General features: G+C 32.6%; 49 protein-coding genes and 2 tRNA genes (2 of these 51 cut by a window edge). 24 read left to right on the top strand and 27 right to left on the bottom strand.

Going from position 1 to position 57671, the window contains the following annotated elements; all coding sequences use genetic code 11:
- The 7 genes from KLA_RS07985 to folE form a co-directional block, all read right to left on the bottom strand.
- Positions 1-645, bottom strand: the 5' portion of a protein-coding gene (locus KLA_RS07985) for an ATP-binding cassette domain-containing protein (RefSeq protein ID WP_034644931.1). 594 nt of this gene lie to the left of the window's left edge; the window shows 645 of its 1239 coding nt (coding positions 1-645); the start codon lies at positions 643-645; its stop codon lies off the left edge, out of view.
- Between the two features lie 10 nt (positions 646-655).
- Positions 656-1174: a GNAT family N-acetyltransferase gene (locus tag KLA_RS07990; protein WP_034644932.1), complete on the bottom strand. Its 519-nt coding sequence runs from the start codon at positions 1172-1174 to the stop codon at positions 656-658.
- 5 nt (positions 1175-1179) lie between these two features.
- On the bottom strand, positions 1180-1671 hold the full coding sequence (locus tag KLA_RS07995) for a DUF192 domain-containing protein (protein WP_013621861.1): 492 nt from the start codon (positions 1669-1671) through the stop codon (positions 1180-1182).
- 1 nt (position 1672) lies between these two features.
- On the bottom strand, positions 1673-2629 hold the full coding sequence (gene lgt / locus KLA_RS08000) for a prolipoprotein diacylglyceryl transferase (protein WP_013621862.1): 957 nt from the start codon (positions 2627-2629) through the stop codon (positions 1673-1675).
- Positions 2630-2730: 101 nt separating this feature from the next.
- The gene (yidD, locus tag KLA_RS08005) at positions 2731-2955 is read right to left on the bottom strand and encodes a membrane protein insertion efficiency factor YidD (protein WP_034644933.1); all 225 of its coding nucleotides are present in this window, start codon (positions 2953-2955) and stop codon (positions 2731-2733) included.
- A gap of 11 nt (positions 2956-2966) precedes the next feature.
- Positions 2967-4451 (bottom strand): cysteine--tRNA ligase, encoded by a 1485-nt coding sequence (gene cysS, locus KLA_RS08010; protein ID WP_013621864.1) that lies wholly within the window; start codon positions 4449-4451, stop codon positions 2967-2969.
- A gap of 15 nt (positions 4452-4466) precedes the next feature.
- On the bottom strand, positions 4467-5147 hold the full coding sequence (gene folE / locus KLA_RS08015) for a GTP cyclohydrolase I FolE (RefSeq protein WP_013621865.1): 681 nt from the start codon (positions 5145-5147) through the stop codon (positions 4467-4469).
- Between the two features lie 137 nt (positions 5148-5284).
- Between folE and KLA_RS08020 the strand changes: the two genes are divergently transcribed.
- On the top strand, positions 5285-7084 hold the full coding sequence (locus tag KLA_RS08020) for a T9SS type B sorting domain-containing protein (protein WP_034644934.1): 1800 nt from the start codon (positions 5285-5287) through the stop codon (positions 7082-7084).
- Positions 7085-7212: 128 nt separating this feature from the next.
- A complete protein-coding gene (locus KLA_RS08025) occupies positions 7213-8595 on the top strand; it encodes a T9SS type B sorting domain-containing protein (protein WP_013621867.1) in 1383 nt (460 codons plus the stop codon).
- 76 nt (positions 8596-8671) lie between these two features.
- Here KLA_RS08025 and KLA_RS08030 read toward each other — a convergent pair whose 3' ends face one another.
- Positions 8672-10174, bottom strand: coding sequence for an OmpP1/FadL family transporter (locus tag KLA_RS08030; RefSeq protein WP_034644937.1), 1503 nt, complete (start codon positions 10172-10174; stop codon positions 8672-8674).
- Positions 10175-10217: 43 nt separating this feature from the next.
- On the bottom strand, positions 10218-11411 hold the full coding sequence (locus tag KLA_RS08035) for a hypothetical protein (protein WP_235183525.1): 1194 nt from the start codon (positions 11409-11411) through the stop codon (positions 10218-10220).
- Positions 11412-11509: 98 nt separating this feature from the next.
- On the opposite strand from KLA_RS08035, the gene proS reads away from it, so the two are divergent.
- The 4 genes from proS to rpsT all read left to right on the top strand — a co-directional run bounded on the left by proS (position 11510) and on the right by rpsT (position 13590).
- On the top strand, positions 11510-12988 hold the full coding sequence (gene proS / locus KLA_RS08040; RefSeq protein WP_013621870.1) for a proline--tRNA ligase: 1479 nt from the start codon (positions 11510-11512) through the stop codon (positions 12986-12988).
- 80 nt (positions 12989-13068) lie between these two features.
- Positions 13069-13140: transfer RNA gene (locus KLA_RS08045), tRNA-Glu, on the top strand.
- An 80-nt stretch (positions 13141-13220) separates the two neighbouring features.
- Positions 13221-13292 (top strand) — tRNA-Glu (locus KLA_RS08050).
- Positions 13293-13338: 46 nt separating this feature from the next.
- Entirely contained in the window at positions 13339-13590 is a 252-nt protein-coding gene (gene rpsT, locus KLA_RS08055) for a 30S ribosomal protein S20 (protein ID WP_013621871.1), read from the top strand.
- Between the two features lie 842 nt (positions 13591-14432).
- Here the strand turns inward: rpsT and KLA_RS17550 are convergent.
- Positions 14433-15074, bottom strand: a complete 642-nt coding sequence (locus KLA_RS17550; RefSeq protein ID WP_152536835.1) for a hypothetical protein — start codon at positions 15072-15074, stop codon at positions 14433-14435.
- Between the two features lie 124 nt (positions 15075-15198).
- Complete coding sequence (rho, locus tag KLA_RS08070; RefSeq protein ID WP_034644941.1) at positions 15199-16854, bottom strand: transcription termination factor Rho; 1656 nt, start codon at positions 16852-16854, stop codon at positions 15199-15201.
- Between the two features lie 195 nt (positions 16855-17049).
- On the opposite strand from rho, the gene KLA_RS08075 reads away from it, so the two are divergent.
- On the top strand, positions 17050-17460 hold the full coding sequence (locus KLA_RS08075) for a DUF4293 domain-containing protein (RefSeq protein WP_013621875.1): 411 nt from the start codon (positions 17050-17052) through the stop codon (positions 17458-17460).
- Positions 17461-17536: 76 nt separating this feature from the next.
- Here KLA_RS08075 and KLA_RS08080 read toward each other — a convergent pair whose 3' ends face one another.
- From KLA_RS08080 to KLA_RS08090, 3 genes are all read right to left on the bottom strand, one after another.
- Positions 17537-17731: a hypothetical protein gene (locus KLA_RS08080; RefSeq protein WP_034644943.1), complete on the bottom strand. Its 195-nt coding sequence runs from the start codon at positions 17729-17731 to the stop codon at positions 17537-17539.
- Between the two features lie 86 nt (positions 17732-17817).
- Positions 17818-18651 (bottom strand): helix-turn-helix domain-containing protein, encoded by an 834-nt coding sequence (locus KLA_RS08085; protein ID WP_013621877.1) that lies wholly within the window; start codon positions 18649-18651, stop codon positions 17818-17820.
- A 145-nt stretch (positions 18652-18796) separates the two neighbouring features.
- On the bottom strand, positions 18797-19291 hold the full coding sequence (locus KLA_RS08090; RefSeq protein ID WP_013621878.1) for a metallophosphoesterase family protein: 495 nt from the start codon (positions 19289-19291) through the stop codon (positions 18797-18799).
- A 138-nt stretch (positions 19292-19429) separates the two neighbouring features.
- Between KLA_RS08090 and truA the strand changes: the two genes are divergently transcribed.
- Both truA and KLA_RS08100 read left to right on the top strand, forming a co-directional pair.
- Positions 19430-20185, top strand: a complete 756-nt coding sequence (gene truA / locus KLA_RS08095; RefSeq protein ID WP_013621879.1) for a tRNA pseudouridine(38-40) synthase TruA — start codon at positions 19430-19432, stop codon at positions 20183-20185.
- Entirely contained in the window at positions 20178-21953 is a 1776-nt protein-coding gene (locus KLA_RS08100; protein ID WP_034644945.1) for an ABC transporter ATP-binding protein, read from the top strand. The genes truA and KLA_RS08100 overlap by 8 nt, the downstream gene beginning before the upstream one ends.
- 1 nt (position 21954) lies before the next feature.
- Here the strand turns inward: KLA_RS08100 and KLA_RS08105 are convergent, their stop codons facing one another.
- Genes KLA_RS08105 through folP form a run of 3 tightly spaced genes read right to left on the bottom strand, consistent with a single transcriptional unit; the run spans position 21955 to position 24405 of the window.
- On the bottom strand, positions 21955-22734 hold the full coding sequence (locus KLA_RS08105) for a DUF3667 domain-containing protein (protein WP_034644947.1): 780 nt from the start codon (positions 22732-22734) through the stop codon (positions 21955-21957).
- Position 22735: 1 nt separating this feature from the next.
- Positions 22736-23524 (bottom strand): diadenylate cyclase CdaA, encoded by a 789-nt coding sequence (gene cdaA / locus KLA_RS08110; protein WP_013621882.1) that lies wholly within the window; start codon positions 23522-23524, stop codon positions 22736-22738.
- A gap of 44 nt (positions 23525-23568) precedes the next feature.
- Positions 23569-24405 carry a dihydropteroate synthase gene (folP, locus tag KLA_RS08115; RefSeq protein ID WP_034644949.1) on the bottom strand — a complete coding sequence of 279 codons (837 nt, stop codon included), beginning with the start codon at positions 24403-24405 and terminating at the stop codon, positions 23569-23571.
- Positions 24406-24521: 116 nt separating this feature from the next.
- Here folP and KLA_RS08120 point away from each other — a divergent pair, with 116 nt between their 5' ends.
- The 7 genes from KLA_RS08120 (at position 24522) to KLA_RS08150 (ending at position 29234) form a co-directional block, all read left to right on the top strand.
- Positions 24522-25058, top strand: a complete 537-nt coding sequence (locus KLA_RS08120) for a DUF1599 domain-containing protein (protein ID WP_013621884.1) — start codon at positions 24522-24524, stop codon at positions 25056-25058.
- Positions 25059-25129: 71 nt separating this feature from the next.
- Complete coding sequence (locus KLA_RS08125) at positions 25130-26224, top strand: BT_3928 family protein (RefSeq protein ID WP_034644951.1); 1095 nt, start codon at positions 25130-25132, stop codon at positions 26222-26224.
- Between the two features lies 1 nt (position 26225).
- Positions 26226-26657: a PH domain-containing protein gene (locus KLA_RS08130; RefSeq protein WP_034644954.1), complete on the top strand. Its 432-nt coding sequence runs from the start codon at positions 26226-26228 to the stop codon at positions 26655-26657.
- A 2-nt stretch (positions 26658-26659) separates the two neighbouring features.
- The gene (locus KLA_RS08135; RefSeq protein WP_034644956.1) at positions 26660-27169 is read left to right on the top strand and encodes a GyrI-like domain-containing protein; all 510 of its coding nucleotides are present in this window, start codon (positions 26660-26662) and stop codon (positions 27167-27169) included.
- Between the two features lie 137 nt (positions 27170-27306).
- Positions 27307-28056 carry a triose-phosphate isomerase gene (gene tpiA, locus KLA_RS08140; RefSeq protein WP_034644958.1) on the top strand — a complete coding sequence of 250 codons (750 nt, stop codon included), beginning with the start codon at positions 27307-27309 and terminating at the stop codon, positions 28054-28056.
- A gap of 43 nt (positions 28057-28099) precedes the next feature.
- Positions 28100-28936 (top strand): 50S ribosomal protein L11 methyltransferase, encoded by an 837-nt coding sequence (prmA, locus tag KLA_RS08145; protein ID WP_034644961.1) that lies wholly within the window; start codon positions 28100-28102, stop codon positions 28934-28936.
- Between the two features lie 22 nt (positions 28937-28958).
- Complete coding sequence (locus KLA_RS08150; RefSeq protein ID WP_013621890.1) at positions 28959-29234, top strand: ATP-dependent Clp protease adaptor ClpS; 276 nt, start codon at positions 28959-28961, stop codon at positions 29232-29234.
- Here KLA_RS08150 and KLA_RS08155 read toward each other — a convergent pair.
- The 7 genes from KLA_RS08155 to KLA_RS08185 form a co-directional block, all read right to left on the bottom strand.
- Positions 29231-31294 carry a chitobiase/beta-hexosaminidase C-terminal domain-containing protein gene (locus tag KLA_RS08155; protein WP_034644963.1) on the bottom strand — a complete coding sequence of 688 codons (2064 nt, stop codon included), beginning with the start codon at positions 31292-31294 and terminating at the stop codon, positions 29231-29233. The genes KLA_RS08150 and KLA_RS08155 overlap by 4 nt on opposite strands.
- Positions 31294-32100, bottom strand: a complete 807-nt coding sequence (locus KLA_RS08160; RefSeq protein WP_034644966.1) for a hypothetical protein — start codon at positions 32098-32100, stop codon at positions 31294-31296. The genes KLA_RS08155 and KLA_RS08160 overlap by 1 nt, the downstream gene beginning before the upstream one ends.
- An 8-nt stretch (positions 32101-32108) precedes the next feature.
- Positions 32109-33146, bottom strand: a complete 1038-nt coding sequence (locus KLA_RS08165) for a peptidylglycine monooxygenase (RefSeq protein ID WP_034644968.1) — start codon at positions 33144-33146, stop codon at positions 32109-32111.
- A gap of 33 nt (positions 33147-33179) precedes the next feature.
- Positions 33180-34673, bottom strand: a complete 1494-nt coding sequence (locus tag KLA_RS08170) for a DUF1501 domain-containing protein (RefSeq protein WP_013621893.1) — start codon at positions 34671-34673, stop codon at positions 33180-33182.
- A 2-nt stretch (positions 34674-34675) separates the two neighbouring features.
- Complete coding sequence (locus KLA_RS08175) at positions 34676-37039, bottom strand: PSD1 and planctomycete cytochrome C domain-containing protein (RefSeq protein ID WP_013621894.1); 2364 nt, start codon at positions 37037-37039, stop codon at positions 34676-34678.
- 143 nt (positions 37040-37182) lie between these two features.
- Entirely contained in the window at positions 37183-37899 is a 717-nt protein-coding gene (locus KLA_RS08180) for a LytR/AlgR family response regulator transcription factor (protein WP_034645020.1), read from the bottom strand.
- Entirely contained in the window at positions 37899-38984 is a 1086-nt protein-coding gene (locus KLA_RS08185) for a sensor histidine kinase (protein ID WP_013621896.1), read from the bottom strand. The genes KLA_RS08180 and KLA_RS08185 overlap by 1 nt, the downstream gene beginning before the upstream one ends.
- Positions 38985-39233: 249 nt before the next feature.
- Between KLA_RS08185 and KLA_RS08190 the strand changes: the two genes are divergently transcribed.
- From KLA_RS08190 to KLA_RS08220, 7 genes are all read left to right on the top strand, one after another.
- A complete protein-coding gene (locus KLA_RS08190; protein ID WP_051456067.1) occupies positions 39234-40292 on the top strand; it encodes a carbohydrate-binding family 9-like protein in 1059 nt (352 codons plus the stop codon).
- Positions 40279-41403, top strand: coding sequence for a family 10 glycosylhydrolase (locus KLA_RS08195; protein WP_034645023.1), 1125 nt, complete (start codon positions 40279-40281; stop codon positions 41401-41403). Before KLA_RS08190 ends, KLA_RS08195 begins: the two co-directional genes overlap by 14 nt.
- 12 nt (positions 41404-41415) lie before the next feature.
- A complete protein-coding gene (locus KLA_RS08200; protein WP_034644969.1) occupies positions 41416-43740 on the top strand; it encodes a family 20 glycosylhydrolase in 2325 nt (774 codons plus the stop codon).
- 4 nt (positions 43741-43744) lie between these two features.
- Positions 43745-45958: a GH92 family glycosyl hydrolase gene (locus KLA_RS08205; protein WP_034644970.1), complete on the top strand. Its 2214-nt coding sequence runs from the start codon at positions 43745-43747 to the stop codon at positions 45956-45958.
- A gap of 271 nt (positions 45959-46229) precedes the next feature.
- Positions 46230-49337: a SusC/RagA family TonB-linked outer membrane protein gene (locus KLA_RS08210; protein ID WP_034644971.1), complete on the top strand. Its 3108-nt coding sequence runs from the start codon at positions 46230-46232 to the stop codon at positions 49335-49337.
- A 4-nt stretch (positions 49338-49341) separates the two neighbouring features.
- Positions 49342-50826 (top strand): SusD/RagB family nutrient-binding outer membrane lipoprotein, encoded by a 1485-nt coding sequence (locus tag KLA_RS08215; protein ID WP_013621902.1) that lies wholly within the window; start codon positions 49342-49344, stop codon positions 50824-50826.
- 134 nt (positions 50827-50960) lie between these two features.
- Positions 50961-53264 carry a GH92 family glycosyl hydrolase gene (locus KLA_RS08220; protein ID WP_034644974.1) on the top strand — a complete coding sequence of 768 codons (2304 nt, stop codon included), beginning with the start codon at positions 50961-50963 and terminating at the stop codon, positions 53262-53264.
- A 32-nt stretch (positions 53265-53296) separates the two neighbouring features.
- Here KLA_RS08220 and KLA_RS08225 read toward each other — a convergent pair whose 3' ends face one another.
- Genes KLA_RS08225 through KLA_RS08235 form a run of 3 tightly spaced genes read right to left on the bottom strand, consistent with a single transcriptional unit; the run spans position 53297 to position 56723 of the window.
- The gene (locus KLA_RS08225; RefSeq protein WP_034644976.1) at positions 53297-54571 is read right to left on the bottom strand and encodes a hypothetical protein; all 1275 of its coding nucleotides are present in this window, start codon (positions 54569-54571) and stop codon (positions 53297-53299) included.
- 50 nt (positions 54572-54621) lie between these two features.
- Complete coding sequence (locus tag KLA_RS08230; protein WP_013621905.1) at positions 54622-55332, bottom strand: response regulator transcription factor; 711 nt, start codon at positions 55330-55332, stop codon at positions 54622-54624.
- Positions 55332-56723 carry a sensor histidine kinase gene (locus KLA_RS08235; RefSeq protein ID WP_034644979.1) on the bottom strand — a complete coding sequence of 464 codons (1392 nt, stop codon included), beginning with the start codon at positions 56721-56723 and terminating at the stop codon, positions 55332-55334. Before KLA_RS08235 ends, KLA_RS08230 begins: the two co-directional genes overlap by 1 nt.
- A 242-nt stretch (positions 56724-56965) precedes the next feature.
- Between KLA_RS08235 and KLA_RS08240 the strand changes: the two genes are divergently transcribed.
- A protein-coding gene (locus KLA_RS08240) for a DUF5916 domain-containing protein (protein WP_034644982.1) crosses the window boundary here: on the top strand, positions 56966-57671 show its 5' portion. The gene runs 1718 nt beyond the window's last position; only the first 706 of its 2424 coding nucleotides appear in the window; its start codon is at positions 56966-56968; its stop codon lies beyond the right edge, outside the window.

Consider the following 57671-nt stretch of genomic DNA (forward strand, 5'->3'; position numbering starts at 1 on the left):
CCAAAAATCACCTTTACAAATACTCCAACTAATATTGTTTAGTATTTGTTTGTTGTTATAAGCTACTGATACATTTTTAAACCTAATAAGTTCATTGTCTTTATAATTAACTACGTTATTATTTTTAGGTATTGTAAGCGTTTTTAATGGCGTATTTTTTTGTCTTGAAGCTTTGTATGCTTGTAAAGAAGAGTAGGCAGTAAGCCTGTTTTTATGTAGTTTGTATATGTTACTTTTTACAGGTAAAACATCTTCTTGTCTGCTAATAATTAAAATAAGGTTTACATTTTTAGAAATGTTAATTAGTAGTTTTTTTAGTATTGTTTGGTAGGCAATGTCTAAATTATCATAAGGGTTATCTAAAACAATGTATTCTGGTTTTTGGGTAAGTATATAATTTAGTAACGCTTTTTTTTGTTCGCCACTAGACATAGATTTTAGGCTTTGTTTAGTGTGTTTGGTAATTGTTTTTATATCGTGTATTTCTTCTTCTTTAATAAACTTATGTATTTCAGCTTTAGAAAAGAACAGTACTTTTTTGTTGCTAAGGAAATTAAAATCAGCATTATTTTTTTTAGATAAGCTATCAATAAACAATTTAGTGTTAGATTGGTTGCTAGTAAATATGGTAATGTGATGTTGCATTTTACTGCTTTTATTTAAAAACTCTATAAATATGAACTGGGTTATTGCAATAACTTGTTGTTTTGCTTAAGTGCATACCGTTAGCAATAGCAACTTTTTGTGACGGTATATTATCTATATGAATAATAGATATTAATGAATCTGTAAAATTATGCTTAAAAGCATATTCTTTACATTTTACAGCAGCTTCTGTAGCATAACCTTTTCTCCAGTATTTTGGCAAAATAGAATATCCTATCTCTAACTCATCAATATCATCTACAGTTTGTACTAATAAACCGCACAAACCAATAAGTTTGTTAGTTTTTTTGGAAATAAGCGCATTCATACCACCAAGATTATATTGGTAGCGTTCAAAAGCTCTGTTAAATTGCTGCTTGCACGCAACAATGGGGTCTGTAGGTAAGCCGTCCCAAAACTCAGATGATCTAGGGTCTTTATGAAAAGGAAGCCAATCATTAAAATGGTTTTGCTCTAATTTTCTAAATAATAACCTTTCAGAAGATTCGCCATTTAGAAGATATTTCATAATGCTTATAGTCTTGTAAAATCTATTTTGTCACCTACCTCTAACATGTATTTTTCAGACAAGCCTGCATTAATTTCTAAGACATACATAACAGGAACTTTGCTAGATAAGCCAGTTTCATCTAGTGGTTTTGCATTTTCTTGAAAACTGGCAATACGCAGGTTTTCATCTATATAAATAATGTCTAAAGCTATTTTAGTATTTTTCATATAAAAAGAATGCATTCTAGAGTCAGGAAAAATAAATAACATTCCTTGGTTTTCCTTCATGCTAGTTCTTTCCATTAAACCAGTTTGTGTTTCATAATCAGTTTCAGCAATTTCTATGTCTAGTGTAAGTGCTTTACTGTTGTTGGTACTTTTTGTAATAGTTAATGTTCCCTCTTTTGTAAAAGTTGGTTCTGGAGTTTTTATAACCTCGGTTTTTCCATCTTTACAACTTGTAATTAAGCCGCAGCATATTAGAACTAAAAAAGTATAGTATTTTAAGGTTTTCATATTAAGCTTTTTTAGGTCTAAATACAAAATAAGCGCCTATTAGTATAAAAGGAATACTTAGCCATTGCCCTGTAGATAATGTGCCTAAAGACTCTTCAAAACCACCTTGACTTTTCTTTACAAACTCTACAAAGAAACGTATAGTCCACAATAGCATTAAAAATAAACCAAATAAAAAGCCTGATTTGTCTTTTTTATCTGTTTTCCAGTAAAAGTATGATAAAATAATAAATACAAAAATATAGCAAACACCTTCATACAATTGTGCAGGGTGTCTAAATGGTATACTTTCTAAAATTGAAGCAAATTTTGGGTTGTTTTCAATGGCGTTGTATGCAGCATTAACTGTTCTTTCTTTAGTTAGTGCTAATGCTCTTGAGGCAGGCATATCATCAGAATCTCGTATAAATTTTGTAGCAAAAACAAATGTTTTTTCTGTGATTTTACCATTAATCTCAGAATTAAAAAAGTTTCCTAGTCTTACAAAAAATGCGCCAATTGAAACAGGTACAACTAACCTATCTAAAAGCCATAAAATTTTATAGTCTGGGTACTTTCTGCTGTATAAATACATGCCAATAATAACACCTAATGCAGCACCGTGACTAGCAAGACCGGCAAAGCCTGTAAACTCATAGCCAGTTATTATTCCAAATAGTCTTCCGCTAGGGTTTTCTCTAATTGGAAGTAAAATCTCTATTAGGTGATTTTGGTAGTATGCCCAGTCATAAAAGAATACATGACCTAAACGAGCCCCCAGCATAGTAGCAATAACTGTGTATAAAAATAGAGAGTCTAATTGCTCTATTGGTTTTTTCTCGTTAGTAAAAATCTTTTTTATAATTACCCATCCTAAGGCAAAAGAGGTAATCCATAATAGGTTATAGTATTTTATTTGTATTTCCCCAATGTTGAATAAAGTTTCGTTAGGGTTCCATAATATACTTAAAAAATGCATCTATTTTTCTTTTTGTGAATGGCTAAGATACGTATTTTGAATAAGGGGTTAAAAAAGAAAATGTGATTATAAGTTAATTTTATCTTATTCTTTTTTACGAACTAAGGAACGGGGTCATATCCGCTACCGCCCCAAGGATGACAGCTAAAAATACGTTTAGTTGCTAGCCAACCTCCTTTAAATAATCCGTGCTTTTTTAAGGCTTCTAGAGTGTATTGTGAGCACGTTGGTGAATACCTGCAACTAGCAGGAGTTAAAGGTGATATAACAGTTTGATATATTTTTACTAATAGAAGAAAAGGTGCTATCAGTATTTTTTTTATCATTTTAGTTTGTTTTATGATGCACTAAACGTAGTACCATCTTTACCATCTTTTAATTGTATACCTATAGCTAATAATTGGTCACGTATTTGATCTGATAATGCAAAGTCTTTATTACTACGTGCATCATTACGTAATTGTATTAGCAAGTTTACTACTTCTTCTAGTTTTTCTGAGTTGCCATTAGCGTCTTCATTAACGCCAGTAAGTCCTAAAATATCAAAAGCAAAAGTGTTTAGTGTATTTTCTAATAACTCTTTGTCTTCTTTGGTGATAGTTTCTTTACCGTCTTTTATAAGGTTAATGTGTTTTACTGCTTCAAATAAATGTGCAATTAAAATTGGCGAGTTAAAATCGTCATTCATTGCATCATAACATTTCTGTTGCCAAGCAGCTACATCAAATTCAGTTTTACTGCCAGTCTCTATTGCTTTTAAAGATGTAATAGCCTCCATTAGTTTTAGGTATCCTTTTTCAGAAGCCAACAAGGCATCATTGCTAAGGTCTAAAATGCTAGTGTAATGTGCTTGCATCATAAAAAAGCGAACCGCAGATGGAGAAAAAGCTTTGCTTAAAATATTATTGTCTCCACTAAATATCTCGTTCGGATAAATGTTATTGTCTGTAGATTTAGACATTTTTTTACCGTTAAGCGTAAGCATATTTGCGTGTAACCAATAGTTTACTGGAGCAGATCCGTTACTAGCTTGTGCTTGTGCAATTTCGCACTCATGATGCGGAAATTTTAAATCCATACCACCACCATGTATATCAAAAGTTTCACCTAAATATTTTGTGCTCATTGCGGTACACTCTAAATGCCAACCCGGAAAACCATCTCCCCAAGGAGAAGGCCAACGCATAATATGTTCTGGTTCTGCTTTTTTCCAAAGGGCAAAATCTTGTGGATTTTTCTTATCACTTTGCGCTGCCAATTCTCTTGTATTGGCAATCATATCTTCTAGTTTTCTACCGCTTAAAATTCCGTAGTCGTTTGTTTTATTAAATTCAACAACATCAAAATATACAGAGCCATTAACCTCATAAGCAAATCCTTTTTCAATAATTTCCTTAATAATTTCTATTTGCTCTATAATGTGTCCGGTTGCAGTAGGTTCTATACTAGGAGGTAAAAAATTAAATTTTTGTAATGTATTGTGAAAATCTACGGTGTAGCGTTGTACTACCTCCATAGGTTCTATTTGCTCTAAGCGTGCTTTTTTTGCAATTTTATCTTCTCCTTCGTCTGCATCATCAACTAAATGCCCAGCATCTGTTATATTACGTACATAGCGTACTTTATACCCTAAATGCTTAAAGTATCTAAAAATCATATCAAAAGACATAAACGTACGGCAATTACCTAAGTGTACATTGCTGTAAACTGTTGGCCCACACACGTACATACCAATGTGCCCATCGTTTATAGGTTTAAACTCTTCTTTTTTTCCAGAAAGGGAATTGTAAACTTTTATTGTCTGATTTTTATATAGTTGCATTATGGCTAAAAGGAATTAAAAGTTGGTGTCTAGCTTTATATAATCTAAAAATTCTTTACGGGTAGCTTGTTCTTTAAATTTACCGCCATACTCTGCAGTAACAGTGCTACTTTGTATATCTCTAATACCTCTAGAGTTTACGCAAAGGTGTTTTGCATCTATAACGCAAGCTACATCTTCAGTTCCTAAAACCTCTTGTAATTCTCTAACAATTTGTATGTTTAGTCTTTCTTGTACTTGTGGCCTTTTTGCATAATAATCTACAATACGGTTCATTTTAGATAAACCAACAACAGTACCATTAGAGATGTAGGCAACGTGTGCAATACCTACTATTGGTAACAGGTGATGTTCACAAGTAGAGTAAAGAGTTATGTTTTTTTCTACCAACATTTCTCCGTACTTGTATTTATTATCAAACGAAGAAGATTTTGGTTTTCTTTCAGGGTTTAATCCACCAAAAATATCTTTAACAAACATTTTAGCAACACGTTTAGGAGTGTCATTTAAACTGTCGTCTGTTAAGTCCATTCCTAAAGTCGTTAATATATCTCTAACGCTGGCTTGTATTTTTTCTATCTTTTGGTCGTCATTAAGATCAAAAGCGTCTTCTCTTAAAGGGGTGTCTTCAGCTGCAGATAAATGGTCGTTATCCATTTCTTCATCAAACCCTTCTATGGTGCTTTCTATTTTCATCAGCCTAAAATTTTTTAGAAATGCAAAGATATACATATTATGGCATTTAATGTTATAGTTTAAGGTGTTTGACAACATTAATTAGTGCTAAAGTTTGTTAAGGTTTAGTTTTACATATCTCAAACTTTTATCAATTTATGAAAAGGTTTTATGCAATAGCGTTTTTTTTCTTTACGTTAGGGTTGCTTTCTGCTGGTGCGCAAGTGTCTGCAGATTGTAGCAATGCTATACCTATTTGTAATAATACGCCAACCAATGGAGGTACAGACGGTTATGGCGTAGATGATTTTGGTGGTGCTGCAGAAACAGGTTGTTTAGAGCGTACTTTGTCTGGAGCTATAGAGTCTAACTCTGCTTGGTATAGATTTAAAACTGGTGAAGCTGGGCAGTTGGGTTTTAATATTAGTTTTGATAGTGCAGAAGATTGGGATTATGCATTGTACAAAGCAAGTGATTGTGCTAATTTGGGAGACCCTGTACGATGTAATTTTTTTGATAATGGAGATGGAAATTCATTTACCGGAGTGGGAGAAGACCCAACAGGAGCAACAAATGTACAGTATGAAGATTGGTTAACAGTTGAAGCTGGTGAAGAATACTACTTATTAATTAATAATTTTAGCAATGTAAATTCAGGTTTTTCAATTCAGTTTTCTGGGCAAATATTTATAGATTACCCAAATACCGCATTAGATTGTTCTATTATTAACAACTTATTGGGCTCGCCAATTGCTGCTTGTGATGGGGATATTGTTAGGTTAGATGCTACAACACCAAATACAGCATCATACACTTGGTATAGAGATATTGGTTTAGGGTTTACAGAAATTTTAGGAGAAACAAATGCGTTTTTAGATGTAACCACAGATGCATTGTATAGAGTAGAAGTAGTTTTAAATACTGCAGATGTTATTATTAGTGATGTACAAGTGGCTTTTTCTACAGCGCCAACTACAAACCCAATTACGGATGTTACTTTGTGCCAAGAGGATTTACCCTTTAATTTAACTACTAAAAGTAGTGAAGCATTGGGAGGTCAGTCGGCATCAGATTTTATTATTAGCTACCACGCAACCCCTGCAGATGCTATTAATAATTCTTTGAGTTTACCAATGCAATACAGTCCTGCTGTTGGTGCAACTACTGTTTATGTTAGAACTACATCTGTAAAAAACCCTAAATGTTTTGATGTTTCAGAGGAATTTGAGTTTACAGTGGTAGAAACACCTATTAGTACAATAAATACAGAAGTTTTTTTGTGTGAAGGTGCAACTTCAGAAACAATAGGAGAAACAAATCCAAATGTAAATTACAGTTACAATTGGCAAAGCGGAGAAACAACACCTACTATACAAGTGTTTTCTGCAGGAACTTATGTTTTAGATATTAGTAGTGTAGCTTTTGGTGTAACTTGTGTAAATACAGTAGTTGTTGAAGTTGTTGTTGGGCAAACACCATCTATATCTAATGTGCTAATTGAAGATTTTAATGCTAATAATACCGTAACTGTAGAAACTGATATTGATGGAAATTTTGAATATCAAATTGATACTTTGCCAGTGCAGGATAGTAATGTTTTTACAAATGTTTCTGCTGGTGCTCATACGGTTACCATTATAGATAAAAATGGCTGCGGCTACGCTACAGAAGATATTGTAGTTGTTGGTTTTGATAATTATTTTACGCCTAACGGAGATGGTATAAACGATACTTGGAAAATAACCGGAATGGAATCTTTACAGCAGCCAGTTGTACATATTTTTGATAGATATGGGAAGTTATTAAAAGAATTAAAAGGTAGTGATACTTGGAATGGTACTTACGGAGGAAGATTACTACCAGAGTCTGACTATTGGTTTAAACTTAACTACATAAACACAGTAGGGGATAGGGTTACTGCAAAACATATTAGTAGTCATTTTACCTTAAAACGTTAAATTTTAACTTGAAGTAAAAATGGTATTTCGTCGATTATGCAAAAAAATATTCGACGTAATGCAATAAATTTTATTATTTGCCGCTTATAATATGGTTATGTAACATCCCAACCAATGCAATATTTTTTATGCGAGCACAATACAAACTAGTAGTAGGATTTCTTTTTTTTACACTAATTAGCAATGCGCAATTTACCCCAGATTGTAGGTCGTCTATACCAGTGTGCGGTGATGCACCAATTAGCGGTATAGCAGATGGCCGTGGAGATATAGATGATTTTGATCCAGATGTTATACGCCAAACAGGTTGTTTAGAAAAGGGTAGTAATAGTTCTGCAAATATAGAAAACAACACATCTTGGTATGTTTTTAGAGCTTTAAAAGATGGCACTATTGGGTTTGATATTTCTGCGGATACAGATACAGCAGAATGGGATTTTGCCGTATATGGCCCAGATACAGATTGTGCTAGTATAAGTAACGGTACTGCGCAGCCAGTACGTTGCAATTATGAAGCTAACAATACAGCTTTTACAGGTTTAGGTACCAACCCAGAATCTGGTCAAGAAGGTTTTTCTTTTGTTAAAGGAAGTAAAAATACATACGATGAATTGTTAGATATAGCAGAAGGTGAAATTTATTATATTTTAATAAATAACTACAATACTAATTTTGATGGAGATCCAGAACCTTTTACCTTAACTTTTACAGAAGATGTAGATGCGTTAGATTGTACGTTTAGAGATGAGTTTTTAGGGTTAGATGTAAATGCTTGTGAGGGAGATCCAGATGTGGTTTTAAATGCTTTTAGGTCTCCGGTAGGGCCAGATGTTGCAAGTGTTAGGTGGTCTGTAGATTATGATGATGATGGTACTATTGATGATCCAAATTTAGCAACAGGAACAGAATATACGGTTACTAGCCCAAATACAGGTAGGTATTTTGTAGAGATTACTACAGCTTCTGGAGCTCCGCCTACAGTTACAGATGATATTTTAATAAATTTTCACGCACCTCCAAATCCTGCTGATATAGAAATTACAGTTATAGATTATTTGGTAGATAGAAATAAAATAGAAGTTCTTGTTAATGGTACTAGTGAGTATGAATATGCTATTAATGGTGGAGAGTTTCAAGATGAAACACTTTTTCATGATGTGCCACCCGGACAAAATACTTTAATTGTAAATGATAAATATGGATGTGGTCAATCTGAAGAAATTCCGTTTTTAGTAATTGGCTATCCAAAGTTTTTTACTCCAAATGGAGATGGAGTACATGATGGCTGGAATGTTTTAGGTATTGAAGAGTTAGTAGACGCCAAAGTTTATATTTACGATAGGTATGGTAAACTTTTAAAACAACTAGGGCCTGGAGTAACTTGGAATGGTATGTTTAATGGTAAAAAAATGCCAGAATCTGATTATTGGTTTCGTATGGAATATGCAGAGCCAGAGGAAGGTGTAATTGTAGCTAAAACTCTGCAAAACCATTTTACTTTAAAAAGGTGATAAAAAATAAATAAATTATACAACTAAAAAAGCAGCCAAATAGGCTGCTTTTTTAGTTATATAATTGTGGTAAACTTTAAAAGTTTACAGTGTAACCTATAGTTACATTTGTGTTTGCTACATTTACTAAGGCTGGTGTTGTTAAGCCTGCATTAAATAGTTGTTTGTTTACATCTTGCTCTGTTCTATTATAAGCAATATCTAGCCTGTTAGGGCCAAAAGAGTAGCCAAAACCTAAAGAAAATCCGTTTAAATCACCAATAGTATATTCATCTTCATACGGACTTTGTTCATACCTGTAACCAGCTCTTAAACTAATATCTTTAATTCTGTACTCACCACCAAGTCTAACTGTAGAAACAGTTCCTAACTCATTAGATATCTCATCATTAGCAGCGGCAAAACCAGGATCGTTAGTAGGTTTAATTTCAGCCTGACTCATATCTTGAAAGCCGTAGTCTAAACTCAATAAACCATCTTTTCCAAATACCACAGCTAAACTACCAGTAACTTTACTAGGTGTTTTTATAGTGTATCTTTCATATACATTTATAATGTCAAAATTTATATAGTTTATGTCATCATCAGCCAAATCAGAAGAAATTCTTTGTGATGTATCATCTGTTAATCTGTACCAAGTAGGAGACTCATAACTGGCACCAACTCTTACCATATCGTTTAACTTAGCAATAGCGCCCAATGCAAATGAAAATCCATTACCTTCTGTATGTAAATAATTGTCAAAAGTAGTTCTGGTTATGTCTGTACCTACAGTGTAACCAGTTTCTGTAAACTCTGTGTACTTGTCATAGTTTATGCTATGAAAATTTAAAGATGCACCTAAATATAAATTGTCTTGGTATTGGGTGGCAAAATCTAAAATAAATTTACTGTTATATCCTGTAGTATTTTCAAAATAGTCTTGATTAACAGTATTGTAAGTTGCATTGCTTACATAGTCTATGTTATTGTCGTTAGCCTCATCTACAGGGTCTATAATACCTCCGTAGTAACCTAAAAATGCTTGCTGATCTACAAAACCTAAGTTTCTTCCAATATCTAAATAAGCTTCTTCTAGGTATTCTCCGTCTCTTTTAAGTAAAGGTCCAAAGGGCACACCATTAGCGTAGCTTAAAAAATACTGATCTATACCTTGGTTGCTAACACCAGATATAGAAAAATTATTATCAAAATTCTGAACCAAATCATAATTTGCAGCAATGGCAATTTTTTTCCAATCAGAGTTGTTAGACTTAAAAACTAATACACCACCAATTTGATTAATTTCTAGGTCGTTTCTTGTAGCCTCTCTGTTGGTTCCAAAATAATTTGCATCATTACTTTTATTGTAATTAGATAGCGTTGCAGAAAATAAATGATTGTTAAAAACTGCGGCACCAGCAGGATTTGTGTTTAGAGCAGATAAATCTCCACCTAAAGCTCCAAAAGCACCACTCATACCTTGGTAGCGTGCTGTACCAATAAGGTTTTGTTGGTTGTATTGTAGTACATCGTTTATATTTTGAGCACTAGCAATAGTACATACCAAGCCAAACGCTAAGGCGATATAATTTTTCATCCTTTGAGTTTTATAATTAGTTTTTGTTTAAAAATGTATGTGATTATCTACCTCTGCCTGAAGATCTACTGCTAGATGATCTACCGCCACCTGAAGAGGACCTTCCGCTAGATGAAGACCTACTGCTAGAAGAGCTTCTTGCAGAAGATGATCTAGAAGAACGACTACTACTTCTTCTTGTGGTTGTTCCGGAGCTTCTAGAGCTGCTTCCAGAGCTTCTGTATGTTCCAGAACTTCTTGATGAAGAAGATGGTCTTGTGTATGTAGAGCTAGATTTAGAAGACCTTGTGGTTCTAGTAGTTGTAGGTCTGCTAGAACTACTATTGCTGCTTCTGCTGTATGTATTACCTCTATTATATGTATTGCTTCTAGATGTACTGTACCTAGGTTGTGTTCTTGTGGTACGACTTGTTCTGTATGTTCTATTACGGTTTACTCCATCTACATTAACACTATTAGACCTGTAGCTGTTGTTGCTTCTGTATGATGTTGCAGATTTCCCAGATCTGTAATTTAAATTAGATCTAGATACACCTGTGTTTAGATTAGACCTGCTAGAACGTGAATATGCATTTCTATTGTTGGCATATATAACATTGTCATAACGTCCTCTTCTGCTGTTATTGTAAGCATAAGAGTTTCTTCCGTAATTATTATAGTATCTGTTGTAGTAAGGATTGTTAAATCTTCTGTTATAGTAAGGATTTCCCCATCCGTAGCCATAACCAAATCCACCCCAGCCCCATCCAAAGCTGTTGTAACCTCTATATCTCCAATTGTTCCATCCCCAATATGGACTTCCCCAGCTGTTATAAAAGCCAAATCCGCCATATCCGTATCCCCAAGGATCATAAAAACCTCCGTAGTTTGCCCATCCGTTGTCATGAATATTAATGCTAACCTGTGTTGCATTGTCTCCCCAACCTGGGTTTCCGTTGTAGTTATTTACTATTTCATCATCTTGCACATCACTGTAATACTCATCAACATCAGTAAAAACCTCTCCGTCTAAAATAGCGCTATACTCATTGGCTTGTTGTCCAAAAAAGTCTTGGTATTCACTATTGTTATTGTCAGGAGCTTGCTCTACCGTTTGTGTTGTGTTAGAGGAGTATATGCCGTCATTGTCATAATAAGAAGCTTCTTGGTAAGAACCACAAGAAACAATTAATGAGCCAACTACGATGCCAAAAGCAACTTTTTTTATTTTCTGGATGGATTGGGAATGTATCATCATATTAAATTTAATTGTTGTACAATGTAAAAATAGTTAGTTTTGTCGAACTATAATTTATTTATTGATAAAAACACAATATTTGTGCCAAACTACTAATAATGAGCAAGAAGTTAACTAAAAGAGCCGAAGATTATTCCAAATGGTATAATGAACTAGTTGTAAAAGCAGATCTTGCTGAAAATTCTGCAGTTCGTGGATGTATGGTTATTAAACCATACGGATATGCTATATGGGAAAAAATGCAAGCAGAGCTAGATAGAATGTTTAAAGAAACAGGTCATGAAAATGCATACTTTCCTTTATTTGTTCCTAAGAGTTTGTTTGAAGCCGAAGAAAAAAATGCAGAAGGTTTTGCTAAAGAATGCGCTGTTGTTACACACTACAGATTGCAAAATGATCCTGATAAACCAGGTAAATTAAGAGTAGACCCTAATGCTAAGTTAGAGGAGGAGTTAGTAGTGCGCCCAACTAGTGAAGCTATTATTTGGAATACTTATAAAGGTTGGATACAGTCTTACAGAGATTTACCATTATTAATAAACCAATGGGCCAATGTTGTACGTTGGGAAATGAGAACAAGATTATTTTTACGTACTGCAGAATTTTTATGGCAAGAGGGCCATACGGCACACGCTACAGAAAATGAAGCTATAGCAGAAGCAGAACAAATGATGGATGTGTATGCAGATTTTGCAGAAGACTTTATGGCAGTACCTGTTGTAAAAGGATTAAAAACACCAAGTGAGCGTTTTGCAGGAGCAGTAGAAACTTATTGTATAGAGGCTTTAATGCAAGATGGTAAAGCATTACAAGCAGGTACATCTCACTTTTTAGGTCAGAACTTTGCTAAAGCTTTTGATGTTAAATTTGCTTCTAAAGAAGGAAAGCAAGAACACGTTTGGGCAACTTCTTGGGGAGTGTCTACACGCTTAATGGGAGCATTAATTATGACTCATAGTGATGATAACGGATTGGTTTTGCCTCCTAAATTAGCGCCAATACAGGTTGTAATTGTTCCTATATATAAAGGAGATGAGCAATTAGATGCTATTTCTGAAAAAGTAAACCCGTTAGTTAAAGAGCTAAGAGCTAAAGGTATTTCTGTTAAATTTGATAATAGAGATACACATAAGCCAGGATTTAAATTTAACGAGTACGAGCTTAAAGGGGTTCCTGTACGTATTGCAATAGGTAAAAGAGATTTGGAAAATGGCACCTATGAGGTAGCGCGTAGAGATACTTTAGAAAAAGAAATTGTAAATGCAGATGATGTTATTGGTAAAATTGAGTTTTTATTGGATGATATTCAGAAAAACATTTACAAAAAAGCTGCAGACTACAGAGCCAATCATATTACAGAAGTAAACTCTTATGATGAGTTTAAAGATGTTTTAGAAAATAAAGGCGGATTTATATCTGCACATTGGGACGGTACTGAAGAAACCGAAGAAAAGATTAAGAATGAAACAAAAGCAACTATTAGATGTATTCCTATGGATGCTAAAGAAGAAAATGGTAGTTGTATTATAACAGGTAAACCCTCTAAAAACAGGGTGTTATTTGCAAAAGCATATTAATTTTAAAAAAAAATTGACTTAGGTGTTGCAATAATTAAAAATAGTTGTATTTTTGCATCCGCAATACGCAAAAAGTTAATGGTCCGTTCGTCTAGGGGTTAGGACGCCAGGTTTTCATCCTGGTAACAGGGGTTCGATTCCCCTACGGACTACAAGTTCTTTAATGAAGTATAGTTTTGAAATTAAATAAAGTTTTCTTTATTTTGCACACCACTATACAAATAGTAATAATGGTCCGTTCGTCTAGGGGTTAGGACGCCAGGTTTTCATCCTGGTAACAGGGGTTCGATTCCCCTACGGACTACAATTTTTGGGTGGAAGCCCGTTAAAAACATAATAACAAAAATAAAATGGCAAATCACAAGTCAGCATTAAAAAGAATAAGAAGAAACGAAGCAGCGCGTGTACGTAACAAGTACCAACATAAAACAATGCGTAATGCATTGAGAAAGTTACGTGCTGAGGAGGATAAGAAATCTGCCGAAACTATGTTGCCTACAGTCATTAGTATGTTAGACAAGTTAGCTAAGCGTAACATTATACACGCTAACAAAGCATCTAACCTTAAAAGCAAATTAACTAAGCAGGTAGCAGCTTTATAAGTTATACCTTATTAGTAATAATATTAAAAGCGCTCTTTTTTAAAGAGCGCTTTTTTAGTTTATTTAAAGATTTAAAAGTATGTTGAGTAAAATAACATATAGTATTTGTTATTATACTTTATTCTTTTATTAATTTACGCCTCATTTTAATAAAGCCAATAATAAAGCAACAATACATTAATGGTATTAAAAATAAATGCAATCTTCTAATCCAAATATAGCTTTCTTGGTTTTGTATTATTCTAAAATAATAAGATAGTCTTATAGGAAGAAACCCTGCGTGGAACAAAAGTAACCCCCAGCTTAACCAAAATAAGAAATTTTTTGTTGGGTCTTTTTTATTTTGATGCCAATCTATTTGATTTAGGTAGACTAAGGTAATTAATATTAGAAAAAAACATCCAAATGAATGGGTGAGTACATGGCTTTCTAGTTGTATATCTTGATAAAAAATATTTAAAATACTAATACAGCAGAAGAGAATAATAACTGTTGTGGTTACTATTTTTAAAATCTTTTTTTCTAAGTATAGTTTGTAGATGTATAGAAAATAAAGAAAATAAATTATGTCGTAAATATTGTAAAGTAAAATATTGTTTTTAGTATAGAATTTATTGATTGATATATTAAATAAATCTGGATAGGAGCTAATTAAAAATCCTAAAACCTCGTTTAAAAGAGTGTAGGCAATTAGTATTGGAAAATATTTTAAATATGTATTATAGTAATTTGGATAGCGCCACAATGCAATAACTAGTGTTATTGCATAAAATGGCTCTGCTATATTTTCTAGTAAACTATCTATTAATGTCATTTTTTTGTTGGAAGCTAAAGTATGCTTACTAATCCTCGTACGGAGGAGGAACCATATTAGAATGATTAAGAATTAAACTTTGTACTTCATCGTCATTAAAAAATGAAATCTTTGGAAAAATAGATGCTTCTTCAGTTGTTGATTGTTTAGATGGCTGTAATAAAAAATTATCTTTTAAAATTTTAGGCTTGTATGTTTTACCATCTGTAATTACAGAAAATGGATAATCTTTACCATCTACGGTAGTAGTAGGTGTTATAAAAAATGTGTTTTGCCTTGGGTGTTTATATTTGCTATCCTTAGGGTAATTTCCAAAATAAAAACGTACGTTGGTAATTTCTACATTTGCTTTTTTTGCTTCTTGTTCTATAAAAGCAATGTAGTTTTTTAAGGTTTTAAGATCGTAATAGCCATATCTGGCAACATCAAAAGAGGAGTTAGGGTCTACTTCATTGTCTTCAAAATCTTTAATGAGAGTAGCTCTTCTTTTAGAGTAGTCATCAAAAAGAGTTTGAGCCTTTTTGGTGGTAATTATTTGTGTAGGTGGTTTTACTTCTTTAACAGGCTCTGGATGTTCTTTCTTTTGCTCTTTAGGATTATTGCAGCTGCTAACAATAAATAATGCTAAGGGTAAAATAAAATAAAATGCTTTTTTTTTGTTGGTCATCATAACTATTGGATTTTACGGTCGCATAAATATAGTCACTTTTTTATAGTATTCTGAAAATCAACTAATAAAAAATCCTACTAAAATTAATTAGTAGGATTTTTTTATTATAGAATAAAGGTTTTTGTTATTGATTCATTGTCAATAAAAACTCTTCATTGTTTTTAGTTTGTTTAATGCGTTGTTCTATAAACTCCATAGCTTCTACAGGGTTCATATCTGCAAGGTATTTACGTAAAATCCACATACGTTGAATTGTGTTTTCATCTAGTAAAAGATCATCTCTACGTGTGCTTGAAGAAGTAAGGTCAATTGCAGGGAATATTCTTCTGTTAGATATTTTACGGTCTAACTGAAGCTCCATATTACCAGTTCCTTTAAATTCTTCAAAGATAACTTCGTCCATTTTAGAGCCGGTTTCTGTAAGTGCAGTAGCTATAATAGATAAAGAACCTCCGTTTTCTATATTACGAGCAGCTCCAAAGAAACGTTTTGGTTTGTTTAATGCGTTTGCATCTACACCACCACTTAATACTTTACCAGACGCTGGTTGTACCGTGTTGTATGCTCTTGCTAAACGTGTAATAGAATCTAATAAAATAACCACATCGTGGCCACATTCTACCAATCTCTTGGCTTTTTCTAGTACAATATTAGCCACACGTACGTGTTCAGATGGTTCCTTGTCAAAAGTAGAGGCAATTACTTCTCCTTGAACATTACGTTGCATATCTGTAACCTCTTCCGGACGTTCATCTATTAGTAATACAATTTGATAAACCTCTGGATGGTTTGCCGCAATACCGTTAGCAATGTCTTTTAAAAGCATTGTTTTACCAGTTTTTGGCTGGGCAACAATCATACCACGTTGTCCTTTACCAATTGGTGAAAACAAATCTATAATTCTGTTGGAAATATTACTCTGCTTTTCAGCAAGGTTAAATTTTTCTTGAGGAAATAATGGTGTTAAGTGTTCAAAAGAAACACGGTCACGTACAACCTGTGGATCTATACCATTAATTTTATTTACTTTAATTAGCGGAAAGTACTTTTCGCCTTCCTTTGGTGGGCGCACATTTCCTAAAACTGTATCTCCTGTTTTTAATCCAAATAATCTAATTTGAGATTGTGAAACATAAATATCATCAGGAGAAGAAAGGTAGTTGTAATCAGACGATCTTAAAAAACCATAACCGTCTTGCATAATATCTAAAACACCTTCACTAGCAATAATACTATCAAACTCAAACTCTGGCTCTCTGTATCTATTTTTTAAATCCTTGTCAAAATTACTTTTGTCTCTAGAATTTTTTTGGTGCTGTGGTTTTTTGTTTTGATTTTTATGCTGACCATTATTTTTTTGCTGGCCTTGGTTGTTTCTGTGTACTGGTTTTTTTTCAGTAGCAGCAGGTTTTGTGTTTTTAGCTACAGGAGCTTTTTTAGGAGCTGGCGCTTTTTTTGCAACAGGCTCTTTTGTTTCTTCTGTAGTTGTTTCTTCTTTTGCCTTAGGTTTTGGCTTTTCTCTTAAAACACGCTCTCTTTTTACCGGTCGTGGTTTAGGCTTTTCTGCAGGTTTTGCTTTTGCAGAAGCTGGCGCTTTGGTTGGTTTAGGTTCTTTAACAACAACTTCTTCTACCGCTTTAGGGTTTGCTGCTTGTACATCTAGTATTTGGTATACCAAATCTAGTTTTTTTAATGTTTTAAACTTAGGAACATTTAAACCTTTTGCAATATCCTGTAATTCAGGAAGCTTTTTTGCTTTTAAATCGGAAATCTCAAACATGTAATGTTGAATAAGTTATACTTTGTTGAAAAATATGAAATCTTGAAGTGTGTAATTTGGGTACTTATTTGGACTTGAAAGTCCCTGTCGGTAAGCGATATTACTAATATTCTGTAGCAATATTACAAATTATTTTTAATATTTCATTGATAAATCTTAAAAAGACGCTATTTTTGTTTTTTCAAAGAAAGATAAATGATACAAAGAGTACAAACTGTTTTTTTATTAATAGTAGTTGTTTTGGCAGCTGTGCTTCCTTTTTTTGCTAGTTTATGGACATTAGATAACGGTACTGTTATTTTTGCTAAAGATGAAATGTATATTTCTATAGCCTTTTATGTGTCTGCTATTTTGGCTTTTATTGCCATTTTGTTATTTAAAAATAGAAAAAATCAATTTGTTGTAAACAGGTTGAATATGATATGTAATCTTTTTATACTAGGATTTTTCGTTTCCCGATCACTAAACTTATCCGGAGAAACTGTTGTTTCTGAGAAGGGTATTGGGATGTTGATTCCACTATTTTCTATCGTATTTTTAGTGCTAGCCAATAGGTTCATTAAAAAGGATGAAGATCTTGTAAAATCTGTTGATCGTTTGCGTTAAACCTAACATCTTAGTTATATTAGTGCGTAAAACCCAGGGTTGTTCCTGGGTTTTTTTATTTTTATAACATAGTTTTTTATACTGTTTCGCAATCTGTTAAAAGTACTTTGCCATTTTCAGGATCAAAATAAACGGTTATTTCGGTTTCTAATTCGTTACTAGAACCTTTCTTATACGTCCATACATTAGTTATGGCTCCTTTAAAAGGAGTTCCTAATAATTTTAAAACTTCAGTTTTGGTTTTGCCTTTTAGTTCATTTTCATTTATCATCTATAAATATATTTAGGTTTGGGATTATAAATATATTTATAGATTCTTTTAGAAAAGTATACAAATCAAACTATAGTATATCTAAATCAAAGAAAAACACTCCTGTGCTCTAAAGGAGATTTACCTGTATTGCTTTTAAAGAACTTACTAAAGTTATTTGGATACTTAAAACCTAAACAATAAGCAATTTCTGTAATGTTTAAATCGGTATTATGAAGCATATTTTCTGCCTCTGCAGTAATTTTTTCTTTAATATGTGTAGATGTAGATTTACCTGTTATAGTTTTAACAGAGTCGTTTAAATGATTTATATGTACAGATAAAAAGTCAGAATAGTCCTTTGGAGTTTTTAAGGTAATACTCTTGTTAGGATCTTTAATAGGAAATTGTCTGTTTAATTGCTCAAAAAACAAAGAAGTAATTCTAGACGCAGCACATTTTGGTGTTTTGTTAGCTGCATTTGGTTCTATTTTTAATGCTTCATGTATTATTAAACTAATGTAATTGCTAACAACAGCATCTTTATTTTTATAATCACTGTCTAGTTCTTCTTTAATTTTTTTATATAATGATGTGATATGAGTTTCTTGCTCTTTATTTAAATGAAAAATATTATTTGCTCCAAGCTTAAATAACGGACATTGTTTTTCTAGCTCATTAGTATTTTCTGCTAAAAATGATGGATTAAATAAGCAAGAATAGCCTACTTGTTCTCTAGAAATTGGTTCCCAGTTGTAGACTAAAAGCGGATTTGTAAATACCAATACTGTGTTGTTTATAGTAATAGATTTACTTGGGTAGTGTAGTATACTTTTTGGATGAATAAGACATATTTTATAATATTTTTTGTTGTTATGTAGTTTAGGGTTTGTTTTATACGTTTCTAAATCTACAACAGTAATTTTGGGGCTATTACTCATAAATTGGGGAAAATATGTTGCTATTATTTAATTTGGTTTGTGTTTGCAAAACATAATGTAATTGTAAATATAAAAAAATGGATACAAAAAATACCTAGTAAAAATTAATAGTAAAGCATAACTAACTAATTTTTAGGGTTGCATATTATTTTTTACCAAGTTCTATAACTTCTAAATCTTTAATATCACTACCATTTATAGTAAAACGTAGCATTGTACGTACCTGATGAAAACCGTGTTTACCACAAGCACCAGGATTCATATGCAGTAGGTTTAACTTTTTATCAAACATTACTTTTAAAATATGAGAGTGCCCGCTAATAAATATTTTAGGAGAATCTTTTTTTATTTCTTCGCGTATACGCACATTGTACTTATCTGGGTAACCACCAATATGTGTTATCCAAACAGCAACTTTTTCACACATAAACTTATTGTCTAGCGGAAATTCTAGTCTAGCCTTGTCATCATCAATATTACCATAAACAGCTCTTAAAGGTTTTAGCTCTTTTATTTTGTCTGTAACCTCTAAATTGCCAATGTCACCAGCGTGCCATACTTCATCTGCCTGTTTAACATAATTTAGTATGTTATCATCTATGTAGCTGTGTGTATCAGACAGTAATAAAATTTTTGTCATTTTAAATAATTGGTTTTTATAACATTTAAAAGAAGTAGCGGTGTAATTTAATCTTAAATTAAAGTAATACGGTTTACTGCCTGCTAAAATCTTACTTATATTAAGTATCTTTGTGGTTTACAAAAATAGGAATTCAATTTGAGATATTTTGTAGCATTTTCATACTTTGGAGCAGCGTATCACGGATGGCAAATACAGCCAAACGCTATAACTGTACAAGAAGAGTTAGAAAAAGCATTTAGTACGCTTTTAAAAGAAAAAATTTCTTTAATGGGCGCTGGCAGAACAGATGCAGGTGTACACGCTAAGCAAATGTATGCTCATTTTAATACTACTCCCATATCTAATACAGTAGATTTAATGCGTAGGCTAAATTCTTTTTTGCCAGATGATATTGCTATCCAAAACATTTATGAAGTTCCAGAAGATGCCCACGCTAGGTTTAATGCAACAGAACGTACATACGAGTATTTAATTACCACACAAAAAGACCCTTTCTCTATAGTAACAACACATTATATAAAGCAAAAATTAGATATAGAAAAAATGAATAAGGCAGCGCAATTGCTGTTAGGTAAACAAGATTTTGAGTGTTTTTCTAAATCTAAAACAGATGTTAAAACCTATTATTGCACTGTTAAAAAAGCTATTTGGGAACAAAAAGAAGATAAATTTGTGTTTACAATTACCGCAGATAGGTTTTTGCGCAATATGGTTAGAGCCATTGTGGGTACACTTTTAGATGTGGGAACAGGTAAAATTACTATAGACCATATACACACCATAATAGCTAGTAAAAGTAGGGCAGAGGCAGGTACTTCTGTGCCAGCAAAAGCATTATATTTAACACAGGTTTTGTACCCAAAAAATATTATCAAAGTAAAAAATGTCTAAAACACAAAAAGAAACAGGAAAAGCGTTTGACTATACATTGTTAAAACGATTGTTACAATTTACCAAACCTTATAAAATTACTTTTTATGGTGTTGTTATAGCTGCAATATCTTTATCAGCATTTGCGGTTTTAAGCCCTATTTTGTTAAGAGAAATTGTTAACACAGCTTTAGAAAATAAAGATCAGGAACTATTGTTAAACATTATTGTTTTAATGTTAATAGTTTTAGTATTAGAGGTGGTAAGTCAGCTATCTTTTGTGTACTATGCTAATTGGTTAGGAGAATCTGTTATAAAGGATATTAGAATAAAGCTTTTTAAGCATATGCTTAGCTTTAAAATGAAATATTATGACAATTCATCTGTAGGATTATTGGTAACACGTGCAGTAACAGATATACAGCGTATTGGAGAAATTTTTAGTCAAGGTTTTTTTATGATAGTATCAGACCTATTAAAAATGGTTGTAGTTGCTGGCGTAATGGTTTTTTATAGTTGGAAATTAGCACTTATTGTTTTTGCTATTATGCCAATTATAATTTATGCTACTAGAGTTTTTCAAAAAGCAATGAAAGTTGCTTTTATAGATGTTAGAGCGCAAGTATCTAACCTAAATACTTTTGTACAAGAGCGTTTAACAGGAATGAAAATTGTTCAGTTTTTTAACAGAGAAAAAGTAGAACAAGAAAAGTTTAGAGTTATAAATGAAAAGCATAGAAATGCTTGGTTAAAAACAGTTTGGTATAACTCTATCTTTTTCCCGATAGCAGAAATTGTTTCTTCTGTAGCTATTGGTTTAATTGTTTGGTATGGTGGTTTACGTGTTGTGTTAAACAATAATGTAGATGAGCTTGGTACCATATTTATGTTTATACAACTATCGCAAATGTTGTTTAGACCATTAAGGCAAATTGCAGATAAGTTTAATGTACTGCAAATGGGGATGGTTGCAGCAAACAGAGTATTTGCAATTTTAGATAAAAAAGATACTATAACCAATGAGGGTACTTTTGAAATAGAAGAAATAAAAGGTAATATTTCTTTTAAAAATGTGCATTTTGGTTATGTAGAAGGTGAAGAGGTTTTACACGGAATTTCTTTTGATGTAAAGGCAGGTGAAACAATAGCTATTGTTGGTGCTACCGGAGCAGGAAAATCTACCATTATAAATTTGCTAAACCGTTTTTATGAAATAAATTCTGGTGAAATTTTGGTTGATGGTGTAGATATTAAAGACTATAAATTAACGTCATTAAGAGATAAAATAGCGGTTGTTTTGCAAGATGTATTTTTATTTGCAGATACTATTGAGAATAACATTTCTTTAAAAAATGAAGATATAACGTTAGACACTATAACACAGGCTGCACAAGAAATATCTGTGCACGATTTTATTACAAGTCTTCCTAATGATTACCAGTATAATGTAAAAGAGCGTGGTTCTATGCTATCTAGTGGGCAACGTCAATTGCTAGCCTTTTTGCGTGCTTATGTAAGTAACCCAAGTATTTTAATTTTAGATGAAGCTACATCTTCTGTAGATACATACTCAGAGCAATTAATACAAAAGGCAACCGAGAAAATTACGCAAGGCAGAACGTCTATTGTTATTGCACACCGTTTGGCAACTATTAAAAAAGCAGACAAAATTATTGTTATGGATGCAGGTAATATTATAGAAAGCGGTTCACATAAAGAGTTACTTAAAAAAGGAGGTTATTATTACAACCTTTATCAAGCACAGTTTGTAGCAGATGAAGTAGCTTAAATTATTTTGCAGGAACAAAATCTGCAGGATTAAAATGGCCAGTAATCATAGCAACTATCATTATAAAAAATATTAGCCCCACAAATATTGTAAAAAATATACCTGTAAACAATACTGATTTGTAAATTATTTGCCAAGCAGAATATTTATTTAATTTTTGCTGAACATAAAGAAAATATAAAATCATAAATAATAATGCAGTAAGGCTGTAGTTTGTGAATGATTCCGGGAAGTAGGCAATTATAAACATACTTGTAAAAAAAGACAAAATACTCCATTGTGCTAAGCTATAAATTACACTAATTGTGTATTCTGCTAGTATGTGTTTTCTTTTGTTTAATGTAATGAGGCCTACAATTAAAAAAACAGGGATGTAACTTATAAAAGATAAGGAGGAGTAATCATATATTACATCTATCATTTTTTTAGTAAACTCAGGGTTCATTCCTTGGTCAAAAGCGTCAAGATCCATTTCAAAATCAAAAACCTTGCGCATAAAAAACATTAAAAACCCTGCTAACATTAAGGCAATACCAAAATAACTAATAGGGTTAACGTATTTTCTTCTTGTGCCATTTACGTAACCATTTATGACAACATCTGGTTTTGTAAATAAATGAAAAAAAGTACGTAAAAAAGTGTTATCTAGATTAAAGTAGCGCTCTGTAATGTCACTAAGTAAATTTTTAATAGTAAGCCTATTTCTAATCACCTTTGCACCACAATCTGGACAAAAAGAATAGTCTGTTTGTAGACTATTTGCACAATTTTTACAATTCATTTTAAGATATTAAGTCCTCTTTAATAAGACTTGTAAGTTCGTCTAAATCTTTGTAAAGTACAAACTCTCCGTTTTTTATGTAAGATATGGTGCCAGTTTCTTCACTAACAACAAGTGCTAAACTATCTGTTTTTTCTGTAATACCAACTGCAGCTCTATGTCTTAATCCAAAGCGTAAAGGTATGGTACGCTCTTGTGAAACTGGTAGTATTACTCTGGTAGCAACAATGGTATTGTTTTCAACAACGGCAGCACCATCATGCAACGGACTATTTTTGTAAAAAATACTTTCTAATATAGGTTGGGTAATTTCAATATTCATTTTATCACCTGTACTTTTTACAAAGTCTAAAGAGTTGGTGCGTTCTAAAACAAGCAATGCTCCTGTTTTAGATTTACCCATTTTATCACAAGCGTTAACAATAGCTTCTACATTGGTATCTGTAGTCATTGCTTCTTGTTTTAAAAATTTAAAGTGCTTTATAAAATTACGTTTTGTGGCAAAATTAGTAGAACCTATCATTAGTAAAAACTTACGCAATTCCTGCTGAAAAACAATAATTAAGGCAATTAAACCAATGTTCATAAACCCGCCAACCATACTGCTAATCATTTTCATATCTAGCAATTCGGTAAGTTTCCAAAGTGCCCAAACAATTACAATACCAATAAAAATATTAATAGCTACAGAGCCACGTACTAATTTATAAATATAGTACAGTAGTACAGCCACCAATATAATGTCTATAATATCTGTTATTTTAAAATCAAGAAAATTTAGAAAATCCAAGTAAAAGGGTTTTTGTAAAATTATAAAAAAAATGAAGAATTAAATTACAACTCCTCATTTAACTTTAAAGCAGTAAATAGCGTAATACATTCTAAGGCTTCTTTAACATCATGAACTCGTAAAATATTGGCTCCTTTTGTTAACGCAATGGTATTTAATGCCGTTGTACCATTTAGTGCATTACTAGCAGTTGTGTCTAAGGTTTTGTAAATCATAGATTTTCTACTAATGCCCGCAAGTATTGGCACATTCATTGTTTTAAAAAGGTCTAAGTTTTGTAATACGTTAAAGTTTTGTTCTGTAGTTTTTGCAAATCCAAAACCAGGATCAATTACTAAATCTACAATACCTAAGGCTCTTGCTTGGGCAAGTTTTTTAGCAAAATACTGCTTTATGTCTAAAGTCACATTTGTATATTCTGTTAGCTGTTGCATTGTTTCTGGAGTTCCACGCATATGCATCATAATATAAGGTACTTTGTATTCTGCAATTACGTTCATCATTTTATCATCTAAATTACCAGCAGAAATATCGTTAATTAAGGCAGCACCATTCTCTAAACAAACTTTTGCTACTGCACTCCTAAAGGTATCAATAGAAAGTAAAATGCCAGGAAACTTTTTTACGAGTAGTTGTACAACTGGTACAATACGATTAATTTCTTCATTAACAGAGATATTAATAGCATTTGGCCTAGAGCTATATGCGCCAATATCTATAAAAGTAGCACCATCTACAAGCATCTTTTCAACTTTGGTAACAATGTCGGTTTCATTTTTATAGCTTCCTCCGTCATAAAAAGAGTCTGGTGTAAGGTTTAATATACCCATTACTTTAGGTGTAGATAGGTTTATTAAATTTCCGTTGCAATTAATTGTCATACTGTGTGTTAAAATGATTTTTATCGACTTTTAAAAAATAAATGATTTAAGATAAAACCCTTACTTTTGATTAGTTCAAAATTTTAAGCGAAATTTACACAAATTACACAAGATAAATGCAGAATACATCAGAACAATATGATGCGGTTATAAAAGAATGCCGTGAGCTTTTTCAAAAAAAAATGAAAGATTACGGTAGTGCTTGGCGTATTTTACGTTTGCCGTCTTTAACAGATCAGATTTATATTAAGGCACAACGTATACGTGGTTTGCAAGAAAACGATGTTAGAAAGGTAGATGAAGGTGAAAAATCTGAATTTATTGGCATTATTAATTATGCTATTATGGCATTGGTGCAAATAGAAAAAGGCATTGTAGAGCAACCAGATTTAGATGTTGCTGAGGCTGTAGAACTATACAATAAGCATATTACCATTACTAAAACATTAATGGAAAATAAGAACCATGATTATGGTGAAGCGTGGAGAGAAATGCGTGTTAGCTCTTTAACAGATCTTATTTTACAAAAGTTGTTACGTGTTAAGCAGATAGAAGATAACAAAGGAAAAACATTGGTTAGTGAAGGTATAGATGCTAACTATCAAGATATTATTAATTACTCTGTTTTTGCATTAATTCATTTAAGCGAGTAAAAATTATAAGCAAAAGTTAAAAGTTACGTTAGCGTACTTTTAAGTTGTATTTTTTCAAATTTAATTATTGTATGAAGTTTTTAGTAGGTGTTAGTAGGGTTTTTGTAGGTATATTATTTATTATAAGCGGATTAATAAAACTTAATGATCCGGTTGGTTTTTCATTTAAACTAGAAGAATATTTTAGCGTAGGTGTTTTAAATATGCCTTTTTTTGAGCCACACGCTTTATCAATCTCTATAGTAGTAGTAATTGTAGAAATATTACTTGGTATTATGCTCTTAGTTGGGTACAGACCAAAGCTAACTGTTTACAGCTTACTAGGAATGATTATCTTTTTTACCTTTTTAACGTTCTATTCTTTCTATTTTAATAAAGTAACAGATTGTGGTTGCTTTGGAGACGCTATAAAACTAACTCCCTTTCAGTCTTTTATTAAAGATGTAATACTTCTATTTTATATTCTACTTCTATTTTTTGGGCTTAAGCATATAAAACCTCTTTTTAATTTTAATGTTACAAGAGGTGTAGTTTTACTAGGCTTACTTGCTTGTGTGTTATTTGCAAACCATGTGCTAAACCATTTACCAGTTAAAGATTTTAGACCTTATAAAATTGGAGCTAATATAACAGAAGGTATGTCTGTACCAGAAGGTGCGCCAGAGCCAATTTTTGATTATGAGTGGAAGTTTAATGTAAATGGCGAAGAAAAAATATACGTTACCCAAGGAGATTACCCAAGTGTAGATGGCGAGTATGTAAGTGTAGAAACTACAGAAGTACAAAAAGGGTATGAGCCACCTATACATGATTTTACAATTGAAAAAGATGGTGAAGATTTTGCATCATCACTATTACAAGAAGATAAATTAGTAATGGTAATTGCATATGATTTGGCTAAAAGTAATTATGATGCTTTTACAGCAATAAAAACAGTTACAGACAAAGCAATTGCAAAGGGATACAAGGTTATAGGAATGTCAGCTTCTAATGGCGACTTTACTAGCCAAATTGTAAAAAAATACAATCTAGATTTTAGTTTTTATTTTACTGATGAGACTGCGTTGAAAACTGTAGTTCGTTCTAATCCGGCTGTTTTGGTTTTAGAAAAAGGTACAATCAAACAAAAAGTGCACTACAATGATGTAGACGATTTAAAGTTTTAAAATGATTTTTAAAAGTAGAAAAGATATCTTGTTTAAAGGTGTGATGATAGTTGTAATACTATTATTATGCTTAAATCTTTTCTTTAGTATTTTTGATGAAGTTAAAACTACAAACCATATTGTTAGTATAGTAGTTAACGCTTTGGTGCTGTGCTTGTTGTTATGGGTTTTTTATGGTACAAGTTACAAGCTTACTTCTACTACTTTAAGTTATAAAAGTGGACCATTTAAAGGCGATATTGCTATTACAGATATACACCAAATCGTAAAGGGAAAAACACTTTGGGTTGGTTTAAAACCAGCAACAGCAAGCAAAGGACTAATTATAAAATACAATAAGTTTGATGAGGTTTACATAAGCCCAAAGGCAAACGATAGCTTTATTACAGAAATATTAAAGCATAACAGTACTATAAAAATTATTGAAGCATAGCTATGGGAAACTTAGTAAGTGTTGCACCAGAGATAAAAGAATTAGAACCTAAAATTTTAGTAGGTATAAAAAAAGAGGTTTCTGTGCTTACTATGGATAATGTTACACACTGGAAAAATTTTGTATCTAGAAAAGATGAAATAGTAAACCAAATAAAAGGCGAGTATTATTCGGTTCAAGATTATGGTAAAGAATACTCTTTTGTTAACTTTAACCCAGCAGCTACATTTAATAAGTGGGCAGCAATAGCTGTTACTAATGCAGAACAAGTACCTAATGGTATGCAAGTTTTAGAGCTTAAAGGTGGTTTATATGCAGTTTTTTTATACCAAGGTATGGCTAAAGATTTTTCTACAGCTTTTCAGTACATATTTACAGAGTGGTTACCAAAGACAGGTTACCAGCTAGACCAAAGACCACATTTTGAGTTTTTAGATGATAGATATTTGGGCGCAGCAAACCCAGATTCTGTAGAAGAAATTTGGATTCCAATAAAAAATAAAAAACATTAAATTTTTATCAGCTTATGTCCTTTTTTTTAAGGATTAGGCAGTTATTTGTTACTAATGCAAAATCATTAAGTGATACAAATATTATATACTATATTTGATACTTAAAATTGATAGTAAACTCATAAAACACATAAAAAATGAGAGCAAAAATAGTTGCAGGTAACTGGAAAATGAATAAAACCCTAACCGAAACAAATGCATTGTTAGCAGAATTATCTGGTAAATTACCAGACACAGATGCAGAGGTTATGGTAGCACCAACGTATGTAAATTTAGCAGCGGCAGTAGAAGACGTAAAATCATCAACAATACAAGTAATTGCACAAAATATGCACTTTGCAGATAATGGTGCATATACAGGAGAAATTTCTGCAGATATGTTGTTAGATATTGGCATAAACACTGTAATTATTGGTCACTCTGAACGTAGAGCTTATTTTGGCGAAACTGATGAAATCTTAGCTAAAAAAGTAATTAAAGCGTTAGAAAAGAATTTACGCGTTGTTTTTTGTTTTGGTGAAGAGTTAGAAGACCGTAAGTCAGACAACCACTTTAATATTGTGGCGTCTCAATTAAAAAATGCTCTTTTTAATTTAAAGCCAGAAGCTTGGTCTAACATTGTTTTAGCTTATGAGCCTGTATGGGCAATTGGTACAGGTGAAACTGCATCTCCAGAACAAGCACAAGAAATGCACGCATTTATTAGAAAAACAATAGCAGATGAGTATACTACAGAAATTGCAGAAGCTGTATCTATTTTATACGGTGGTAGTGTAAAACCTGCAAATGCTAAAGAAATTTTTTCTAAAGCAGATGTAGATGGTGGCTTAATTGGTGGAGCAGCACTAAAAGCAGACGATTTTATTGCTATTATAGACGCAATATAAAGTACCTTTGCACTTCTAAAAAAAGTTTACAAATACGTACATAATGGCAGATTTAGTCTATATAGAATACAATTTTACAGTTGCACCATTGCAACCAGCATCAGACATATTAATTGCGCAATTGGGCGAAGTTGGGTTTGATAGTTTTGTAGAAAATGAAGAAGGAGTACAAGCATATATTTTAAAGGATCTTTGGATAGAAGAGAAGGTGAAAAATGTGCAAATATTATCTAATGAAAATTTTGATATTAGCTTTAACTTTAAAGAAATAGAACAACAAAACTGGAATGCAGAGTGGGAAAAAAACTTTGAAAAAATTGTAGTAGATGACGTTTGTACTGTACGTGCACCTTTTCATGAAAAACCAAATACCAAGTTTGATATTGTTATAGAACCAAAAATGAGTTTTGGTACGGGACATCATGAAACTACACATATGATGTTGCAACATATTTTAGAACATGATTTTACAGGAAAATCTGTTTTAGATATGGGCAGCGGAACAGGTGTTTTGGCAATTTTAGCAGCAATGAAAAATGCAGGTTCTGTAGATGCTATTGACATAGATAACTGGTGTTATTTAAATGCTTTAGAAAATAAAGAGCGTAATAATTGTAGCCAAATAAATGTTTTTGAGGGAGATGTTAGCTTGCTTAAAGACCAGAAGTACAATATTATTATAGCTAATATTAATAGAAATATATTATTAGCAGATATACCTGCGTATGCAAAGTGTTTAACTAAAGATGGTATTTTATTTTTAAGCGGATTTTATAAAGAAGATATCCCGGTAATTACAGAAAAATGTAATGAAGTAGGGTTAAAGTTTGAAAAAAATCTGGAAAAAAATAATTGGGTTGCCGTAAAATATGTATTTTAGTTAGTATAAATGTTAGAAGATTATGAGTAATCAGGAAAAATATTTAGAAGAACTTTTAGTTGAAGAAGAGGTAGCAAACAATAATGAAATAGTGTTGTTTAATGATGATGTAAATACTTTTGATCATGTGATAGACACACTGGTAGATGCTTGCGATCATACACCAATACAGGCAGAACAATGTGCTTTTTTGGTGCATTACAAAGGTAAATGTACCGTTAAAACCGGTTCATATAAAGATTTAGAACCAAGATGTAGCAAACTATTACAAGCAGGTTTAAGTGCAGAAATAGTTTAGTTTACAAGAATTTCATCAACAAAAACCCAGCTTTTGCCTCCAGGATTTGGATGCCAAGCTGGGTTTTTTGTTATATTGACTACTTCAACTTTTACATATTTAGCCACTGTTTTATCAAAAGTTATATCGTAAAAAGAAATGGCATCATCTACATATTTTTGGGGAACAGGCAGTTTTACTGTTTTTACAAGAGTGTAATCTTTATTGTTAGTACTTGTCCATACTTTGTAACCAATAGGATTAAATATCCAGCTAGTAGGTTTAGTTAAAGAACCAACAGAAACTGTACTTATCTCTTTAGGTTCATTAAAAGCAATGGTTGCATTTAAGTTTTCTCCTTGGTATGCTAACCATAAACCATCCTGAAAGTTTATAGAACCTCTTTTTAAATCTTTTAAAGAATTTGCCCCATCTCCTTTGTAATTTTCATGAGGTTTTTTATCTAACCAAATAGAATCTAATTTTAAGCCACTTTTTTTTATGTTAGCAGTTACAACGCTACTCTGTTTCCAATCTTTTTTATGGGCATAAAACTTTATGGTTTTGGAGTCTGTAAGTTTAATAGGAGCAGTATACTTAGTAGATGTAGTGTCTGGCTCAGTACCGTCTAAAGTGTAAAATATGTTTGCAGTTTTAAAAACGTGCGTAAGTTCTACATCAATTTCAGTATTAAAAAAATCTGTGGCATTTACTATAAACGGATTGTTAAGTACTGCGTCATTAAAAATAGTATCAGATAAATGTTTTGTAACAAGCTGTGGTTTTTCTTTTTGCAAATTAGCTAGTTCACTGTTTTGTATTGCAGTTTGGTATAAGTATACTTTTTTTAGCTTTTGTAATTTTTTTAAATGTTTAAAAATATCACTAGTAACAGCTGTGCCATATAAATTTAAGGACTCTAAAAACTCTAATTTTTCAACCTCCTCTAAAGCTTTAGATGTTATTTTTGTTTTCTGTAGCTGTAATTTTACAATATTTTTAAAGTTGGGCAGTAGCATTGCCATATCATCATTAAAATCTGTAAAACCTAAATTAAGCTCCACAATATTATCTGCATAATCTTCTAATTTTTTAATATCCTTACTAGTAATTCCTTTTCTGTTAGCAAGGGTTACAATTAATAAGGGACTTTTTTCTGATAGCGGAAGAATGCTAAATCCGTTTGCATTCATTTTAGCTACCCATTCTAAGGGCACCGGATCTAAACTTGCAGTAAGTATACCAATAGATGTAGTGTCTTTTTCTAAAGTTTTTAAAATAGCTTTTGTTTGTGCAGTGGTGTTAGTTTCATTTACAGTACAATCAAAACAATTGTTGTTTTTCATCCACCATTCTAATAAGTTTATTTCTTCTGCTGTTAGCTGTACTTTTCCTTTTGGAGGCATATGCAGTTTATCTTCTATTGGCATATGTATTCTTCCTAATAGTGAGGCTTGTTCTCCGTTTATAGAATCTAAAACACTACCATTTTCACCTCCAGCCAATATAAAGGTTTTACTGGTAAGTATAAGTTCTCCTTTTGCTTTGTTTGCATTGTGGCAGCTAACGCATTTGGTATCTAAAATAGGCTGTACAACATCTTTATATACCTTAGCTTTATTAATATCTGTAATAGCTACTTCTTTGCTAGATTTATCTTGAAAAAGAAAATCATCTCCGTGAGTCATATTTCCTCCTAAATGACCTGTAATACCAAGTAAAACAAGTGTAATTATAAATATAGGAAAGAAAATTTTTGAGCTCCATTTTTGATGTAAAGTGCGTAAAATAAATAACAGCACACTACAAACAGTAAGCGCAACAGCCATCCATTTATGTCTAGATAATGCTTGCTCATCATAGCCGCCATTATCACCTAAAAGCCATCCTGTTCCTAAAGAAAATAGAGCAGTAATAGCAGCTAAGCCCAATGCCAGTTTAGCAATGTCTGTTTCCTTAGATTTTTTAATTTTTAAATAAATTTCTAATATAAAAGCAAAACTTAGTATGCCTATTGGAAGGTGTACAAATAAAGGGTGTAAATTTCCTATGTGGATGTATAGTGTGTGTATCTGCTGCATTATTCTACTATAATTTCGTCAATAAAAAACCAAGGGATATTATTGGCACCAGAATGCCAATTTGGTATGCCATTTAAGCTTTTAACTACAATGGTAAGTGCATTGTATGTTTTAGGAGTAATGGGTACTTCTGTAAAGTTTACATTTGCGCCACTAAAACTTTGTTTGCTAGCTTCTTTATTTACTAGCTCTCCTATAATTGTATTGTTGTTTTTAATACTAATATGTTCTGGAGCAAAAATCCAGTCTCCTTGGGCAGTTAATGTATGTAATGTTATTTTAGAGAGCAATAAAGGTTTGTCTAAAATTATATTAAAACTAATCTCTTTTGCATTAAAACCTAACCAAGCATTATTTTTTTTGAATTGAGGGTAACCACTTTTTAAATCTGTAAGACTAGTAGCACCATTGGCAGAATAGGTACTACTAGGCTCAGGAAAAATACGTATTGCTGCACTTGAGATGTTATGCTTTATTTTTTTTACCTGTAGCTTAACAGTCTCACTCTCTTTATAATCTGTATGAAAAGCTTTAACAGCTATTGTAGATGATTTTTCTATTCTTAAAGGAGATTTCAGTGTTTTAGATTGCTGAGTAATGCTACTATTATCTTCTGTATATTTTAGTGTTGTGTTTGCTAAAACACTAGAAAAATGAATAGTAGCATTGTTTTTAAAAAATATAGAATCTACGGTAAAGTTTGGGGAAACTAGCTGTATTTCTTTAGTTTGTGTATAGTTGGGTTTCTTGTTTTTAGCACAAGAAAATCCAACTATAAAAATTAATATGTATATTATTTTTTTCATAGAATTAATTAGACTCTAGTTAATTTTATTGGGTATGTTTTACCAGAGTTCCATTGTGCTACATAAAGGTTTTCATCATCATCTATACAAACGTCATGTGGATTTTTAAATACCTTTATGGCTTGTTGTATTGGCTGCAAAGTACCATCATTGTTATACTTTGGCTTAGTACCACCAGGAGCAGAAACTAATTTGTTTTCACTATTTAAGATAGATACAAAACCTGTATCCATTGCGCCATCTCCAGACCAAATAGTGGCTGTGTAAATATTGTATTTATGTATTACAGGTCTGCAAACAAAAGCACCAGGTAGGTGTATTGTATTTATGTAATCGCCCTGCATACTAAAACGTTTAAACTTATTTTCCATACGGTCAGTAATTAGTAATGTAGGTGCTGCATTGTTGCGCGTATCTATAGTAATACCGTGTGCATTACCAAATAAATGATCTTCTTTTCCTTTACCTCCAAAAATATTTAATAGCTCACCTTTTTCATTATAATGTAAAATATGTTGTGCTCCGTAGCCATCTGTAATATAAACATCGCCATTAGCAGCAATAGCAGTTTCTGTAGGAATGTACTCTGTTATATCTTTATAACTACCATAGCCTTTAGGAAACTTAAAAATTTGTACAACTTTACCTTTAATGGTTGTTTTTATTACTTCATGGCGGTTATTGTCTGCTATGTACAAAAAGTCTTCTCCGTTTTCTATATTTAATGTTAGTCCGTGTGCGCCAGGAAACTCGGTGCCCCAAACTTCAATTAAATTCCCAGATTTATCATAAACTATTACATTGTTTTTGGTGTGGTCTGTAAGTAAAATAATTCTTCCTTTAGAATCTTGTACCATTTCATGGCAGTTTTCTACAGGGTAGTAATTAGAGTTTAGTGCACCCCAATTTAAGTCTATTTTATATTTAAAATTGCCGTGACCAATTATGGCATCTTTATAGGGCTGCATAGCTTGTAAAGCAGGTGTACTTAAAAAAAGCCCTGCACTAGCTAAGCTAGAGTTTTGTATAAAAGTTCGTCGGTTCATAAGTTGGTTAAAGTAGATGGTTGGTACTATGGTTTAAGATAAAATATCTTTAATAACGTGGCCTTCTACATCTGTTAATCTAAATCTACGACCTTGATATTTATAGGTTAACTTTTTATGATCTATACCTAATAAATGCATCATTGTGGCCTGAAAATCGTGTACATGAACCGGGTTTTTAACAATGTTATATCCAAAATCATCTGTTTCACCATAACTAATACCTGGTTTAATACCGCCACCGGCCATCCACATTGTAAAACTTCTAGGGTGGTGATCTCTTCCGTAATTATCTGCTGTTAATATTCCTTGTGAGTAGTTGGTTCTTCCAAACTCGCCTCCCCAAACAATAAGCGTATCTTCTAATAAACCACGTTGTTTTAAATCTGCTACAAGCGCAGCAGAGGCTTGGTCTACATCTTTAGCTTGCTTTTCTATAGCGCCTGGTAAATTATCATGTTGGTCCCAACCCATGTGGTACAACTGTATAAAACGTACATCTTTTTCGGCTAGTTTTCTTGCTAGCAAACAGTTTGCAGCATAAGTGCCAGGTATTTTTGCATCTGAGCCATACATTTTATAAATATAATCTGGCTCATCATCAATATTCATAACATCAGGTACAGAGGTTTGCATTCTGTATGCCATTTCATATTGAGAAATTCTACTTTGTATTTCAGGATCTCCAAACTCCTCATATTGCTTTTCATTTAAGGCTGCTAATTTATCTAAAATAGCACGTTTGGTGTCTTTAGTAGTTCCTTTAGGGTCATTTAAATATAATACAGGATCTTTGGCTGCCCTAAATTGAACACCTTGGTGTAACGAGTGTAAAAACCCGTTGCCCCACAGTCTGGTATATAAAGGCTGACCTTGAGGTCTTCCGCTACCTCTAGATAATAATACTGTAAAAGCAGGTAGGTTATCATTTTCACTACCAATACCATAACTTAACCAAGAGCCAATACTAGGTCTACCGGGTTGTTGTGATCCTGTTTGAAAAAACGTTACTGCTGGGTCATGATTAATTGCTTCAGTATGCATAGATTTTATAAAACACAAATCATCTACCATTTTAGCGGTGTAAGGCAGTAAATCACTAATCCAAGTTCCGTTTTTACCGTACTGTTTAAAATCAAATTGGGAACCAACCAACGGAAACTTATCTTGCCCAGATGTCATACCAGTTAAACGTTGCCCGTTTCTAATAGATTCTGGTAAATCTTCACCTCGGCGTACATTTAAAAGTGGTTTATAATCAAACAACTCTAATTGAGACGGACCACCACTTTGAAACAAATAAATAACTCTTTTTATTTTTGCAGGATGATGCAAACTACTTAAAGCGCCTTTGGACCCACTTATTGAATTTGCTGGTGTTAATATTCCAGCTTCACTTTTATTAAAAAAGCTGCAACCCATTAATGATGCTAAAGCGGTGCCACCAACTCCTAAAGCTGCTTTGCCTAAAAAGTTTCTACGGTTTAGGATTAACGATCTTTCTTCTAGTATTTTTTTCTCGCTCATAACTATCCTTTGGTTATAGTTTCATCTAAATTTAAAATGGTATGCGCTGTTAAAGACAAAGCAGCTAAATTATCTGCAGTAATAGAAGCATCAACTTTATAAGAGCCAATAGCTAAATACTCATCTGTATTAATTTCGTTACTTTTTACTCTGTTTAACATATCATTATAATGGTTGGTAAGTTCTGTAACCTCTGTTTCATCTGGTAGTCTAGATGTAGAAGATTGAAAAATGTATGAAATTTGTTTTTCGATACTTGTCTCTTTTTTAATTGCATTAGCAGCTAACACACGTGCAGCCTCAATAAGTTGTGGGTCATTTAATAACACCAATGCTTGCAACGGAGTGTTGGTTTCTTGCCTTTTTACGGAACATAAATCTCTAGAGGCAGCATCAAAAGTTATCATACTTGGTGGAGGTACTGTACGTTTCCAAAATGTATACAAACTTTTACGGTACAAATCTTTTCCTTCGCTTAAAACGTAAGAAGATGTACTACCGCCACCACCACCTGTGGTTTCTTCCCAAATACCTTCTGGCTGGTATGGTTTAACGCTTGGGCCACCAATTTCTTTATTTAATAGTCCGCTTACAAAAAGGGCTTGGTCTCTTATCATTTCTGCTGACAAACGTATTCTTGGTCCACGTGCTAACCATTTGTTTTCTGGATCTTTCTCTAAAGCTTCTTTACTAATTACAGTACTTTGCTGGTAGGTTTTAGAAAGCGCCATAAGTTTTAGCATTTTTTTAGTGTCCCAACCGCTATCTCTAAATTGTAAGGCCAAATAATCTAACAATTCTGGGTGTGTGGGTAATGCTCCTTGGTTACCAAAATCATAAGAACTAGCCACAATGCCAGTGCCAAACATACGTTGCCAAAAACGGTTAACAGCAACTCTGGCAGTTAAAGGATTATCTTTATGAAATAGCCATTTTGCTAATCCAAGTCTATTTCTTTCAAACCCTTCTGGGTAAGCTAAAATAGTCTCTGGAGTATCTGGATATACTTTTTCTCCGTGCTGATCATACAAGCCTCTGTTAAGAATATATGCCTGTCTAGGAGTTTTCATCTCTTGCATAACCATTACAGGAACTTCTTTTATGTCTGATTTTTGTAATTGTACAAAATCTAAAACTTCATTTTTTTCTTTCTCTGTAATTGTAATGTATGGTTTAGGAATTACTCCAGAACCACCGTTTACCAATCCGTCTTCATCTATATTATTAAAAAAGCTAAAGAATGAGAAATGTGCTTTTTGACTAATAGGATCATATTTATGGTCATGACAACGGGCACACTCTAATGTTAACCCTAAAAAAGCAGTACCAAAAGTTGTAATACGGTCTTCTACATATTCTACTCTGTATTCTTCTGGGATTACTCCGCCCTCATAAGTAATTTTATGGTTACGATTAAAACCTGTTGCTAAAACTTGCTCTAGAGATGCATCCGGAATTAAATCTCCTGCTAGTTGGTCTGTAACAAATTTATTGTATGGCATATTTTTGTTAAAAGCATTAATAACCCAATCTCTCCAAGGCCACATAATACGCTCAAAATCATCTTGGTAGCCGTGTGTATCTGCATAACGGGCAATATCCATCCATTCTGCTGCCATATTTTCTGCATAATCTTGTGATGCTAGCAGCTTATCTACCACTTTTTCATACGCATTTGCAGAAGTATCTTGTAAAAAATTATTAATGTCTTTTGTAGATGGTGGCAAGCCAGTTAAGTCAAAATAAACCCTACGTAATAATTTTTCTTTTGGGGCTTGCTCAGAAGGTTGTAAGTTGTTTTCTTCTAATTTTTGGTAAATAAAGTTATCTATTTCATTATTTCCCCAAGTATCTTTAGTTTTAGGTACATTTTTATTTTTAGGAGGTGTAAAAGCCCAATGATCTTTATATTCTGCACCTTGTTCTACCCATTTTTTTAAAATAGTTTTTTCATACTCGGTAAGTATCAAATTAGATTCTGGAGGTGGCATTATACTCCCTGGGTCTTTAGAGTAAATACGGTCTAGCATTCCACTTTTTTCTGTGTCTCCTGGCACAATAGCATAATGGTCTAAGTTTTCTCCCAAAGCTTTATAAGCCTCCTCTGGTGAAACCATAGAAAAATTACCTTCTACAGCATTTTTATCTGGCCCGTGGCAAATAAAACATCTATCAGATATAATAGGTTTTACGTGAAATGTAAAGTCTATTACATCAGGTATTGCTGCAGTGCCATTTTCTGCTATAGCAACCTCAGAATATTTGTTTTCTGTTTTGCAACTAGTGGCACCAATAGTAATAAATGCGGCAAGAGCTATTTTTGCTACATTATTTTTTTGATATAAAAACCAATTAGATAATATCATAATTTTTAAGAATCAGCTAGTTTATTGTTCTTAAATATTGTTATTCTTTAAATTATTAGCAATAAAAATCGACCAGTAACTTGTAACAATAGCTTAATAAATACAAAATGAAAACCTAACAGCTTTTTCTTAAAAATTGAAATTTATGCGCGTCCTAAAAGTGTTTCTTTTACATCATTAATGTAACTACGCCCAATTGTGTAGCGTATGCCGCCAATTTCTAAACTATTACCTTCTATAGTGTCTACTTTAGAGATAGATATGGTATAAGACCTATGTATTCTTATAAATTTATCACTAGGTAATTCGTCTGTAAAACTGCTTAAAGTTCTGTGTATAATGTATTTATCTGATTTTGTTTTTATGCGTATATAATCCTTTAAACTTTCAATTACCATAATGTCATCTAACACTATTTTTTGCAACTTCTTTTTATCTACCTTAATAAAAATACTAGGGTTTTCTGCAACTGTATTGGTAGTTGTGGTTTTTGTAGTGTTACCTTGTTTTAATTTTATAATACGCTGTACTGCTTGTAAAAACCTAGGAAACGGTATAGGTTTAACCAAATAATCTATAGCTTGTAGTTCATAACTAGTAAGTGCATACTCTTCATGTGCGGTTGTCATTACTACCATTGGCATAGATTGCAAACTTTTTAGAAAATCTAACCCATCTAATATGGGCATATTAATATCTAAAAAAATAATATCAATTTCGTTATTTTGAACAAAAGTAGTTGCAGCAACTGCATTAGAGAATGTTTCTACTAACTCTAATTCTTGTATTTGTGAAACATAATTTTTTAAAACATTTATAGCCAACGGTTCATCATCAACAATTATGGTTCTTAATTTAATCATACTTTAAGTTTTAGAATTACATTAAACATATTATCCTTTTCATAAATAGAGAGGTGGTAATCTTCTTTTTTATACCCTAGCTCTAAGCGTTTTTTTAAATTGCTTAGTCCAATACCACCACTTCTAATAGGTATTAAACTGTCTGCACTTTGTTCGGGTATGGTATTAGATACCTTAAAATGAAGTAAATCTTCACTAACCTTTACATCTATATCTATTACCATATCTCCTATGTTTTTACTGGCTCCGTGCTTAAAACAATTTTCTATTACAGGAATTAATAACATAGGAGAAATACGTTTGCCTTCTAAATCACCAGAAATACTAATGTTTATATTTAAAGACTCATCAAAACGTAAACGTTCTAGGTCTAAATAGTTTTGTATACAGTCTAGCTCACTTTTTAGGTCTTGTTTGTTTTTTTTGGTAGCGTACAACAAGTAGCGCATTAGTTCAGATAGTTTTAATATAACCTCAGGAGCTTTATCAGACTTTTCTAAAGTTAATGAATATATATTGTTTAGTGTATTAAAAAAGAAATGCGGAGAAACCTGTGAACGTAAAAAACGCAATTCTGTACTAAGTTGTCTTTTTTCTAATTCGTGTAGTTTGCTGTGTTCTTTAAGCCAATCTATAGTAAGTTTTATGGCTGCTACAAAAGAGGAAACATATAGCTCACCAACCATCATTGTAGTGGCGTAATTAAGTGTTAGGCCTTTTAGTTCCTCTGGTCCTTCTGGCCAAACATTTGGACCTATAAAATAATAGGTTAAAGAGTATTTAACCAATAACATTAAAAATAGTGTTGCAATAACTAAAAACGTGTAACTAATGTATTTTTTCTTAAAAACAAATTTGGGCATTAAGTAATACACATTAAAATAGGCAATAGCCATATGTATAGGAAAACCTATAAGATTCATACGCAATGAGAGCATAAAATCTTGGTGAATGTTACTATACCTTAAGCTGTTAAAAATAAAGTATATAACCCAAAAAATTATATGGTGTTTGTAGTTTATTTCAAAGCTTTTAGAAGAATTCTTGTTTAAAAAAGAATCTACATCTGTGTTTATACTCATTGGTTAAGTTTGGCTGTTTTTTTGTCGGTACTATTAAAGCGTTTAGCATTTAGCTATCGTTATTGGTCTAAAATTATTTCTATTACAAATAAAAAAAGGAATATTTATAAAGTGTTGCTATGCAGTTTAAAAACTAGATATAGCATTTTACCAAACACGCAAAATAGAACGTCTGAAAATTATAAAAAATAATTTAATTAGCAACTAAATTATATTAACGTTAAAAAAAAGTTACTAATAATAAAGAGTATGAATATAGAACCTTCTATGAAAATTAAGAGAATTATAGCTATTTTTCTTTTCCTAACGTATTTATGCTGCGCGTCATTATTAGCGCAAAATACACCTAAAAAATATATAGCACACAAGGCATTAAATAGTTTAGAAATAGATGGTTTAGCTAATGAGGAGTCTTGGGAAAATGCTAAATGGACAACCGAATTTATAGATATTGAAGGTGATAAAAAAGCAACGTATAAAACTAGAGTAAAAATGCTTTGGGATGATACTTATTTGTATTTCTTTGCTTTGTTAGATGAGCCTCATGTATGGGGCGATATTACAAAAAAGGATGCAGTTATTTTTCATAATAATGACTTTGAAATTTTTATAGATCCGCCTGGTACCACCCATAATTATATGGAGTTAGAGATAAACGCACTAAATACAGTATGGGATTTGTTGTTAACAAAAACCTATAGTCAAGGTGGTGCTGCCATTAATAATTGGGATATAAACGGATTAAAAACTGCCGTGCATATTAACGGAACTTTAAACAACGCTAATGATACAGATAAAAGCTGGTCTACAGAAATTGCTATTCCTTGGAAATCACTTTTTGAACCCTCTAAAATAGCAGAAATACCAGTGAATAATTTTTGGCGTATAAATTTTTCTAGAGTACAATGGCAACATAGTTTAATAGATGGTAAGTATGTTAAAAAGAAAGATGCTAATGGCAAAGCTTTACCAGAGTATAATTGGGTTTGGTCTCCACAAGGCGTAATTAATATGCATAAACCTAACACATGGGGGTATGTTTATTTTTCTGATAAAACTAAGGAAAATATAAATTGGAGCATTCCAAAGGATGAGCATATAAAATGGTATTTGTATAAAGTGTTTTTAAATTATGTAGAAAATAATAATGAAAAAGAGATACAAGACAAATCTATATTAGGAACTTTAGTGAGTCCAAAATTAGATAAGCATAAAACCGGATTTAACATCTGGGTAAAAAGTCCTTTTACAAACAAAATATTAGTAATTAAAGAAGATGGTAAATTTAGTAGTAATGAAGCAGAATAAGGTATTTTTAAGGGTAATGAGTGTTCTTTTACTTTGCTCTTTATTTTTTTCTTGTGAAGAGAAAAAACAAGATAAGAATGTAGTAGAAAAGCAAGATGCTGTAACAGATAGTTTTACATTTTGGACTTGGACATCTGCAAGCGAGGAAAAAGAAGATACTGCTTACCAAGAGGAATTTGCTAAATATAGCGCAAACGGAATTACAGATGTGCTAATTAATACAGGTACAGATCCAGAGTTGTTAAAAAGAATAGTTCCTTTTGCAAAAAAAGAAGGGTTAAATGTACACGCTTGGATGTTTACTGTAAACAGACCAGGAGATGCTATTGCAGAACAACACCCAGAGTGGTACGCGGTTAGTAGAAATGGTAAGTCTTGTTTTGATGAGCCACCATATGTAGGGTATTACAAATGGTTGTGCCCAACAAGAAAAGAGTCTAAAGCACATATATTAAGTTTGGTAGAAGGTTTGGCAAAGGTTGAAGATGTAGCAAGTGTACATTTAGATTATATTCGTTATTCAGATATTTTTTTACCAATTGGGTTACTACCAAAATACAATTTAGAACAAGAAGTAGAGTTACCTGAGTTTGATTTTTGTTACTGTGACGTATGCGTAGCAGAGTTTGAAAAGGAGCACCATAAAAACCCTAAGGAGTCTAAAAATCCAGCTATAGATATGGAGTGGAAACAATTTAGGTTAAATAAAGTAAAAGCTATTGTAGATGAAGCTTATACCATAGCGCATAATAACAATAAAATATTAACTGCAGCAGTATTTCCTTACCCAGAAATGGCAGACCATATGGTTCGCCAACGTTGGGATAAATGGAATGTAGATAAAGTACTACCAATGATTTATCATAACTTTTACAATGAAGAAATAGATTGGATTGGTTATGCAACAGGACAAGGTGTAAAAGACCTTAAAAATTCTAATACAGAGCTGCATACTGGTATTTATGTGCCAAATATGTCTGTTTCAGATTTAGAAAAAGCAATTCTATTAGCAAAAGATAATGGAGCAAAAGGAGTCTCTATCTTTGATGGTAATGCACTTACAGATGAGCAATATGCGGTAATAAAAAAACTAAGTAAGAAATTTAATTAAACGTATTTCATTTTGAAAAAACTTAACTACCACATAACCATTTTTCTACTGTTATTAATGTTTGGTTGTACAACTAAAAAAGAAAAAAAATTTACAGAAGAAGAAATTAATATTATTCCTAAGCCTGTATTTACAGAGTTACATAAAGGTAGTTTTAGTTTTAATGGAAATACAAAATTGGTTGCAAGCACAAAAAATGAACAAAAATTATTAGCGTCTTTTTCTCAAAAGTTTAAACAAGTCTCAGGTGTAAAATTAGCTGTGGTAGCTAGTGCTCCTTCTTCTAATTTTTTACAGTTTAAAATTGTAGACTCATTACCTTATGAAGGCTATAATTTAGTAATTAATTCTAATCATATAACCGTATCTGCAAAAACGTATTCTGGTTTTGTATATGGATTAGAAACTATAAAACAGTTACTTCCTGCTAGTATAGAGAGTGCAAGCTTTGTGCAAAAAGAGTGGGTAGTTCCAGCAATAGAAATTAAAGATAATCCTCGTTTTAAATGGCGCGGACTAATGTTAGATGTGTCTAGACATTTTTTTGAGGTAGATTATATAAAAAAAACGTTAGACCGTATGGCAATGCTAAAAATGAATACATTTCATTGGCATTTGGTAGATGATCAAGGATGGAGAATAGAAATTAAAAAATATCCAAAACTAACGTCTGTTGGTGGTTATAGGGTAAACCAAGAGGATAAAGGATGGAACGCTAGACCAAATGCACCTTTAGGAACAAAAGCTACTTACGGAGGTTTTTATACGCAAGAGCAAATAAAAGAAGTAGTAGCCTATGCAAAAGAAAGAGGTATAACTGTAGTGCCAGAAATAGAGATGCCAGCACACGTTAGTAGTGCAATAGCTGCATACCCAGAGTTTTCTTGTTTAGGAGAGCAAATTATGGTTCCGTCTGGTGGTGTTTGGCCAATTACAGATATTTACTGTGCTGGTAAGGAAGAAACATTTACTTTTTTAGAAGATGTATTAACAGAGGTTATGGAGTTGTTTCCGTCTAAATATATACACATTGGCGGAGATGAAGCTACAAAAACCAATTGGAAAACTTGTACACATTGTACCTCTAGATTACAAACAGAAGACTTAGCAAATGTAGATGAATTGCAGAGCTATTTTATTAAAAGAATAGAACGTTTTATAAGTTCTAAAAATAGGGTTTTAATTGGTTGGGATGAAATTTTAGAGGGCGGTTTGGCTCCAGGAGCAACCGTTATGAGTTGGCGTGGTGTAAAGGGCGGTCTAGAGGCATCTGCAGAGGGGCATAATGTTGTAATGACACCTGGTACGCATTGTTATTTTGATCATTATCAAGGAAATCAAGATCAAGAACCTTTAGCATTTGGTGGTTATACTCCGCTTAGCAAAGTATATGAGTTTAACCCAGTGGTAGATAAAATGACTCCAGAGCAGGAAAAACACGTGTTAGGCGGACAAGCAAATTTGTGGGCAGAGTATATACCAACAGAACAACAGTCTGAGTATATGATATTTCCTAGACTGGCTGCTATGTCTGAGGTTCTGTGGACACCAACGACACATAAAAACTGGGCTAATTTTTCAGGTAGAGTAAAAGAGCTGTTTAAGCGTTATGATGTTATGGGTGTTAACTATGCTAAAAGTGCTTATCAGGTAACTACAGATACTAAAGTTGATATAGAAAAAGGTGAATTATCAATCTTATTAAAAAATGAATTTCCAGATTCAGATATTAGATACTCCGTAGATGGTTCTTTGCTTTCACAGTCATCTTCACAATATCAAAATCCAATTCAACTAAATAAAACAGCTACGTTAAAGGCTGCAATGTTTAAAAATAATAAACAAGTAGGGCCAACCTTAACTAAAGAGTTTAATTACCATAATGCGGTTGGTAAATATGTGGTTTATAACACTAAGTATCATAAAAATTACCAAGGAGAGCAACAGCTAGGTTTGGTAAATGTATTAAGAGGATCTAAAAATTTTCACGACGGACAGTGGCAAGGTTGGTTGGGTAATAATATGGATGTGGTAATAGATTTTGATGTAGAAACAGCGTTTTCTGCAGTAACAGTTGGTACACTAGAAAATCAAAGTTCAGGAATTTATTTTCCTTTAAAAATAGAAGTCTTTACATCAGAACATAGAAAAAAGTTTACCAAAGTTGCAGAGGTTACTAGACCATTTAAAGTAAGCAATGCATCAGAATTAAAAGATTTTAAAATCAATTTTAAACCAACTAAAGCTAGGTACATAAAGGTGGTGGTAACTAATTTAAAAAGTCCGCCTAATGGCGGTGGTGCCTGGTTGTTTGTAGATGAAATTATTGTAGAATAGAATTATGAGTATAAAATTTAAAATTTTAAGTATTGTTTTAGTTGTAGTAAGTTTTGCCTTTGGTCAACAACCTGTAGACTACGTAAATCCATTTATAGGAACCTCTAATTTTGGAGCAACAAATCCTGGAGCAATTGCGCCAAGAGGTATGGCAAGTGTATCTCCTTTTAATGTAGCAGTACAAAAAGATGCTGGTTGGCTGTCTAACCCTTATGTTAAACAATACAATTTTTTAACAGGATTTACGCACGTAAACTTAAGTGGAGTTGGTTGTCCAGATTTGGGAGTTATTTTAACTATGCCAACTACAGGAGATTTAAAAACAAACCATATGCAATACGGAACCACTTACACAGATGAGGTTTCTAAAGCAGGCTATTACTCAGTTAACTTATCTAAATACAATATAAAAACAGAACTAACTGCAACAACAAGAGTAGGAGTGTCTAGGTATACATTTCCAGCAGGAGAATCTAACATACTTTTAAATTTAGGACTTGGCTTAACTAATGAGCAAGGCGCAACGGTAAAAGTGGTATCTAATACAGAAATTGAAGGAATGCGCACAGTTGGCTCTTTCTGTTATAATAGTCCAGAACAGGCTTACCCAGTATATTTTGTTGCTAAATTTTCTAGTCCAGCAGATGAGTTTGGAGCTTGGAAAAAACCATACAAATACAATGGAGTAGAAGCACAATGGATGGGGTATAATGGTAAAACTAGACTAATGAAAGGCTTTACAAGAGAAGTTGTAGGTGATAGTATTGGTGCTTATATGCGTTACAATTTTAAAAAGAAAACCACTGTTGAGGTAAAAATTGGTGTGTCTTACGTAAGTATAGAAAATGCTAGGGAAAATTTAGAAAAAGAAACAGCTAATAAAAATTTTGATGATGTATATGCCACCACAAAAACGGCATGGAACAAGACTTTGTCTACTGTAGAGGTAAAAGGAGGTTCTGCAGATGATAAAACAATATTTTATACAGCTTTATACCATACACAAATACATCCAAATACTTTAAATGATTATAATGGAGATTATCCTGAGATTGCAACAGGTAAAATAGGAAATACCAAAGGCACTAGATACACCGTTTTTTCGCTTTGGGATACCTACAGAAATTACCATCCTTTAATGAGTACATTGTACCCAGAGCAACAATCTAATATGGTAAATAGTATGTTATCTATGTACAAAGAAAATGGTTGGTTGCCCAAATGGGAGTTAAATTCTACAGAAACTTTTACAATGGTAGGTGATCCTGCGCCAGTTGTAATAGCAGATACATATTTGCGCGGTATTAGAGATTTTAATGTAGAGGAGGCTTATGCAGCAATGGTAAAAGGAGCTACAGAATTAGACAATAATCCGTTACGACCAGGTAATAAAGAGTATTGGAAAAATGGATATTTAAGTGTAAACGGAGGAGCTGAAGGTCCTGTTTCTACAACTGAAGAATATAATATAGCAGATTTTGCCATTTCTCAACTAGCAAAAGAATTGGGTAAAAAGGCAGACTATAAAAAGTTTTATAATCAATCTTTATCCTATAAAAAATTATTTGATAGTAAGTTAAAACTACTAAGACCTAAAAATAGTGATGGTAGTTGGTACACACCTTTTGATCCGTATAAAGGTGCAAATTTTGAAAAAAATGTGGGTTATATAGAAGGTAATGCTTGGCAGTATGCTTTTATGGTTCCCCACGATATTAAAGGCTTAATGAAGCTAATGGGCGGTAAAAAACAATTTGTATCTCACCTAGATTATATTTTTGATAATAACCAGTTTGATATGGCTAATGAGCCAGATATTGCTTATCCTTTTTTATATAACTACAGCAAAGGAGATGAATGGAAAACTCAAAAACGTGTGCAGCAATTAATAAATACATATTTTACAAATACACCATCTGGCTTACCAGGTAATGATGATACAGGTACAATGTCTGCTTGGGTGGTATATGCAATGATGGGTATATATCCTGTTAGTCCGGCTACACCAGTTTATACCATAACTACACCCAGGTTTTCATCAGTCACAATTCATTTAAATACTACATACTACAAAAACAAAACGTTAATAATTAAACGAACAGGAAATGTTAATGGAAAAATTAACAGTATCCGTTTAGATAATAAAGACCTTAAAGGGTATTTTGTGTCTCATAAAAACTTACTTAATGGCACTGTTTTAGAAGTAAGACTAGAGTAATAGCTATTGTTTAACAAGTTTTCTTATTTGTAAGTGTCTTATTCTGTAGTGTTTGTAGGTTTTTGCTGTAGTTATTTTTAAATGCGCATTTGTTTAAGATAAAACTGAGGAATTAATAATTAAGCCTCTGTATTTTTAACACCTCCTTATATTGTCGCTTAGCTTTTCCACAAAGTTGTTAGTCGAATTAATTTCTGCTTTTAACATTAATACGTAAAATTTAAAGTTAAATTAACTAATAACTAACTTAACAATTAAAACTCATTTAAGTATGCAAAAACAAACACATTACTTATTGTTGTTTGTGCTATTTCTCCTTACTAGTGGTATGGTAGCGCAAAACAAAACTGTGACTGGTACGGTTACAGATGAAGCAGGAGTACCTTTACTAGGGGTTAATGTTTTAGAAAAAGGAACATCTAATGGTACATCTACAGATTTTGATGGTAAATACACAATAACTGTAGCAAGTAACTCTTCAATATTAGAGTTTACTTCTATAGGTTATACTGCAAAAAGTGCTGCAGTAGCAGGGAAAACTACACTTAACGTTTCTTTGGTTGAAGATGCAGAGCAGTTAGGCGAAGTAGTTGTAACAGCTTTAGGTATTAAAAAAGAAGCAAAGGCATTAGGGTATTCTTTAACAGAAGTTGGAGGAGACGAGCTATCTAATGTAAAACAAGTTAGTGCAATTAACTCATTACAAGGTAAGGTTGCAGGTGTAAATATTACCCAAAACTCAACCGGTGCTGCTGGTTCTAGTAGAGTTATTATTCGTGGTAACAGTACATTAACAGGTAACAACCAACCTTTGTATGTTGTAGATGGTATTCCTATTGGTAATGAAAATAGTGGATCTGCAGATTTGTATGGTGGTAGTGACGGAGGTGACGGTATCTCTAGTATAAATCCAGACGATATAGCATCTGTAAGTGTACTAAAAGGTGGTGCAGCTGCAGCTCTTTATGGTTCTAGAGCAGGTAATGGTGTAATTATTATTACAACAAAAAAAGGTACCCAGAAAAAAGGATTGGGTGTAGAAATTAGTAGCTCTGTTACTTTTGATGAGGTAGATACTTCTTTAACAGATTTTCAAACATCATATGGACAAGGTACAAGGGGTAGAGTACCTGCTAACCAGTCTGAAGCTTTTGATTTAGGATTGTCTTCTTGGGGTCCAAAATTAGATGGTTCTAGCGTTGTACAATGGGATGGGCAAGAAAGACCTTATTCTTATGTAGGCGATAACAGAGATCACTTTTACAGAACAGGTACTACGTTTATAAACACAATAGCAATTACAAGTGGTTCTGAAAAAATGAGTTACAGGCTTTCTGTATCTGACTTAGATAATGAAGATATTGTGCCTAACTCAGGTATTAACAGAAAATCATTTTCTTTAAATACAAGTGCTGTATTAGCAGACAAGTTAACAAGTCAGGTTAATGTAAAATATATTGTAGAAAATGTGAACAACAGACCAAGATTGTCTGATGCTCCTGGAAATGCAAACTATACTGTTGCATTATTGTCTCCAAACGTAGATGTACGTGATATGAATCCGGGTGCAAACCCAGATGGGTCAGAAAGAGGATACTCTGCAAACATTTACTCGCAAAACCCTTATTTTTCTGCATACAATTTTAGTAATGAAGATTTAAAAAACAGAATTATAGCATCTACATCTTTACGTTATGATATTTTAGATTGGTTATATGCATCTACACGTGTTGGTGTGGATCATTACACAAGAAAATCTACATCTATAGAGCCTTGGGGAACAGCATACAAACTTTTAGGAGGTATGAACGAGACTGAAGGTAGATATACACAAATAGATGCTGATGTAATGCTAGGTATAGAAAAAAGTATAACAGATAAGTTTGGTGTTGATGGGTTGGTTGGTGCAAATACAAACCACGTTAAGTCAGAAACTTTAATTTTAGGAGGAGACAATTTTGTTGTTCCTGGTTTTGAAGATATATCTAACCTTAGAGACCAAAGTAGAAGTAGAGAATTTCAAGAAAGAAAAATTTCTGGTATTTATGGATCTTTAGGATTTTCATATGATAAATGGGCTTACTTAACCTTTACAGGAAGAAACGATTGGTTTTCTACATTATCTTACCCAGGCAAAACTACACCTAATGACGAGTTTTACTTCTCTGTAAATACAAGTGTTATTTTATCAGATTTATTAGAACTACCTAACTTTATAGACTTTTTAAAAATTAGAGGAGGTTATTCTGGTGTAGCTGGTGGTGGAGACATTGCTTATCAATTAGCACCAACATACCAAATTTTTGGACAAGGTCACCAAGGGCAAACTTTAGGTAGAATTAACGGAAACTCTGTTCCTAACCCAAATTTAGTTCCTTGGGAAAAAGACGAAACAGAAATTGGTTTAGATCTTAGACTTTTTGGAAACAGACTTTCTTTTGATATTGCTTATTACCAAAATGAAACTTCTAAGGATATTGTAAATATATCTACATCTGTATTTTCTGGTTATGAAAGTGCAACGGCTAACATTGGTAAGTTAGAAAATAAAGGTATAGAGTTTTTAATTTCTGGTACACCAATACAAACAGATAATTTTAGCTGGAACACAAGCTTTAACGGGTCTTATAATAAAAGTGAAGTTACTGCTACTAATGATGAGGGTACACCAATTAGCTTAGATGAGCCAAGAACACAAAACGCAAGAATTACACACGTTGTAGGTGAGCCTTATGGTTCTATAGTAGGTGTATCTTATAATAGAGATGATGCTGGTAACATTATTTATGATATAAACTCAGAAGGTGTGCCAATTGCACAAGAAGGAGAGCGTAAAATATTAGGAGAAGGTGTACCGCCATTAACTTTAGGTTGGAGTAATACCTTTAGATATAAAGATTTTAGCTTAGGCTTTTTAATTGACGGTAAATTTGGCGGACAATTATTGTCTGGTACTAATGCTTTAGGTTACAGTACAGGTTTACACAAAGAAACTTTAAAAGGCAGAGAAAACGGATTAGTAGTTACTGGTATAGACGGTGACACTGGTCAAGAATTTACAACTACTGTTGCACCAGAAGATTTACAAACATACTATGGAAGAATTAGTCGTATTGCAGAGGAATTTGTAGAAGACTCTGATTACATAAAGTTTAGAGAGTTTAGTTTAGGGTATTCATTACCAGAAAAAATGCTAGAAAAAACATTTATAAGTAGTGTAAATGTATCAGTAATAGCAAGAAACTTATTCTACATTTCAAGAAGTATAGATAATGTAGATCCAGAAAGTACATACAACTCAGGTAACTCACAAGGTTTAGAATATTTTGGTGTACCATCAACTAGAAACTATGGTTTTAGTCTAAATGTAAAATTTTAAGAACATGAGAAAAATATTATTTATATTATCATTTGTATTAGTTCTTGGAGCCTGTGATAAAGGTTTTGAAGAGCTAAACGTTAACCCAACAGCACCAAATCAGGTGCCGGCTACCACTAAGCTTAGTGCTGCTCAACTATACACATCAGGTGAACGTTATGAGAACTGGAGAGCAAATTTAATATACTCTTCTACAATGATGCAACATTTATCTACAACAGCAGGCTATTGGTCTGGAGATAAATATACATGGAACAAAGGGTATGCATCTTCTATGATAGATCGTATTTACGGTAATGCTATAAAAACCGTAGAGGATATGCTTGTTCAATTAGATGAAGAAGAACAGCCAGAAGAAATGAAAGCTATTACTAGAATAATGAGAGTTTTTATTTACCACAGATTAACAGATTTGTATGGTGATGTTCCTTACTCTGAAGCTGGTAAAGCGGTACTAACAGGAAACCTAACTCCTAAATATGACAAGCAGAGTGATATTTATGCAGATATGCTAAAAGAGTTAGAAGAGTCTGTTGCAGTATTAGGTACCGGAGTTTCTGGTTTTGGAGATGCAGATTTAATGTTTCAAGGAGATCAATCTCAATGGAAAAAATTTGGAAACTCTATGATGCTAAGGTTAGGTCTACGCTTAATAAAAGTAGATCCTGCTGCGGCTGAGGCTTGGGCAACTAAAGCAATAGCTGGTGGCGTAATGGAATCTAATGATGATATTGCATACATACAACATACTGCTGGCCCAGAGGGAATAAATAAAAACGGTAACGGAGAAGTTTTTACAGCAGATAGCAACCCTAGAATGAGTAAAACGTTTATAGACTTTTTACAGGGAGATCCTAGACTGCCAATTTTAGCAGCTCGTAAAAGTGATGGTAGTACTAATGTTGCAGATTTAAAAGGTTTGCCAAACGGATTAGATAGCCAGTTATTAGAGGAGTCTACAGGAGAAAAAGATACAGATTTATATGCAGAACCTAACAGAAGTATTATTACCGGTGAAGGTGCGCCAATGTTTTTTCAGACTTATGCTGAGGTAGAGTTTATGCTTGCAGAAGCAGCAGAGCGTTGGGGGTTAGCAGGTGGTAATGCAGAAGCACACTACAATGCAGGAGTAAGAGCAGCAATGAAAATGTTAGCAATTTATGGTGATGCCGCTATTATAGATGATGCAGATATAGATGCTTATTTAACAGCAAACCCGTTTGATGCAGCAAATGCATTAGAGCAAATTAACACCCAATATTGGGCTGCAACTTTTTTAAATGAGTATGAAGCTTTTGCTAATTGGAGGAGAACAGGTTTCCCTAACCTAACACCAACAAATTATCCTGGTAATGAAACAGGAGGTACAATACCAAGAAGGTTAACATACTCTACAAGCGAGCAAAGTAATAACCCAGACAACTATGCTGCGGCAATTGCATCTCAAGGTCCAGATGTACTTACCACAAGAGTATGGTGGGATAAATAGTTTTTTAGTGTAATTATTTAGTTTTTTAAGGGGAGGAAAATTATTCCTCCTCTTTTTTTAGTTAAAATACGGCACAAATAACCTTAAATTAGTAAAATATTATCCATAAAAAATAGTGTAAACAATCTCAAAAAATGAAATTAATAAAAATACTTTTTCCCCTAATTGTACTTGTAACAACTGCTGTAGTAGCACAATCTAACACGGGAGTTTCTTATGTAGATTATGTAAACCCATTGGTAGGTTCAGACTCAGAGTTTGCATTGTCTAACGGTAATACTTACCCTGCAATAGCTACACCGTGGGGAATGAACTTTTGGACGCCCCAAACTGGTAAAATGGGAGACGGCTGGGGATATACCTACGATGCTTTAAAACTTAGAGGTTTTAAACAAACCCACCAACCAAGTCCGTGGATTAATGATTATGCAGCATTTTCATTATTTCCAGAAACAGGAAAATTAAAAATTAATGAGGACGAGAGAGCTTCTTGGTATTCACACAAAGCAGAAATTAGTAAACCACATTACTACAGTGCTTACTTGGCAGACTATGATGTAACTACAGAAATTACACCAACAGAAAGAGGCGCCCAATTTAGGTTTACGTTTCCTGAGTCTAAAAAATCTCATATTCTTGTAGATGGTTTTTTTAAAGGTTCTATGGTAAAAATAATACCAGAAGAGCGCAAAATTATTGGGTATTGCAGAAATAATAGTGGTGGCGTACCGGGTAATTTTCACAATTATTTTGTTTTAGTTTTTGATAAAGATTTTGATGAGGTTTTAACTTGGAAAAAGGAAAAAGAAGGTATAGAGCATACATCAGAAAGTAAAACAGCAGAAGGTTACCACGTTGGTGCAGCTATCAGTTTTTCAACAAAAGATGGGGAACAAGTTACAGCAAAAGTAGCATCGTCTTTTATTAGTTTAGAGCAAGCAGAAATCAACCTAAAAAGAGAAATAGGAGATGATACTTTTAATCAGACTAAAGAAAAAGCTGCTGCAGCTTGGAATAAAGAGTTAGGCCGTATGGAGGTTGCAGGTGGTACTGTAGAAGAATACAGAACATTTTACACCGCTTTGTACAGAGTTTTATTGTTTCCAAGAAAGTTTTATGAGCTAAATGCAGCTAATGAAATAGTACATTACAGTCCATATAATGGAGAAGTTTTGCCTGGTTATATGTTTACAGATAATGGCTTTTGGGATACATTTAGAGCTGTTTTTCCATTTTTCACAATAATGTATCCAGAGTATTTAAGCAATGTAATGCAAGGCCTTGTAAATACGTATAATGAAAGTGGTTGGTTACCAGAGTGGGCCAGCCCTGGACATAGAGATTGTATGATAGGGTCTAACTCTGCTATAAACATTGCTGATGCTTATTTAAGAGGTATTAGAGGGTATGATATTGAAACCTTGTATGAAGCCGTTGTTAAAAATTCAACCCGTAAAGGACCTGTTAATTCTGTTGGTCGTTTTGGAGCTGAATTTTATAATGATTTAGGATATGTTCCTTATGATGTTGGCGTAAATGAAAATGCAGCACGTACTTTAGAGTATGCTTTTGCAGATTGGAGTATTGCAGAATTGGGAGAAGCATTAGGAAAGCCTAAAAAACAGGTTAAGTTATTTAGAGAACGATCTTTAAATTATAAAAATGTATTTGATCCTAAAATAGGTTTTATGCGTGGTAAAAATAAAGATGGTTCATGGGCAACTACATATACACCAGACAAATGGGGAGATGCTTTTACAGAAGGTGCTGCTTGGCACTGGACGTGGTGTGTTTTTCATGATCCGTTAGGTTTAGCAGAAGGCTTTGGAGGTGTAGCTAAAATGCGCTCTAGGTTAGACGATGTTTTTACTGCAGCACCCACTTTTAATGACTCTTACTACGGACAACAAATACACGAAATTACAGAAATGCTGGTTGCAGATATGGGGCAATATGCACACGGAAACCAACCTATACAACACGCAATTTATTTGTACAATTGGTTAGAACAACCTTGGAAAACACAAATGCACGTGCGTAATGTAATGGATAAGTTATATTCTTCTGCACCAGATGGTTTATGTGGTGATGAAGATAACGGGCAAACATCTGCCTGGTATGTGTTTTCTGCTGCTGGTTTTTATCCTGTAACTCCAGGAACTGGAGAATATGCTTTGGGTAGTCCGTTGTTTAAAAGTGTAAAAATGCATTTAAGAAACGGTAAAACATTTACAGTTAATGCCCCAAATAATAGTAAAGAAAATATTTATATTGATGAGGTACAGAAAAACGGAAATAGCTATACTAAAAACTACATTACGTATGATGATATTATGAGTGGTGCAACTTATAATTTTAGTATGAAAAACACACCAAACAAGAGTAGAGGAACGGCAAAGGAAGCTAAACCATACTCAATGTCTGTAACAAAAAAATAGTTTATAAAATTAAGAACTGGGTTGTGCTTTACTTAAGGCATAACCCAAGTTCCTATATGTGATTTGTTGTTTAATGTATACCCTAATTTATAAGCATTAGAAGCTGTTATTTCTATAATTTTACCAGGCGCAGGTATAATGTTATTTTGTAAAAGCAGTCTGTTGTAAATTGCTACATCTTTAGTAGAAACAGCCTTTCCGTTTTTTATAATACTGGTACCGTTAATTTCTAAAAGCAATTTGTCTTTTAAAGAGTTTATATACCCTTTTTCTTTTAAACTTTTTAAAAAGCTAGTAAGTTTTGCATTGTTATTAATAATAACAATATTATTGTCTGTTTTGTAGAACGAGAATGTATTATCTGGCGTAATGTTATATTTTTTTAAAATAGTCTTGTACTGGTTAATTTGCGTGTTGGTAAGTTTTGTACCGTTTATGTATACACCAGTTGGGTCTGTATTAAAAACAATATCATTTTTAGATTGTACCATATTATTTTTTAAAAGAGCTGTAATAAGCTCATTTTGCGCACTTGGCCAAGTATAATTAATTGTGTTTTTTAGGGTATTACTTAAGTAAGTTTTGTTATTACGCAATAACATTTTTAAAGGAGCATTAATAGCTCCTTTATGACTTGCTTCTACGCTGATTATTGCAGCTTTTTCTGCTAAACGTTTGGCTTCTTCAGCAATACGTATAGCATCTTCTTTGTAGCTTTCCAAATTAGCCTGCTCTATGCGCTTTGCTTCTCTTTGTATTCTGGCAGCTTCACGTTTCATTCTTTCTGCATCTCTAAGTAATCTATCTGCTTCACGCTGTAATTCTTCTGCTTCTCTTTTTGTTTCATCATTACCAGAAATAACTGTTTTAAGTGTTTTACCCAAGGCTTCAAACTTTGTGATAAGAGCATCAGAAGCAATACTTTTATCTAAAGACATTGTTAGCTTTTTAGAGTTTAAATTAACATTGTAAACTTCGTTACCATTAGCATTAGAAACCCAAGAATAAGTACTACCAGATTTGGTCATTTTTTTAGATTCTAATTCATTTTTTAAGACAGATACTATTTCTACATATCTTTCTTCAGGGAATTTTGCTTTAAACTTATAGCTATCATTAGTATTGCTAATAGCTATAGAAATGTTTCCGCCTTGGTTATCACTACTGGTTTTAGAATAAGACATAGAACTAGAAGAAGATGTATGTGTTGTTGGTGGTTTTGGCGGTGTTGGTATTGTTTGTGCTAGTACTGTGCTTCCTAGCAAAAATAAAATAATGTGTACTGTTAATATTGTTATTTTTTTCATAGATTTTTGTTTTTAATTTCTGTTTTTTACAGAAGTTTTTGTTGTTACTTTTACTCCTTAATTTTAAAGGTTAAGCCAACACCACGCGCACTCTCTATAGAAATGTTGTTGTCTTCTTTAAAATATTTACGGAGCCTACTAATAAAAACATCCATACTACGACCAGAGAAAAAATCGTCTGTACCCCAAACGGCATTAAGTAAATGATCTCTTTTTACCATTTGGTTTTTGTTCTCAAAAAAATAGGCTATTAATTGAGCTTCTTTTTCTGTTAGCCGTTGTGTGGTGTTGTTAAATATTAGTTGGTAATTAACAGGGTTAAAAACATAGGCGCCTATGTTGTAACTGCTGTTGTTTTTTGATTGATGAATGATTTTTTGTGTTCTTTTTAATATATTTTTTAATCGTAATACTAAAATATCTGCTTCAAAAGGTTTTACTATATAATCATCTGCTCCAAGTTTTAAACCTTTTATTTTATCTTCTTTCATTTTTTTTGCAGTTAAAAAAACAAAAGGGGTTTCTGGGCTATTGTTTATTATTTTTTCTGCTAGAGTAAAGCCATCCATTTTTGGCATCATCACATCAAAAACGCAAATACCAAAAGGAGTGTTGTTGTTAGCTTCTAACATAAAAATATCTAAAGCTTCTTTTCCATCTTTTGCCCAGGTAACTGCAAAATTGTGAATTTCTAAGTATTGTTTTAAAATACTTCCAAAATCAAAATCGTCCTCGGCTAATAAAACAGTGGTTTTTTGCATTAGTTTATTGGTGTTTTAATAGTAAACGTTGTTCCTTTATGTAATTGGCTATGTAAAGCAATAGAACCATTATGTGCTTTTATAATTTGGTTAGTATAATACAAGCCTAAGCCTAAACCTTTTACGTTGTGTAAATTGCCCTCTGTAACTCTGTAAAATTTATCAAAAATTAGGGGTAGGTTTTTTTCTGGTATGCCAATACCATTATCAGTTATGTTAATACAATATTCTCCGTTTATATGCTTTGTTTCTATGGTGATTTTTATAGATGCTGAACCATATTTTACTGCATTTTCTAATATGTTTAGTAATGCTGTGGTAAAATGAAATTTATCAATACGCAGTAAAACCTCTGCGCTACAAACGTTGTTTACAATAGTAACGTCTTGTTGTTGTACAGATAATTTAAAATCATCAATTAAGTTTTTAAAATACTCATTATCAATAACCTGCTCTTTGTTTAGTATAATTTCTCTAGAGCTAAGGCTGTTAGTCATTACTTGATCTATTAGTTTTTGTAAACGTTCATTTTGCCTATCTACAATATTAAGTGTGCTGTTAAAAATTACTTCATTATTTTTAATTTCTTCTTTTTTAAGACTTTTAGATGCTATACTTAATGTAGCTAAAGGTGTTTTTAACTCATGCGTAATATTATTTATAAAATCGGTTTTAATAGCTGTTATTTTTTTCTGTGTTATTAAGTTTTTTATGGCGTAGTATAAAAGCCCAATAACAATTAAAAATATTAGTACAGAGGCAAAAAATAAAAAGGCCATTCTTTTATATACAATACTTTTCCAGTCTTTAATAACTATTTTATTTTCTGTTTTTACTTCTAAATCAAAGGTGTTTATTTTTATTTCATCTTTAATTTTTTCAACAAATTCTTGCTCAGAAAACCACTTAGCGTTGTTAATGGTTTTTGCGTTTTTATCTTCAAAATCTTCGCCAAATAATCTTAATTCTTTTTTGCCAGCAGAAAATATGGTGTCATTTTTAACTTTATCTAAAAGAACAACGCTAGTTAAATTCATTTTAAAATCTACATCATACCCTAAATTTACTTTTTTAAGTTCTGCTTTAAATATTTTTTTAAACTCGGTATTTAGGCTATCACTTTTTTCTTTAGACCTACTAACAATTTGGTGTTTAGATAAACGATTGTTTTTATAATCTGCTATGTAATTTTTTAAATTATCTCCCCATATATTGTACAATGAATCTAGTTTAGTATTGTCATCTATTACAGAGATAACATCTGTAGTTTCATTAATAAAAGCTTTCTTTTTTAGTTGGTAAGTATTGTTTATTAAGTACGCCTGTATAGACGATAACGCTATTAAAACTAGTATAGCGGTACTTATTAATATGGTTGTTTTGTTTTTCATTGGTTATTTTCTGCTAGTCAAAAATACCAATAAACCTACATTATGTACCGTAAACAGAAGTCGTTAACCCTTCGTTAACGTTAATATTCGCCCTGTTTATAGCATTTAAAGGTCTTTTGCTCTTTTGTTAATAGAACAATTTTTTTAGTTGCCTTGCCATTAACTGCCCTTTAACCTTGTCTTAACCAATAGTATGGTATAACAATCTCACATTTGTGTTGTCAATTAAAAAACAACCAATTATGAAAATTAGTAAAAAAACCAATATCTGTAGGTTGGTAGTCTTGTGTGCATTTGGGTTTGTACTACATAACGTAACAGCCCAAAAAAGTATAAAAATACATAGGGCAACAGAAATTATTAAGATAGATGGAGAAGCTACAGAAGCAATATGGCAGCAACATTTAGTGGCAGGTAATTTTATACAAACCTTGCCAGAGGCCGGAAAATCATCTAAACAAAAAACAGATATAGCTATTTTATTTGATGATAGTTACTTGTATGTTTTAGGTGTTTTATATGTTGATGATAAAAATGAAATTAGCAGCCAATTAACGGCCAGGGATGATGTGGGTAATGCAGATGTTTTTGGCATACAAATAGATCCTTTTGGAGAGGCTAGAGAAGGTTACGATTTTTCTGTTACAGCTGCAGGTGTACAGTCCGACCAAAAAATAACACCAACCGATACTTACGCAAATTACAATGTTGTTTGGCAGAGTAAAGTAAAATTGTATGCTACTAAATGGATTGTAGAAATGAAAATACCATTTAATAGTATACGTTTTCCTAAAGAGGATTTAAGCAATTTTAAGATCAATTTTCAACGTATAACAAATGCTTTAAATGAAGATGCCTATTGGAACCCAATACGGTTAGATGTAGACGGATATTTAAATCAGCTAGGAAAATTAAATGGATTAAACAGTATAGCGCCACCGCTTAATT

It is taken from the genome of Cellulophaga geojensis KL-A, assembly GCF_000568425.1.
GTDB lineage: Bacteria > Bacteroidota > Bacteroidia > Flavobacteriales > Flavobacteriaceae > Cellulophaga > Cellulophaga lytica.

Bases quoted from the DNA above. Each gene is read 5' to 3' on its own strand.
- KLA_RS07990 (WP_034644932.1), bottom strand. From the start codon at position 1,174: ATGAAATATCTTCTAAATGGCGAATCTTCTGAAAGGTTATTATTTAGA.
- KLA_RS07995 (WP_013621861.1), bottom strand. From the start codon at position 1,671: ATGAAAACCTTAAAATACTATACTTTTTTAGTTCTAATATGCTGCGGC.
- lgt (WP_013621862.1), bottom strand. From the start codon at position 2,629: ATGCATTTTTTAAGTATATTATGGAACCCTAACGAAACTTTATTCAAC.
- yidD (WP_034644933.1), bottom strand. From the start codon at position 2,955: ATGATAAAAAAAATACTGATAGCACCTTTTCTTCTATTAGTAAAAATA.
- cysS (WP_013621864.1), bottom strand. From the start codon at position 4,451: ATGCAACTATATAAAAATCAGACAATAAAAGTTTACAATTCCCTTTCT.
- folE (WP_013621865.1), bottom strand. From the start codon at position 5,147: ATGAAAATAGAAAGCACCATAGAAGGGTTTGATGAAGAAATGGATAAC.
- KLA_RS08020 (WP_034644934.1), top strand. From the start codon at position 5,285: ATGAAAAGGTTTTATGCAATAGCGTTTTTTTTCTTTACGTTAGGGTTG.
- KLA_RS08025 (WP_013621867.1), top strand. From the start codon at position 7,213: ATGCGAGCACAATACAAACTAGTAGTAGGATTTCTTTTTTTTACACTA.
- KLA_RS08030 (WP_034644937.1), bottom strand. From the start codon at position 10,174: ATGAAAAATTATATCGCCTTAGCGTTTGGCTTGGTATGTACTATTGCT.
- KLA_RS08035 (WP_235183525.1), bottom strand. From the start codon at position 11,411: ATGATGATACATTCCCAATCCATCCAGAAAATAAAAAAAGTTGCTTTT.
- proS (WP_013621870.1), top strand. From the start codon at position 11,510: ATGAGCAAGAAGTTAACTAAAAGAGCCGAAGATTATTCCAAATGGTAT.
- rpsT (WP_013621871.1), top strand. From the start codon at position 13,339: ATGGCAAATCACAAGTCAGCATTAAAAAGAATAAGAAGAAACGAAGCA.
- KLA_RS17550 (WP_152536835.1), bottom strand. From the start codon at position 15,074: ATGATGACCAACAAAAAAAAAGCATTTTATTTTATTTTACCCTTAGCA.
- rho (WP_034644941.1), bottom strand. From the start codon at position 16,854: ATGTTTGAGATTTCCGATTTAAAAGCAAAAAAGCTTCCTGAATTACAG.
- KLA_RS08075 (WP_013621875.1), top strand. From the start codon at position 17,050: ATGATACAAAGAGTACAAACTGTTTTTTTATTAATAGTAGTTGTTTTG.
- KLA_RS08080 (WP_034644943.1), bottom strand. From the start codon at position 17,731: ATGATAAATGAAAATGAACTAAAAGGCAAAACCAAAACTGAAGTTTTA.
- KLA_RS08085 (WP_013621877.1), bottom strand. From the start codon at position 18,651: ATGAGTAATAGCCCCAAAATTACTGTTGTAGATTTAGAAACGTATAAA.
- KLA_RS08090 (WP_013621878.1), bottom strand. From the start codon at position 19,291: ATGACAAAAATTTTATTACTGTCTGATACACACAGCTACATAGATGAT.
- KLA_RS08100 (WP_034644945.1), top strand. From the start codon at position 20,178: ATGTCTAAAACACAAAAAGAAACAGGAAAAGCGTTTGACTATACATTG.
- KLA_RS08105 (WP_034644947.1), bottom strand. From the start codon at position 22,734: ATGAATTGTAAAAATTGTGCAAATAGTCTACAAACAGACTATTCTTTT.
- folP (WP_034644949.1), bottom strand. From the start codon at position 24,405: ATGACAATTAATTGCAACGGAAATTTAATAAACCTATCTACACCTAAA.
- KLA_RS08120 (WP_013621884.1), top strand. From the start codon at position 24,522: ATGCAGAATACATCAGAACAATATGATGCGGTTATAAAAGAATGCCGT.
- KLA_RS08125 (WP_034644951.1), top strand. From the start codon at position 25,130: ATGAAGTTTTTAGTAGGTGTTAGTAGGGTTTTTGTAGGTATATTATTT.
- KLA_RS08130 (WP_034644954.1), top strand. From the start codon at position 26,226: ATGATTTTTAAAAGTAGAAAAGATATCTTGTTTAAAGGTGTGATGATA.
- KLA_RS08135 (WP_034644956.1), top strand. From the start codon at position 26,660: ATGGGAAACTTAGTAAGTGTTGCACCAGAGATAAAAGAATTAGAACCT.
- tpiA (WP_034644958.1), top strand. From the start codon at position 27,307: ATGAGAGCAAAAATAGTTGCAGGTAACTGGAAAATGAATAAAACCCTA.
- prmA (WP_034644961.1), top strand. From the start codon at position 28,100: ATGGCAGATTTAGTCTATATAGAATACAATTTTACAGTTGCACCATTG.
- KLA_RS08150 (WP_013621890.1), top strand. From the start codon at position 28,959: ATGAGTAATCAGGAAAAATATTTAGAAGAACTTTTAGTTGAAGAAGAG.
- KLA_RS08155 (WP_034644963.1), bottom strand. From the start codon at position 31,294: ATGCAGCAGATACACACACTATACATCCACATAGGAAATTTACACCCT.
- KLA_RS08160 (WP_034644966.1), bottom strand. From the start codon at position 32,100: ATGAAAAAAATAATATACATATTAATTTTTATAGTTGGATTTTCTTGT.
- KLA_RS08165 (WP_034644968.1), bottom strand. From the start codon at position 33,146: ATGAACCGACGAACTTTTATACAAAACTCTAGCTTAGCTAGTGCAGGG.
- KLA_RS08170 (WP_013621893.1), bottom strand. From the start codon at position 34,673: ATGAGCGAGAAAAAAATACTAGAAGAAAGATCGTTAATCCTAAACCGT.
- KLA_RS08175 (WP_013621894.1), bottom strand. From the start codon at position 37,039: ATGATATTATCTAATTGGTTTTTATATCAAAAAAATAATGTAGCAAAA.
- KLA_RS08185 (WP_013621896.1), bottom strand. From the start codon at position 38,984: ATGAGTATAAACACAGATGTAGATTCTTTTTTAAACAAGAATTCTTCT.
- KLA_RS08190 (WP_051456067.1), top strand. From the start codon at position 39,234: ATGAATATAGAACCTTCTATGAAAATTAAGAGAATTATAGCTATTTTT.
- KLA_RS08195 (WP_034645023.1), top strand. From the start codon at position 40,279: ATGAAGCAGAATAAGGTATTTTTAAGGGTAATGAGTGTTCTTTTACTT.
- KLA_RS08205 (WP_034644970.1), top strand. From the start codon at position 43,745: ATGAGTATAAAATTTAAAATTTTAAGTATTGTTTTAGTTGTAGTAAGT.
- KLA_RS08210 (WP_034644971.1), top strand. From the start codon at position 46,230: ATGCAAAAACAAACACATTACTTATTGTTGTTTGTGCTATTTCTCCTT.
- KLA_RS08215 (WP_013621902.1), top strand. From the start codon at position 49,342: ATGAGAAAAATATTATTTATATTATCATTTGTATTAGTTCTTGGAGCC.
- KLA_RS08220 (WP_034644974.1), top strand. From the start codon at position 50,961: ATGAAATTAATAAAAATACTTTTTCCCCTAATTGTACTTGTAACAACT.
- KLA_RS08225 (WP_034644976.1), bottom strand. From the start codon at position 54,571: ATGAAAAAAATAACAATATTAACAGTACACATTATTTTATTTTTGCTA.
- KLA_RS08230 (WP_013621905.1), bottom strand. From the start codon at position 55,332: ATGCAAAAAACCACTGTTTTATTAGCCGAGGACGATTTTGATTTTGGA.
- KLA_RS08235 (WP_034644979.1), bottom strand. From the start codon at position 56,723: ATGAAAAACAAAACAACCATATTAATAAGTACCGCTATACTAGTTTTA.